52 protein-coding genes and 1 pseudogene are annotated in these 40,767 nt (G+C 42.1%); 4 read left to right on the top strand and 49 right to left on the bottom strand.

The annotated features are described in order from the left end of the window. Positions 1–110: 110 nt before the first annotated feature. The 32 genes and pseudogenes from RZO55_RS20370 to RZO55_RS20215 form a co-directional block, all read right to left on the bottom strand. Entirely contained in the window at positions 111–1,631 is a 1,521-nt protein-coding gene (locus RZO55_RS20370) for an Ig-like domain-containing protein (protein ID WP_318066096.1), read from the bottom strand. A gap of 236 nt (positions 1,632–1,867) precedes the next feature. Beyond that, positions 1,868–2,713 (bottom strand): peptidoglycan recognition protein family protein, encoded by an 846-nt coding sequence (locus RZO55_RS20365; protein ID WP_318066095.1) that lies wholly within the window; start codon positions 2,711–2,713, stop codon positions 1,868–1,870. Positions 2,714–2,800: 87 nt separating this feature from the next. After that, on the bottom strand, positions 2,801–3,229 hold the full coding sequence (locus RZO55_RS20360; RefSeq protein WP_318066093.1) for a phage holin family protein: 429 nt from the start codon (positions 3,227–3,229) through the stop codon (positions 2,801–2,803). An 11-nt stretch (positions 3,230–3,240) separates the two neighbouring features. Further along, the gene (locus RZO55_RS20355) at positions 3,241–3,381 is read right to left on the bottom strand and encodes an XkdX family protein (protein ID WP_318066092.1); all 141 of its coding nucleotides are present in this window, start codon (positions 3,379–3,381) and stop codon (positions 3,241–3,243) included. Beyond that, positions 3,374–3,778 carry a hypothetical protein gene (locus RZO55_RS20350; protein WP_318066091.1) on the bottom strand — a complete coding sequence of 135 codons (405 nt, stop codon included), beginning with the start codon at positions 3,776–3,778 and terminating at the stop codon, positions 3,374–3,376. Before RZO55_RS20350 ends, RZO55_RS20355 begins: the two co-directional genes overlap by 8 nt. Positions 3,779–3,850: 72 nt before the next feature. Further along, entirely contained in the window at positions 3,851–4,633 is a 783-nt protein-coding gene (locus RZO55_RS20345) for a hypothetical protein (protein ID WP_318066090.1), read from the bottom strand. Positions 4,634–4,636: 3 nt separating this feature from the next. Further along, the gene (locus RZO55_RS20340) at positions 4,637–5,086 is read right to left on the bottom strand and encodes a hypothetical protein (RefSeq protein ID WP_318066089.1); all 450 of its coding nucleotides are present in this window, start codon (positions 5,084–5,086) and stop codon (positions 4,637–4,639) included. Further along, complete coding sequence (locus RZO55_RS20335) at positions 5,087–5,485, bottom strand: hypothetical protein (protein WP_318066088.1); 399 nt, start codon at positions 5,483–5,485, stop codon at positions 5,087–5,089. Continuing rightward, positions 5,463–7,676, bottom strand: coding sequence for a hypothetical protein (locus RZO55_RS20330; RefSeq protein WP_336624341.1), 2,214 nt, complete (start codon positions 7,674–7,676; stop codon positions 5,463–5,465). The genes RZO55_RS20335 and RZO55_RS20330 overlap by 23 nt, the downstream gene beginning before the upstream one ends. A 32-nt stretch (positions 7,677–7,708) precedes the next feature. Beyond that, entirely contained in the window at positions 7,709–8,086 is a 378-nt protein-coding gene (locus RZO55_RS20325) for a hypothetical protein (RefSeq protein WP_318066086.1), read from the bottom strand. A gap of 15 nt (positions 8,087–8,101) precedes the next feature. Further along, positions 8,102–11,281, bottom strand: coding sequence for a phage tail protein (locus RZO55_RS20320; protein ID WP_318066085.1), 3,180 nt, complete (start codon positions 11,279–11,281; stop codon positions 8,102–8,104). A gap of 207 nt (positions 11,282–11,488) precedes the next feature. Then, positions 11,489–11,806 (bottom strand): annotated as a pseudogene (locus tag RZO55_RS20315) (Gp15 family bacteriophage protein); the annotation flags it as partial. 13 nt (positions 11,807–11,819) lie between these two features. Continuing rightward, a complete protein-coding gene (locus RZO55_RS20310) occupies positions 11,820–12,119 on the bottom strand; it encodes a hypothetical protein (protein WP_318066084.1) in 300 nt (99 codons plus the stop codon). 102 nt (positions 12,120–12,221) lie between these two features. Then, a complete protein-coding gene (locus RZO55_RS20305; RefSeq protein WP_318066083.1) occupies positions 12,222–12,662 on the bottom strand; it encodes a phage tail tube protein in 441 nt (146 codons plus the stop codon). A gap of 5 nt (positions 12,663–12,667) precedes the next feature. Beyond that, on the bottom strand, positions 12,668–13,075 hold the full coding sequence (locus RZO55_RS20300; RefSeq protein WP_318066082.1) for a phage tail terminator protein: 408 nt from the start codon (positions 13,073–13,075) through the stop codon (positions 12,668–12,670). Continuing rightward, entirely contained in the window at positions 13,075–13,455 is a 381-nt protein-coding gene (locus RZO55_RS20295) for a hypothetical protein (protein ID WP_318066081.1), read from the bottom strand. The genes RZO55_RS20300 and RZO55_RS20295 overlap by 1 nt, the downstream gene beginning before the upstream one ends. Further along, positions 13,455–13,793 (bottom strand): hypothetical protein, encoded by a 339-nt coding sequence (locus RZO55_RS20290; RefSeq protein WP_318066080.1) that lies wholly within the window; start codon positions 13,791–13,793, stop codon positions 13,455–13,457. Before RZO55_RS20290 ends, RZO55_RS20295 begins: the two co-directional genes overlap by 1 nt. 4 nt (positions 13,794–13,797) lie before the next feature. Beyond that, positions 13,798–14,184 carry a head-tail connector protein gene (locus RZO55_RS20285; RefSeq protein WP_318066098.1) on the bottom strand — a complete coding sequence of 129 codons (387 nt, stop codon included), beginning with the start codon at positions 14,182–14,184 and terminating at the stop codon, positions 13,798–13,800. 1 nt (position 14,185) lies between these two features. After that, complete coding sequence (locus tag RZO55_RS20280; RefSeq protein ID WP_318066079.1) at positions 14,186–14,458, bottom strand: hypothetical protein; 273 nt, start codon at positions 14,456–14,458, stop codon at positions 14,186–14,188. Between the two features lie 12 nt (positions 14,459–14,470). After that, on the bottom strand, positions 14,471–15,430 hold the full coding sequence (locus RZO55_RS20275) for a major capsid protein (protein ID WP_318066078.1): 960 nt from the start codon (positions 15,428–15,430) through the stop codon (positions 14,471–14,473). 22 nt (positions 15,431–15,452) lie between these two features. After that, a complete protein-coding gene (locus tag RZO55_RS20270) occupies positions 15,453–16,058 on the bottom strand; it encodes a phage scaffolding protein (protein ID WP_318066077.1) in 606 nt (201 codons plus the stop codon). Positions 16,059–16,235: 177 nt separating this feature from the next. Beyond that, the gene (locus tag RZO55_RS20265) at positions 16,236–16,442 is read right to left on the bottom strand and encodes a hypothetical protein (RefSeq protein WP_318066076.1); all 207 of its coding nucleotides are present in this window, start codon (positions 16,440–16,442) and stop codon (positions 16,236–16,238) included. Next, positions 16,442–18,343, bottom strand: coding sequence for a phage minor capsid protein (locus tag RZO55_RS20260; RefSeq protein WP_318066075.1), 1,902 nt, complete (start codon positions 18,341–18,343; stop codon positions 16,442–16,444). The genes RZO55_RS20265 and RZO55_RS20260 overlap by 1 nt, the downstream gene beginning before the upstream one ends. A gap of 4 nt (positions 18,344–18,347) precedes the next feature. Continuing rightward, the gene (locus RZO55_RS20255; RefSeq protein WP_318066074.1) at positions 18,348–18,539 is read right to left on the bottom strand and encodes a hypothetical protein; all 192 of its coding nucleotides are present in this window, start codon (positions 18,537–18,539) and stop codon (positions 18,348–18,350) included. Next, positions 18,508–20,052, bottom strand: coding sequence for a phage portal protein (locus tag RZO55_RS20250; RefSeq protein WP_318066073.1), 1,545 nt, complete (start codon positions 20,050–20,052; stop codon positions 18,508–18,510). Before RZO55_RS20250 ends, RZO55_RS20255 begins: the two co-directional genes overlap by 32 nt. Beyond that, a complete protein-coding gene (locus RZO55_RS20245) occupies positions 20,053–21,447 on the bottom strand; it encodes a terminase (protein ID WP_318066072.1) in 1,395 nt (464 codons plus the stop codon). Then, entirely contained in the window at positions 21,447–21,962 is a 516-nt protein-coding gene (locus RZO55_RS20240; RefSeq protein ID WP_318066071.1) for a terminase small subunit, read from the bottom strand. The genes RZO55_RS20245 and RZO55_RS20240 overlap by 1 nt, the downstream gene beginning before the upstream one ends. Before the next feature lie 73 nt (positions 21,963–22,035). Further along, entirely contained in the window at positions 22,036–22,248 is a 213-nt protein-coding gene (locus RZO55_RS20235; RefSeq protein WP_318066070.1) for an Imm17 family immunity protein, read from the bottom strand. Positions 22,249–22,396: 148 nt separating this feature from the next. Further along, entirely contained in the window at positions 22,397–22,792 is a 396-nt protein-coding gene (locus RZO55_RS20230; RefSeq protein ID WP_318066069.1) for a YjcQ family protein, read from the bottom strand. 561 nt (positions 22,793–23,353) lie between these two features. After that, positions 23,354–23,806: a hypothetical protein gene (locus RZO55_RS20225; RefSeq protein ID WP_318066068.1), complete on the bottom strand. Its 453-nt coding sequence runs from the start codon at positions 23,804–23,806 to the stop codon at positions 23,354–23,356. Positions 23,807–23,812: 6 nt separating this feature from the next. Then, complete coding sequence (locus tag RZO55_RS20220) at positions 23,813–24,274, bottom strand: hypothetical protein (RefSeq protein WP_318066067.1); 462 nt, start codon at positions 24,272–24,274, stop codon at positions 23,813–23,815. Further along, on the bottom strand, positions 24,264–24,620 hold the full coding sequence (locus tag RZO55_RS20215) for a hypothetical protein (RefSeq protein ID WP_318066066.1): 357 nt from the start codon (positions 24,618–24,620) through the stop codon (positions 24,264–24,266). Before RZO55_RS20215 ends, RZO55_RS20220 begins: the two co-directional genes overlap by 11 nt. A 145-nt stretch (positions 24,621–24,765) precedes the next feature. On the opposite strand from RZO55_RS20215, the gene RZO55_RS20210 reads away from it, so the two are divergent. Next, a complete protein-coding gene (locus RZO55_RS20210) occupies positions 24,766–25,098 on the top strand; it encodes a hypothetical protein (RefSeq protein WP_318066065.1) in 333 nt (110 codons plus the stop codon). Here the strand turns inward: RZO55_RS20210 and RZO55_RS20205 are convergent. The 17 genes from RZO55_RS20205 to RZO55_RS20125 all read right to left on the bottom strand — a co-directional run bounded on the left by RZO55_RS20205 (position 25,093) and on the right by RZO55_RS20125 (position 36,921). Next, entirely contained in the window at positions 25,093–25,881 is a 789-nt protein-coding gene (locus tag RZO55_RS20205) for a DNA adenine methylase (protein ID WP_318066064.1), read from the bottom strand. The genes RZO55_RS20210 and RZO55_RS20205 overlap by 6 nt on opposite strands. Continuing rightward, positions 25,882–26,112 carry a hypothetical protein gene (locus RZO55_RS20200; protein ID WP_318066063.1) on the bottom strand — a complete coding sequence of 77 codons (231 nt, stop codon included), beginning with the start codon at positions 26,110–26,112 and terminating at the stop codon, positions 25,882–25,884. It abuts the gene before it with no gap. After that, positions 26,085–26,240, bottom strand: coding sequence for a hypothetical protein (locus tag RZO55_RS20195; protein WP_318066062.1), 156 nt, complete (start codon positions 26,238–26,240; stop codon positions 26,085–26,087). Before RZO55_RS20195 ends, RZO55_RS20200 begins: the two co-directional genes overlap by 28 nt. Before the next feature lie 112 nt (positions 26,241–26,352). Next, on the bottom strand, positions 26,353–26,682 hold the full coding sequence (locus tag RZO55_RS20190) for an LPS biosynthesis protein (RefSeq protein WP_318066061.1): 330 nt from the start codon (positions 26,680–26,682) through the stop codon (positions 26,353–26,355). Between the two features lie 242 nt (positions 26,683–26,924). Next, complete coding sequence (locus RZO55_RS20185) at positions 26,925–28,313, bottom strand: DNA cytosine methyltransferase (protein WP_318066060.1); 1,389 nt, start codon at positions 28,311–28,313, stop codon at positions 26,925–26,927. 211 nt (positions 28,314–28,524) lie between these two features. After that, positions 28,525–28,893 carry a hypothetical protein gene (locus tag RZO55_RS20180; protein ID WP_318066059.1) on the bottom strand — a complete coding sequence of 123 codons (369 nt, stop codon included), beginning with the start codon at positions 28,891–28,893 and terminating at the stop codon, positions 28,525–28,527. Between the two features lie 320 nt (positions 28,894–29,213). Further along, the gene (locus tag RZO55_RS20175) at positions 29,214–31,055 is read right to left on the bottom strand and encodes a DUF927 domain-containing protein (protein ID WP_318066058.1); all 1,842 of its coding nucleotides are present in this window, start codon (positions 31,053–31,055) and stop codon (positions 29,214–29,216) included. Then, a complete protein-coding gene (locus RZO55_RS20170; protein WP_318066057.1) occupies positions 31,052–31,579 on the bottom strand; it encodes a CHC2 zinc finger domain-containing protein in 528 nt (175 codons plus the stop codon). Before RZO55_RS20170 ends, RZO55_RS20175 begins: the two co-directional genes overlap by 4 nt. Next, complete coding sequence (locus tag RZO55_RS20165; RefSeq protein WP_318066055.1) at positions 31,569–32,039, bottom strand: ERCC4 domain-containing protein; 471 nt, start codon at positions 32,037–32,039, stop codon at positions 31,569–31,571. Before RZO55_RS20165 ends, RZO55_RS20170 begins: the two co-directional genes overlap by 11 nt. Positions 32,040–32,050: 11 nt before the next feature. After that, a complete protein-coding gene (locus RZO55_RS20160; RefSeq protein WP_318066097.1) occupies positions 32,051–32,473 on the bottom strand; it encodes a single-stranded DNA-binding protein in 423 nt (140 codons plus the stop codon). 14 nt (positions 32,474–32,487) lie between these two features. Beyond that, positions 32,488–33,156 (bottom strand): MBL fold metallo-hydrolase, encoded by a 669-nt coding sequence (locus RZO55_RS20155; RefSeq protein WP_318066054.1) that lies wholly within the window; start codon positions 33,154–33,156, stop codon positions 32,488–32,490. Next, the gene (locus tag RZO55_RS20150) at positions 33,153–34,106 is read right to left on the bottom strand and encodes a recombinase RecT (RefSeq protein ID WP_318066053.1); all 954 of its coding nucleotides are present in this window, start codon (positions 34,104–34,106) and stop codon (positions 33,153–33,155) included. The genes RZO55_RS20155 and RZO55_RS20150 overlap by 4 nt, the downstream gene beginning before the upstream one ends. A gap of 2 nt (positions 34,107–34,108) precedes the next feature. Continuing rightward, positions 34,109–36,031 carry a DUF2813 domain-containing protein gene (locus tag RZO55_RS20145; protein WP_318066052.1) on the bottom strand — a complete coding sequence of 641 codons (1,923 nt, stop codon included), beginning with the start codon at positions 36,029–36,031 and terminating at the stop codon, positions 34,109–34,111. Between the two features lie 55 nt (positions 36,032–36,086). Next, positions 36,087–36,257, bottom strand: a complete 171-nt coding sequence (locus RZO55_RS20140) for a hypothetical protein (RefSeq protein ID WP_318066051.1) — start codon at positions 36,255–36,257, stop codon at positions 36,087–36,089. Positions 36,258–36,273: 16 nt separating this feature from the next. Continuing rightward, positions 36,274–36,420, bottom strand: a complete 147-nt coding sequence (locus RZO55_RS20135; protein ID WP_318066050.1) for a hypothetical protein — start codon at positions 36,418–36,420, stop codon at positions 36,274–36,276. Positions 36,421–36,460: 40 nt separating this feature from the next. Further along, the gene (locus tag RZO55_RS20130; RefSeq protein WP_166432511.1) at positions 36,461–36,619 is read right to left on the bottom strand and encodes a hypothetical protein; all 159 of its coding nucleotides are present in this window, start codon (positions 36,617–36,619) and stop codon (positions 36,461–36,463) included. Between the two features lie 101 nt (positions 36,620–36,720). Beyond that, positions 36,721–36,921, bottom strand: a complete 201-nt coding sequence (locus RZO55_RS20125) for a DUF739 domain-containing protein (RefSeq protein ID WP_318066049.1) — start codon at positions 36,919–36,921, stop codon at positions 36,721–36,723. Positions 36,922–37,056: 135 nt separating this feature from the next. On the opposite strand from RZO55_RS20125, the gene RZO55_RS20120 reads away from it, so the two are divergent. The 3 genes from RZO55_RS20120 (at position 37,057) to RZO55_RS26055 (ending at position 40,744) form a co-directional block, all read left to right on the top strand. Next, positions 37,057–37,521 carry a helix-turn-helix domain-containing protein gene (locus tag RZO55_RS20120; protein WP_318066048.1) on the top strand — a complete coding sequence of 155 codons (465 nt, stop codon included), beginning with the start codon at positions 37,057–37,059 and terminating at the stop codon, positions 37,519–37,521. A gap of 70 nt (positions 37,522–37,591) precedes the next feature. Continuing rightward, positions 37,592–38,977 (top strand): SNIPE associated domain-containing protein, encoded by a 1,386-nt coding sequence (locus RZO55_RS20115; protein WP_318066047.1) that lies wholly within the window; start codon positions 37,592–37,594, stop codon positions 38,975–38,977. Positions 38,978–39,151: 174 nt separating this feature from the next. Beyond that, on the top strand, positions 39,152–40,744 hold the full coding sequence (locus tag RZO55_RS26055; RefSeq protein WP_318066046.1) for a recombinase family protein: 1,593 nt from the start codon (positions 39,152–39,154) through the stop codon (positions 40,742–40,744). The last annotated feature ends 23 nt before the right edge of the window (positions 40,745–40,767 follow it).

Genomic DNA, 40,767 nt, shown 5'->3' with positions numbered 1-40,767 from the left:
GCGCCAGTTCGTCTGGACTTAGTAGGTATCTGTAATATTAGTGGGAGAGCGGAATACCCGCTCCCTGCATAAAAGAATAATATTGTTTTGCTAAATAGGACTAATTCAGATTATTCTCTTACTCTTACATATACTCTGCCAATGATGTTTCCTTCTGCATCCTTTGCAGAGATTAAAACCAATCCTTTGCTCAGTGCTGTGACTTTTCCTTTGCTGGTTACATTGGCTATTGATGAATCCATAGGAGCCCATGTGATATTTGCTGTGTTAGTAAAATCATCTGCTGTCAATCTGGCTGTTTCTCCAATTTTTAAATCAATTGCAAGTCTGTAATCGTCTGCGTTCTCTACAACTAATACATTTATGTAATCTGTATAGGATCCGTCTACGCTCTTAACTGTTATGACTGTATTACCTGGTGCCAAAGCTGACACTATACCCTTTTCATTTACTGTGGCAACCGTTGGATCTGAAGAAGACCAGGACATTTGTGCATTAACATTTAAGTCATCATCAACACTTAATCGGAGTGATTCGGCAACCTCTAAAACTACTTTTAATTTAGTTTCGGTTGTGGGAGGTGTCTGATCCGTGATAGGTTTTGCGGAAGCTTCATTGGAATCGCTTATTTCTGTACCGTTATTAATCGCGGTTATAATATAGTAATAAGTCGTTCCGTTTGTGACAGCCGTATCGGTATAAGAAGTATCCGTTATATCGGTAGCAATAGCTGTGTATGGTCCTCCTGCAGTTATCGCACGCTTAACGGTATAACTTGTAGCTTTATTTACTGCGTCCCAGGTTAAGTCTACTTTGGAATTACTGCCTAATGCTTTAAGGTTTGAGGTTGTGGCAGACGTTAAAGATATAGCTGTATTATATAATTGAATGTTATCTATATATCCATTATACATACCATTCTCATTCGTTTCTGGTCTTATAGCTGAAAATTTTCCTATTGTAACACCAAATCCAGGGTCAGGTTCATTATCATATTTTGCTGTTGTTTGAGCAATTGGACTGGACATATCATCCAGATAAAGCTTGACAGAATTTTCATTCTTGGTTCCATCCCAAACGAAGAAAACATCATGCCACTTTCCGTCGCATACGCTCTCTGGTGTTTGGATTTCGAAATTAATATTAGGACCACTCCTTAATGAACATATATAAAGAGTACCATTCTTAGCTGCTGGACAATATGAGTGTGATTCAGCGCCTATACCAACAAAAAAGCCATGGCCCAAATTAGTATTAGTAATTATTGCTTCTACTTTTCCTGAAAATGTAGAAGCTTCCTTTTTCATTTTAAATCTAAGTGATTTTTCACCTGGATGCATAATATATTTATTTCTAAAACTAATATAATCATTAATACCGTTAAAATATCTAGCCTTTCCAATACCATCATATCCAGTATAAAATTTTTCTGCATTATCTCCATAGGAAGTGCCATCTACTTTATTGCTACTGGTTCCTGTGTCTACAACTAAAGATCTTGCTTCACTATCAAAATTATACTCATAATCAGGTTTAACTTCATCTGCAAATACAGTAACCTGACCAAAAATCATTACACAAAGCATAAAGCAAATACTCGTTACTAATCTTAGCAATGCTCTCTTACTCATACAATGTACCTCCAAAATTTATCTTTTGTAATTATTGATGTTATAAATATTCTAAATCAATAAATAAAGCGCAGAAAAGAAAGCCATCTGAATGTAACAAATGACTTGTAAATTTTTAATATAATCGATTATAGTATTCTGGGATTTCAGCTTTTTCATTTATGATTTAGAATGCCCTCATCTTATCATCTTGTTTCAATCTGGACAATGGGTAACCTTACCAAACAAATTTAGCACTATTTCACTAATCCCGGATATTGCAAAGCCCCATCCAGATCTGGTGTGAGCGTCAACGGCTCGGTGATCATCTTACCTTCAGCGTCCACGGCATAGATCTTTCCGGAATTCTCAACCAGCTGTGACTGACACATAACCCCGTTCGGTCCCAAATAGTACCAGTCACCGTTATATTTATACCAGGTATTAGTAACCATCATTCCGGCACCGTCAAACCAGTACCAGAGGTCCTTTTCTTCGTCATAGTGCCAATCATTCCGCACACACTCCCCGGTATCCCCATTATAGAATCGCCAACCGCCGTTCTCTTCTTTCCAGCCCGACTTCTTAACCTCTGATGCTGTCAGTGCTGTCTTAAAATCCTCCCATGTATGCTGCGTATGGTTATAGACATAAGGGTTCGGACAAATCTTCCCAGTCACATCATAGTGTCGTATCACATGATCTGCGGGTACGTTGTACTTTGCCATAAGATCCTTGGTCAATTCAATGGCTGTCTGCACCGTAGCGTCCTCAAAATACCAGTCCCGGCTTGTATCTGCTTTGCTGCCTTTATTCCGGACACACATTTCAATACCTATGCTGTTCGCATTCCTGCACTCAGGATGTACATATTTCTTCGCCCCGCAGTGCCATGCTATGTTCTGATCTTCTACGGACTGCCACACGGATCCATCAAAGTCAACATAATAATGTGCACTGGCGCTCCGATCGGCACCGGCATACCATTTACAGTTTGCCTCAGCTCCTCCGGTTGCACCGACATAATGGATCACGATATACTTGATACGGTCCACGGTGCCGGTATTATGGTTATAGGGTGTAAGTAATTTATTTATCTGCATATTATTTTCCTCCAATCGAAAAGGACCCAGGATAATCCCAGGCCCATAAAGTTGTGACATTACAACCGTTGCGACGGTCGCAACAGATTAAGTGTTATCCGGCAGTTCTTCCGTGTACTGTGTGAGGAATTTCTTCACTGTCTCCCACAACCGCTTCACCGGTAGACCGCACAGTGTCATGTTTTTAAGAATGCTCACCAGCTCATACGCTATGTACAGCAGTCCGAAGAACTCCGCCACTCCAATGGCACTAACCGGCAGATAAGACCGGATCACTTCCGGAATGAAGCCGATCAGGTTTAAATGTACAATCCGATCAAGTATTAATAGGAACGCCAGGGACGCTACCATGGAGATCTTCCGGATCGCGCCATCAATGCCAAAACAGCTGTTAAACTCATGCTCTTTAATCGCTCTAATGCAGCCAAAGCAGGTATCCATTACTACTGCTAAAATAACCAGTTTAATAATCGGGCTTCCCCATGCCAAGGCAAGCAGTTCTGTAATTCTATCCATTTCCATTATCCTCACTCTTTCTCATATTCTTTTCCGGTGATCTCCTGGTACTCAGCCGCCGTGATCCAGCGATTGACCGCATCCTGCACCCAGTTCAGTGGCCAGGCTTCAGTATTATAAAGCCTTTTTACCTTTTCATAATTCTTACTCATTGTTTGCCTCCATTTCTATGCCGGACATCATGGACATGTATTCTATTTGAGCATTGAGGACCTTAATCTGCTTTTGAGAATCTTCATACTGTTTTTGAATAAGTGTAAGTGTTTTATAATCTACAAAGGGATAGCAGGCGTAGCCGATTTGGATCTTATCCCCGTCTTCATCCGTTTTATATAATAATTCCCCGGATTCTACATCTCTTTCGTGGTTTCCATCTTCTTTAAAGAGAAATTCATATTGCGGTTCATACTTGTATCCTTGAATACAAGCATCGCAAAGAGTACCAAACATTTTTTCGCGAGTCTGTTCTGTTTCAACACAATGTTCCCAACAAGTGGGAGCATCATCTAATGCCAATATCGTATAATTAATATCTGTATAAATTTTCATAAATAAAATCCTTTCTGTTATCATAGATAGAAACCACTGCCTTTGGGCAATGGATAGTAGGTAAACCTCCCTCTATGATAACCAAATACGATAAATATAATAGGTTCTGTAATTTACTATACCTATACTAAATATTCTTACTGCCGATAACGCTGATATGTTAAGAGATACTGTTGTCGTTGTATTTGCACTAAGAGTAGGTGATGTTGCTACTATACTACTAGAATATAAATCTGACTGTTGTATACTAAGATAAATACGATCTGACAAAGTACACATCAATTCAACATTTAAATAATTATATCCAGTTAAATTTATACTTGCTCCAATGGCTGGTGAACCACCACTACCATAAGCATATATCATTCCTGATTCAAAATGGAACTTATCTTGCTGTATATACAACCATGATGTATAACTATTCCCTCTCAAATATAAATCGCTTGCAGTAGGTACATAACCCTGGAACGAACCTACCACACCTCCAACATTTACCCCTTTTCTAATGTTAGCGGCTGTCAAATTAGATACTCCATTTACCACCACATTCCCGGTCATATACTTCCCGGAACTGGAAACCGTCTGCTGGGAGGCGGTAGGGTTGATGGTCTGCCCTGCCATTGAGGCAACATTTTGTATTACCTTCCCAAGTCCATTATGATATCCTTTAGGTATTGTATATGTACTGTTAATTCCCAATGACTGGTTTACAGCTCCGTTGTCTGGCATTGTTCCAGCTAACGGATTACCATCTTTATCAACAATTACTTTTCCAGTCAGTACGTCAGGTCTTTCAGCCGTCACCATCTCAAGGTCAGCACCTCCTCCGCCACCGGGCATCCATATCTTTCCCATGAATTACACTCCTTTCAATCCAATGCTTATATCCGTCTCTGGCTTTTTATAGACCTTAAAAGTAGCCGTCCCTTCACCCAAAGAAGCTGTTCCACTTGTCACAATCCCAAAGGCTTTACTGTAGGACTTCTGAACGGTCTCCGTGGCTCCGTCTGCCAATGCACTCACCACCATAGCCTCCATATCTTCTGTTGCTCCCGGAACCGGAATCGTCTGCGTGTAAGGAGCTGCGCTCCCGTTCCAGTCTGCAACAGTCAAGGTAACCTCTGCCACATGATTGATTTGATTAATTGCCCTATTAGTAGCGTTTATATCGTTGGCTCCAAACTTATCACCCTTCTGGGTATAAGCTGTTTCGTCCGGGAGACTATAAGTCCCATCTTCATTTGGGATCAGGCGGTACCGGCGCTGGCCATCAAACATGGCATCTTTATAATCTGTTTTTAATCCCATTTAAAAAGCACCTCCATTCAGTGTAAAAGATAATGTTTTTCTGCCGTAGTATCGGCTTTGTATATTGCTGTAGATCAACCTGCAGGCCTCCTCAATTCGGTTTAGTTCCTTCCAGTCAATAAAGGGCTGATTATCATAGAAGATCTGGCGGTTACCCACTTTAAAGGGGTAAGTTCCTGCGCCTATATGATCCACATTAGCCTCGAATCGGTTGATCTCATCCGCATAGAATCCATAGTCCTGATAGGTCTTGTCGGATCCCATTTCCTCAAACTCAAAATCCGGCCAGAGCAAAAGTGCCTGTGACCGGATCTCGTTTATGTTTCCTTTTATGCGGTTGTAGTCCACTATGTTAAAGTAGTCATTTTCCTTCCAGTTAGTCTTTGGCGGCTGCCACATTACTCATGTCCCTCCTTGCCTTTATGGTGCCGCTTAAGGCTCCATTAAACTTTAAAGTATGCTCATATACCCGCAGGAGAAGATCCGGTACATACTTATTCTCCAGGAATACAATGTCGTTCGCATCGATCCTAGGTTCTCCACGATATTGAAGATCATACTGCCGATCCGATTTTAGATAATCACCAATCCAGTCCGCAATATTAGCGGCATGGACCACATCTGATATCAGAGGGTTTTCCCATGTTTCCATACTGCCGGTTGGGTTTAACTGCCGGCTTACTTTAGTTTTAGCAGTTGTGTATTCTCTACCTGATACGGATACCTCAACAGTCCCCGTAACCCCTATAACTTCCACCGTGGCAAAATAATTGCTGCTATCTATAATAGTCGCCGTCTGCCCCCCTTCTGGTGTCGTAAGCGCGCAGGACAGGTCATACGCTGGATTGGTAAAGTAAAAGGTATACCGATTATCTGTGGCCGTTACCACAATTATTTCTTTCGCCAGTTCCTTATTCTCTCCTGCCTGATTGTAAAGCGTTCTAATTATCTGCAGATCTCTGACCTTGGTAAGCTGTGTCCCTTTTGGAGTTTTGGTCAATTCATGACCGTATTCAAAAACGTAATCGGTTCTGTCTCCAAAAGTGATATTATTTAAGACTATCCGGTTATTCGGGTATCCCTTAGTAAACTCCAAAATCAGCCTGTCAAACTCCTCAAATTCATGGCTAATGACCTTCGTTGCAGTCAGATCTGTTACAGTGTAGTCCTCCGCCAGTTCCCCATCCTGGTAGGCATGAAAGACCATTTCCAAAGGATTATTGCTACCAAACTCCAAATTCAATCCGAAGCATTTGAAGGAGGCTTCCAGGTTAATTTCTATAGTTGGATTGAATGCAAAGGATCCATCGCTTCCCGCCACAGCCTCTGAAACATATCCGGTATTTAGATAGATAACACCTTCTTCCTGCCTTGGCAGAAAATACCGTGTAGGGGTTACGCTTGTATAGTTTTGTGTTGTCATTGCATACGGCATCTTAGGCGATTTATCCAAAACGGATCCTGCATGACTGAAATAAGTCTCGTTATTTGAACTGGCTTCCATGGCCGGAATGAAGCTGGATTTCAGAAATATATTCCCTTCTCTGTCCTGATAGAGAATACACCGGCCAGCATTGGCAATCAGCTGCAGAGCTTCCTTGTGTGCGACAACCGGCATTGGATTTACCACTTTCACAGACTTTAAATAACTGTCAATCCAGTACGTCCGGCTATCAATTCTCGCATCGGAAAGCACATCAAGTGCCAGGTCATACAGGCTGATGCCGTCCGGACGATACAAACCTTTATGATAAGTCCCGTCCATGTAGTCGAACCGGTCACTTGCTGAAAAGCTCATTTCCTCATCATCTGCAGACCATTCCTTTAATTGTACCTTTGCTCCCGGAAGCCACTCCACTGATCCATCATCAAGCTCCTGTCCATATAGGACCGTTATGCCCTGGCCAATCTCCAGGAAGTTTACGGAGCTTTCTTCATTCTCAATATCAAATGCTCTGTCTTTATTATTCACGGACAGATTAAAGTCAATGGTCGGCAGCTCCTCCATGATTGGGCTGATATGTTCCTTTTTGGTAGCAGACAGAATCTGCTGATTATCAAAATAGATGCCAATCCCCATAGTGATCTTATGGATCCGGAACCGGCTCTGACCGTTTGCCATTCGGGATGGCGTAAAGCGCAGGAATGTTGCTCCTGTAAAAATCTCCTCTGTTACAAAATGCCCTACAGTATTCCCAGTAATTTCCACTGTGTTGTTATCAGATTCTACAATAAAATCCACCGGGAAGGCTTTCCCAAATTCCAAGGTCAGGCCCTTAATATCATGCTGGATTGGAAACCGGATTTCCACCGGCCCCATAAGTTCTTTTGACACAATCCCTTGATTTAACACCACATCCGCCCTAGTTCTTGGAAGAAAGTACATGCTGCCATCTACCGGTGTATAGTCTTGATCACAAGTGGCATAAAGCTCTTGAACCTCATAATTCTCTAAAGGCCGCTTAAAGCTGGAATAATATGCATAGTTCTCATGACTTGGTATGTACGCACTGGCCTGTGCCTCCTGGTTGATCAGACCGATGGTAACCCGGATATAGGTCTGGTTGCGCAGGCGATCTTTTGACTTCATGTGATCCTTGTATTGGGTACTCGCTGCCTGCATTACTCCATCACCCCACAGTCAATAATATTCACCTTACAATCCTGATATAGGGTGGGTAGTCCATCGCTGTCAAAAGCTATAGGCATTGCCGTCCGGTTTCCTGGATACACACGAATAGTCATCATTTGATTATGTACCATGTCCGGAATCCTGGCCGTGACTACAAACTTATCAAACTCCTGCAGCATGGACGACCAGGTGGCAGCATCTAAAAACTTCCACTGTAACCCCTCAAATTTATGCTGATCCCTTCCTACTCTCTGACCAATAAACTCGCCTTTTGCATTTTTGCCATCACTTACATTCGTAGCAATAATTAAATTTCCACCAATGTCAGGAGACGGAAACTCCCGGCCATTGATTGTGAGCACTGCCATACAGTACCGCCTCCTTTACGTTGTTCTCATTGAAAAACCGCTTCTCTTATCCAGATCAGCAAGTTTGCTTTTAATCTCTCGAATATCAATATTTACAGTCAGATCCATTGCTTCGATCAGCTCTATGATCTTGCGCAGTAATTCCACCATAAGGGACAGATAATGATCGGACATGGATTCTGTTGGCATACCCATAACCTGATTTGCCATGTTCTGAACCTGATCGGTTGTGCCAGCACTGCGTCCTGTGGTCCCGATCAGGGACAGCTGCGGGGTAGCATTGCTAACCATGGCGCTTATGCTGGAGGTTAACGGAGCAATAGCAGATCTCATGCCATACTGTACCGCTCTTGTAATGCCTTCTGTGATTTGCATATTATTGGCAACGGCAGCCTTACCTCCCCAGTTTCCAACCATTTCAGGATTGCCGTTTTCATTCGCCACAAACAGACTGCCGGAAGTGGGGAAGCCTCCGGTTGCATGGCCTTCTACTCCAGGACCGCTGTTCACATGACCTTTCGTACTACCTGGGCCAGAGGAGTCTTTTTCCTCATTATCTTCTGCGTCATCTTTCGCCTTGCTGAATACGTTCTTTGCTCCATCAATAACTTTGTCAAAAGCATCGCCAACCGCTCGCGCGATTCCACCCAGCCAGTCGGTAATATCGTTCCATACTCCCTTCATTCCGTCCCATAATTTATCCATCATGTTTTTGCCGATCTGTGTCATTTCATCAAGCTTAAACACATCTTTAATTTTTTGCCAGATCTGATCAAACCACTCTTTGATGGCATTCCATTTTTCCTCAATAGTCCGCTTTACACTGTCCCAGATCTCTGACAATTTATCTCTTATGGCTTCGGAAACTCTTGTGACAATGTCCTGCATTAAGGTCCAGGTATTTGAGAGAGACGTTTTAATTAAATTCCATCTGAGTTCCCATTCAGATTTTACTGTATCAAGAACAGTTTTAATGATAGATGCAATGGCATTAATTACTACCCATAACGCATCCTTCATCGAATCCCAGGTGCCTTTAAAGAATGTATTGATTCCTTCCCATGCTAGATTCCAGTCACCGGTGAAAACTCCAACAATGAAATCCATAAGACCGCCTAAAGCTGTAAGTATGTCGCCTATAACTTTACTCACACCTTCAAAGAACTGAAAGAATCCGTCTATCACATTCTGGACAAATTCTGCAATAATCGGAGCTGCTGTCTCCATGAACCAAATAATAAAGGGCTTAAACACGTTTTCCCAAAGCACAGTTATTGCATCTGCCACTTTGCCCGTAAACTCCATGAACTTATCAATCAGAGGGGATAAATATTCTTCTCGGAAAGCCTGGAACTGTACGGATAGATTTGTGAGTATCGGAAGAAAATATGTATTGTAAAGTTCTAGGAACTTTGTTGCTATTTCTGTAAACCCCTGCATAAATGAATCATGCATAGGCTTGATATGAGTGTCATAGGTTTCGTTGATTTTTGTAAATGCTTCATCAATAATAGATTTTATTTCAGAGAGAACAGGCTCTACTGCGGAGAAAGTATCTTCTAAAGTTGTTTTAATAAGATCCCTGTTTTGGATAAATGGGGCAGTTAAAGCATCTAAAACATCTCTTCCCATTTTTGTGGTCAGCTCTGTTACTCCCATAAAAGCACTTGAAAAAATGCCTATAACATCCGCTGTGATCTGCTTTACACTGTCACTTCGAAAAGCCGAGAAAATTGTCGCGAACGCTACATTGAAATTACCCACAATGTCGGCGATCTCTGCGCCAATATCAAACATGGATACCAGATAATCTTTAATCCTCTGACTGTTCTGCTCTAAGAACTTATTAATTCCACCAAGCAAATTATCTGCAAGTGTCGCCCCTATAGAAGCCATGCAGCCTGCAGATTTTCCCAGATTTACCGCTATCCGGTTTCCAAATTCCTCAGCAGAATCTAAAACCGCTGGATCTGTAAATATCCCTTTGAGGTTCTGTCCAATACCTTGTATGGACTTCTGAATGCCATCAATGACTGATGTGTCTCCAAAACCGATACTAAAACCAGTCTTTAATAGATCTTTCAGTTCTCGCGCTCTATCAATTAAAGCCTGGTATTTATTAATTGCATTTTCTGTACCAGCGTCATCCTGCAAATTCTCGCCCGATTCCTCCGTAGAATATCCACCAAATTCACCTGATCCGCCACTTTCGCCTCCGGTATCCGCACTTATAATATTTAATTCGTCAATTCCGGAAGTCATTCCCTTGATATCTTTGCCCGCTTTCTTGGCGGCTGCCCCAGTTCCGCTAACTGCTCCTGAAGCATTATCGGCTGCATCCGCAACGGCTTCCACGCCCGCAGCTGTGTCACTTTTCTTTCCAGATATTAACTCCTTAAACGATTTAAAAGCCTCGGCAAGACTGTTTATCTTCCAAATTATGGTATTTATTACCTTGATAACCGGAGTAAGCACATTAATAAGCCCTTGACCAATAGTTGCTTTTAAGGAATCAAATTGCAGTTTTAAAATTTTAACCTGATTGGCCCAGCTGTCACTGGTCCGTATAAAATCCCCGGAAGCCAGGGTAAGTCGATCCTGTACAAATTGATATCTCAAAGTCACCTTTTCCGCTTCGGACATTTTAGCTGTTACTTTTCCGTACCCGTTTGCCATGGCGTAGGCATCAAGGGCATTCTGAGTCATTACGATACCCAGGTCCTTAAGTGTTTCTGTCTCACCGGTGAATACGGATTTCAGCTTTGTATAAGCCTCGTCCTGTGACAGATTGTAAAAGGATGCCACATCTCCGGCCAGACCGGTCAGAGTGGTAGACATATCATAGGCAGCACTTTCTGAGAAGCCAAAAGCTTTCGCCATGGCTCCAAAGGTACCCGTGAATTTCTTGGCCATTGTCTCGGAAAGACCGAACGAAAGCGCTGCATTCTTGGCAAAGGCATCGATCTGTTTTGACATCTTAGGAAATGTCACATCAACAACGTTCTGTACCTCTGTAAGATCTGACCCCAGTTCGATTGCACTCTTACCAAAATCAATAATCTTCTTTATAGCAAAAGCGGCAGCCAGAGCCGCTCCTGCCTTTTTGGCCAGCCCCTGGATACCGGCCATCTGCCTATTGAAATTATTTTGATTAACGACAAGATCGAGCCCGATCTGCCCTACACTATCAGCCAACTATACCACCTACCTTTATCTGCATCAAACAGACATCGGCACAGTGGCACTACTTGTCTTTGTTAATTATCAGTTCAAAATCTTTTTTACAGTGCCTTGCTTTGCACCGTATAAAAACACCCTTGCAGGATGCGTTCTTTTTATCATATAAGATATTTTGCTCGTATCCACAATGGGGGCATTTTACTTTTGTCTTTTCAATTTTAATCACCTCCCGCATAGCTGTGCAAACATCTGCTCCAGAGCTATCATTTCCTGATCATAGGTTTCCGTCGGCATTGTTTCTGCTTTCCGGTTTCTCCAGGCATCATATATGCGTTTCTGGTCCTTGTTAAAGTTCTTGATAACATTCTTGTCTGTCTCTGATCGGATTGCTACCATACGCCCCAGTGGAGTTTCCGGATCGATTCCGGAAATCAGGGACTTAAACTCATCCCAACTTACGGACTCAAACTCTTTTGTGCGAATACGCAACCCGTACTGCGATAGAAAACTGGAAATGATTAAATCCCAGTCTTCAAATAAATCGTAGTACGGGTCACTGCTCTCCCTGGTTGTTTACTTCTCCTACAATTAAACCAACAGCTTCCTGGACGACCACAATCAAATCGGTAAAACCAAGCCCCAGCTTTTCAATTTCTTTTTTGGATTTCTCTGGAAACATCATGTCATAGGTTTTTAAAATCTCATTTACCCCCGGATCATTAGAACCCATAAGTCCCATAACCTTTAACATGGTGGGAGCATCTGCGTTTACTTCCAGTTTCTTTCCTTTAATCATCAAAGAGGGATTTCCCTCGAATGTAAGTTTCTCTGTGATATCAATCATTTTTGCCATATCTATATCTCCTTTCAAAAAAAGCCAGGTCTTAATCTCCTGGCTCTACATCTGGTTCATTATTTTCTTCTGGTTCTTCCATTTTCGCGGATTGCACAGGATCTACGCCCCCGCTGGGGTAAAATTTGGCTTACCCTTACATTTCACTTCAAACTCCAAAGCGTCTACCGCTGTACTGTCTCCACCTGCAGGGGTGGTCACATTGATAATCGCATCAAAAGACACCTTGGCCCCCGACGGCATTTCCCACTCAAAAGGTGCGACCGTATCATTTCCGGATTTCCAAGCAAGGCTTGCCACGTAATCATTTCCCGGATCTCCGTAAGTACGCTTTCCTTGAAAAGAGAATGACAGCTTCTTGCTGGTCATCATGGCATCTCCCCAACCTCCATGCTCCATGGAATTCCACTCCTCTACTCCGCCCTCGATACTTGGGGCAAAGTTCGTTAAGTTAGCAATCGTTGCCATAGTATCCTTAAGCCCGTTTAAGCCGACATTGAACTTGTTATCATAAACTGGATATACCTTTGCTGCTTCCGACATAAATCTCACCTGTTCCTTTCATAAATAAAATCCAGCCAAATCACATATTCATACACTCCTGTATCATCTGTCCCTATGTCCTGTGGTTCAGGAACCATCAAGCTCAGATAATTGATAGACGTATCTCCTATTGTGAGGCTGGTTATACTTCTTAGTTTCTCAAATAAGTTATAAGCCGCTCTCTCCGTCTCGTCCTTGCTTTTATTCCAGTGGATCAGGAGGGAAATCGGCTTTGTATCGTAGGTGGTGCATTCTAGTCCACCAATGGCAATATTGGGGCTGCCACTTACTGGTCGGCTATAAACACCAATGGATTTCTGCTTTTTATTATCCAGCTTTCCAATATAGACATTATCGTCTGCAGCAATGTTCAGACTGGATATATACTGGCGTACATCTTTTAAAGACAGCATCACACACCACCTACTTTCTTGTAAAATTTCTTATATGCATTGGGAGCGAAATCCGCCTTGCTTCCTCCTGGCTCCCAATCCTCATACCAGTGCGCCTTTGCGTTGGGATTCTCGTCAGTCTGAAAATTATATTCCGGATGAAAATATAATCGCCTTGCATAAGGGGTACTGGTCACAAGTTGTACCTTTCCTTTGGAAGAATCGGAATAATCAGCAAAGAAACTTTCCCCTTGAAGATTACCTGTATCAAACGGCATAACCTGGGCTTGAATGATCTCTGTGTGTAATGCTTCTACAGTCATTTCCAAAGCGGTTACGGCGGCCTGAGTCAGCTGTCGGATCCGTGGCATATTCATTTTCACTGTAGATTTAACCTGCATCAGATTACCTCCAAGGTGCAAAAGTTTACGGTACCGTCAGGATTCCGGTTCTTTGTTCCCTGCTCAATCCGCCTCTCGTGACCAAATACAGTAACGGTACCCCCGCTTAAGGTTGGGAAGTCTGGCGCGATGTCACCAGGGAACATGGCTGTGCCGGTTATTTGGACCAGCTTCTTTTCCGCTGTGAGGATTGTCTTCGACCGATCCTGAAAATTGCATTTCAAATCCAGATCAGCCTTGTATTTCGGTTCTCCCAGATTGTTAGTTTCCTCACTTTCTAGTTGAACATGAATATCTGTCCTGCACAGGCATTTTGGTACTAAACATGGGTATTTCATAACTTCACCTCGCTATCCTATAGCATAGGCCTGTCTGAGACAGCTGGGCATATACGTCTCGCTTCATGGCAATTCCTTTATCCGTGAATACATTCCACCCCTGGCCAAACTGCATTGATGTTCCATTGATACTATAACTGGATAAAACCGTATCAATTACTTCCGAATTTTCATGTTCAAATTCCGCCTGAAGACATACCACTTCCTGAATGACTTCCTTTTGAAACTCAGTCAAATTGGAAAATCCCCGACCCACAATTCGATTGTAAGTCAGGGAATCAATATGGCGGCTGGCTTGACGAAGCGCTCTTTCCAGCTCATCTTCTGGTACCGTGCTGCCTTGATAGGTTTCTTTGTAAAAATCCGGCGTTACATAGGGGACATAAGGCATATTACTCACCCGCTTTCTGGCCCGCAGATTTTCCTTTCTTTACTTCCTTATCAGGTTCTTTTTCTGCATTTTCTTCCGGGACTTCGGGAATCTCCTCTTGAGGTTCCCTTTGATCTTCCGCAGGATCTTCTGATTCTGGCAGACCCTCTACTTCATAGCCATGACTTTTGAACCAATGTAACAGGCGGGGATCCTCTGTCTCCCCCACACCGTTGCAAAAAGGTACGCTGGCAGACGTACCTGTATACTGTTTGTTGGGTGCAAATACTTTCATGGAAACTCCTCCTTATTTTACTTTGATATTACGGAATGCTCCGGCCGCCTTGGAAGCCTTTAAGGCGATTGCTGCATTCATCTCCACTTCACCAGTCTTTACTGCCCCCGCTGTGGTAAAGTCAGGAAGCCAGGTCTGAACTGGCGCTACTCCTGCGAAGGACACACCATGGAGTCCGTCAAGCGCCAGTCTTGCTGCAAAGAGGGAAGTGGTTCCTTTGGTTGCGTCAATGTCCACAACTTCATTATTGGTTCCCGGCTTTGCTCCCAGATCTACAAAAGGAATATTTCCATAGACTTCCACATTGGTTCCCCAGTCGCTCTTTGTCACCTGATACATGGAGGCACGCCTTGCGCACGCTCTCAGTTTAGAGATCAGTTTGGTATTACCGGCAATGAATGAGGGTTCCCCATCAAGTCCGCGAAGGAATTCATCAAGCATATCCAGGAAGTACTGGAAATTATCTGTCACCAGCTGGGATGTGGATAAGTCAATGACAGATGCTCCAGTATTGTACTCTGTGGAGCTACCAGCCAGGGCTTTTTCCAGACCATCAAAAGCATTGCTATCCACCGCACTGTCACCGTTAATAAATGTATCATTAAACAACGCCTGAGCTGCCTTGATCTTCTGGGACTGCTGAAGCTCTAACTCAGATACGATACCGCCCATATTGGCAATAACACGGTCGATCTGATAGGATCCACCAAATACCTTAATATCCACGGAATGGCGTTCCTTAGTGACTTCATGGGGCGTATATTCCTTATTGATCTCACGGAACTGCGCCGTAGGCTGTGTTTTCAGTCTGGTGTAGGAATAGGTTGGGGTTGCTCCGCCTCCTGTTGGGGAAACGGCATCATCGAAAGTTATATGATCCAGGATCCAGTTGGATTTTCTGAATTCATCAATCACCCCGATCTGCAGGTCGTCCTGCACATTTTTTCTTGCTTCTTCTAACGTAATAGCCATAGTCTTTTCATCTCCTTAATTTTTATTTGGAAGGCATCTGCGCCTGAAGCTTTGCTTCAATGGCCGATTTCATATCCACCTTGCCGTCATCAGTTTTAGTTCCTCCCTGTGTCTGCTGACCGGGTGCACCCAGAGGACGGAAACCAGTATTTTTTTGCTGCTGAGTTGTTGCCTCTTTAAACAAGAAAGGTTTTGATTCCTTGATGGACTTTAACTGCTCCTCCAAACCAGTAACCTTTCCATCGTCAGAAAGAATCAGTTTAGACTTGTCAAACAAGCCAGTTACCAGATCTGCGTCCTGAGCAGACTCAGCAATGGTCAGCTTAATGGCAGTGGAAAGCTTCAGCTCTTTCATATCTGCTTCATTTTTCTCCACGGCTGCTTTATTTTCAGCCTGCAGGGTTTCGATCTGCTTTTTCAGTTCCGCATTGTCCCCGCTGTTTTTCTTCAAATCTTCCAGCTGCTTATCCCTGTCCTTGATATCCTTTTCAAGCTGTCCCTTTGCCTGATTGGTTGTGTCATAATCAGTTTTAGGTACATAGGACTCAAGTTCCTTTTTTGAAGCCTCTGCCGCTTTGGCTGCCTGTTCCTCACTAATTCCCAGTGCGATAAATTCTTCTTTTTTCATGATCTCATCCTTTCTATGCAATAAAATAACGCCCAGGAAATCCCGCGCGCTTTATCAGTAATGATATTTAATTATATCGGATCCTCTCTTATCCGGTGCATACTGCCTCCGATCTGTTGCGACGGTCGCAACTTTTAAATATAAAAATACCACCAATCCGTTAATGGGTCAGTGGTATCAGCCATTCATTACAATATCCCCTTCTTCATAATGCTTAAGGATCTCCAACTCTCCCAGTTCTTTCAATCTGGTAGGAAATTCTTTCTGCTTTTCCAAATCTTCCGTAGACAAAACACAAGTGTTTGGAAAATACTCTTCAAATAGTTGATGTACTTTACCTTCATTTTCTGGATCATGAAGCCACTGTTTCGGAATGTAAACCATTATTTTATTCCCTCCTTCCACATAGCATTTACTATAACGTTTGAAAATATCACACGCTCATTCGTGCTTAAATTATCCAGCGATATTCCATGGTCAATCTTTAATAATGCGTTTTTCAGGTCATCTTCCATCATGTCCTCATACTGCCGCAGTTTGGGATTATTCTCAAAAAACTTATCAAGCAACTCCTTTTTATGCAGTTCAATGCTTTTATAGTATTGTTTATAATAGCTTCGTTCATCAAAATTCACAGAGAAAACATCATCATATAGTTGTTCCCAAACACCACTATTCCCAAGAAGACGATCTCTCCATGCTATCTTTCCAAAGTCCATCGCGTTATTGCAATTTTTAAACTTAGGCAGCCTTTTAAGCCTGGGAAGAGTCTTTGCAAGAATATCTCCATAAGCCGGTGCAAGCTTCTCCCCAATACCGTACAACCCTGCAGCATGATGGGCTGCCACCTCTGCGAAAGTCTCCTCCATAATGCGCCATTTTTCACTTGGGCGACCATTCTTTACTGCATCCCATTTTCGTCCATGTAAGGACAAGTGATAGGATTCATGAAAAGCTGTTTTTATTTGATAAGGCCGGGAGCGTTCATCATTAGATTGGAGCGCGTATTCTACATACTCACAAATACCTTTATCAGCCTGAAGATAATAGCTACACCCTCCTCTGGCATCCATTTTCCGAAGTTTCACCGGTATGTTATTACGTTCATTTCCTAACCGATCTATCAGCTGCTCTGCAAATACTTTTCTGTCCTGAGTTGAATTGATACTGTCCATGGTAGGGAGTTGATCGATAACAAGGTTTTTAAAAGCTCCTTCCTGTATTATATCAGTTTGCGATGCTTTTGACCATTCATCTGCTTTATTTTTGTATTTTTCTTTGTTTTCTTTATCAAGAGAATACTGTGTCAACTGCCCATACTTATCCGCCTGCCTTTTGGTGTATTGATGGTCCTGTTCCTGTTTATACTTTTGATCAATAGCTCTCAACTCTTTTTTTGTCCAAGTGTCTTCTGCCGTAGATATCCCAGGGAAATATGTGCTGTGACTATCCTTGCACCTTGGGTGATAGAGTCCTCTTGCAATGGCGGCACTCATAAGGGGATAAGGCCCATCAGAAGCCTTGCCTCCACTCCAGACATCATCGATGAGAACTTTTCCTACAAACGGGAGGCACTTGGGACAGGGGTTTCCACGCTTGTTCACAATCACGGTGCTGATTCCCCATTCCTGACGCTTCTCCCCTTCTCCCTGCAAATAGGCTCGCTTACTGGCTGTCCGGATTGCCATGTCTGCATAGTCTGACAGAGCATGGCGTGCGCCATTCTTATACTCCACGCAGTTAAGCCCACGGGAAAGCATATCCTTGGTAGCCATATCCACCGCTTTTTTATAAGTACCGGCTCCGGAGTTGGCATACACCTGGGCATTAAAAATAGCCTTACGATACTGGTCATTTGCCATTCGCAAGACTGCTGTTTCTGCTTTCTTCATATCGTCACTGGTTGCCTTGATCAAAGCTTCCAGTTTCCGGGTATTTAGTTTAAAAAACTCTGCCTGCATAGCTACCGAAGCGGGCTTATAGCTTTTGAATCCATTCTTGATAGCTCGGAGGATCTGCTCCTCCTGCTTCAATCCTCCCTGCTGTCTGGCCTGCCAGATAAGTTCCCCGATCTGAGCATTGACGCTTTTAAACTGTTTGCTGTACTTTTTTTGATTTTCCAGTTTATATTTTTCCAGAGCCTTAAGCTGCTCCGTCTGCCACATGGACCAGTCATATCCTTCTTTAAGTTCCTCAGCTTTGTGCCGGTTCATATTCCGGATCATAGAGGCGATAAGTTCCTGTTCAATCGCTTCAAAAGCGGCGGAAATATCATACTCATTCATGGGATCACCTGCCGTTTGCTAAGACTTTAAATCCCTGCTTTTTATATTCCTGTGTCTTTTTCTTTAGTTGGGTGATACTATGGCATTTATCTATGACCATTAGCGCATGACCGTCCTTTTCAACGGCATATATTCCAAATGGTACCTCTGGCTTTGCCACTTCATCAAGAAACCTCTGGTACTCCGCCTGACCCATTTTGTATGGTTTGTTCCCGATTTGAACTATCATCCACCTTCACCCCTTCCGTATTTAGTCCTGGCTCTTCTGTCTCAAAGATCCCCTGCTCAATCTTGATCCGCTTGACTTCCTCTGCCTTTTCATCTTCTGTCAGGGTATCGCCATACATTTCATCTATGGATTTCTCTATACTCATGACTCCACTGGTTCGGGCCTTTCCCACCGTCTCCACAACAGCATCAAAGCCTGGAGCTGCGTACTCTCCAAATTTGACGGAAACTTTATACTCACCAGGAGCCTTTTCCTGCATCTGGTCATAAGTCATTATGACTTTACTAACAAGCTCCGGAAGGACCTTACACAGCACCTTAACAAGGGTTCCTCTGGTGTGTGTGGTGATTTTCTCCTTTTCCCTCTGACTGTCTGCATTGTCGGTCTTCTTAAGATCAATACCAAGAGTGGCCGGAGAAATGATACCCTGCAGCACCAGATCCAGAAAGGAGGTATAGCTGTTTAGATACGCTTCGTATGATATCTGGGGCTGAACTACTTCAATTTTATCACTGTAGCTTTCTTTCTTTACTGCTCCAATGGCTATGTAATCGTTGTCAAACTCATTTGGTTCTATCAGCTGTCCAGTATTGGGATCTCTGGGAACCATATCCTCCGGGATATACCGGTTTACTCTACCCTTTCTAACAGCATCAAGCCACTGGCTAATCACTTCGTCCAAAGCGTCCAGATCATCCGTCTTACCCTCAAACAGCGCCTTGCCTCTTCCCTTCCACTTGCTTGATGTGAAGAAGATTAGGGGTACTCCCATGATGTAATCCCCATCATAGCCGGTGTCTTCATAAATTGCCGTCTCCGGAAGAGTCTTAAGCGGAACTTCTCCACCGGCATCATCAAATAGTTTATAAAGCACATACCCTTTCCCGTAAGTCTCCTCTAAGCGGTATTCCTTTTCCTTGTTATCTGGATATGAGTAGCTTGTCGAGAAGATAATTTCACTAAACCTGCCCCGCAGGTATTTATACTCCACCCGGTCCGCTTCGTAAAATTCTATGACCGGATATTTACTGACCTGATCCAGACTTATTTTAAATGCTCCATCACCGGTTGACAGCGCACCGGCCACCGCTTCACCTAAGAGTCCTTCAAAGTTGTTATCCTCTGCAATCTCATCCCATAGTTCCTTTAAAGGCTGGCTGTCTCCTTTTTCTCCGAAGCTGATATCATTTAGATCTGCGGTTATGATATCTTTAAACCGATCCACCACGATTCCCACAATGCCAGAATGAATCTTTCTTACCTTCCTGTATGGAACGGAAGCCCAGAACCTTGCCTTAAATACATCACAGTAGGCAGTCTGTTTAAAAAACTGCTCCAGCTCTGAGGGATCTCCACGGTACCAGATCTTATTCTTTAAGACATTACCCTGAAAGGATAGCGGTTCCTTTATAACCACCTGCCTCTCTTTTGCTCCTACAATCTTAAGCAATTTAAAATACATATCCTTAAACCAACCCACTTATGAAGCCCTCCTTCCTGTTCCGATTTTTACTTCGTATGGCAGCCATGCGTACTGCACGCTGTTTACCATGTGATCGTTTCTGTCTTCTGGTGTATTGTCCTTGTCTTCCAGCCAGCTATATACTTCAAGCTCCCGGATATAATTTGAGCAGGTATCCACAATATAGAAACATGGCTTTGCTCCTGCATCGGCGAACCAGTTTAACTGATTGATGATACGGTCAATGATCTGCTCTTTCTTCCATGCATCATTAAAATTGTAAACACAGCCATTCAAGCGCTTATATTTTAGAAACTCCGTTATGGTTGCCTGATCTGCAGAGTCGATAAAGGTATCTCTTGCAAATCCCCATTCGTTCCGGTTGCGATCAAGGAAATCAATATAGTTATGGACCGTATCCGTAGGGGCCAGAGGCGTTCCCAAGTCTGCATTGTTGTACACCTTCTCGTCAAGTACATAGCAGTTCCCCCGGTTCGTGATCCCGATAAAGCTCATGGAAATCGTATCCGGTGACTTCTGGGAATAGGACGTATCAAGCCCTGCAGAAAAGTGTACAAACCATTCTGTATGATGGCGGTCATTTTGGTTTCGTATAAACTGCTTTGCATGAGCTTTACTAACCACATGCTTTTTCCGATCAAAGTTCGGGAAGATCAGGCCCGTTGCCTTGCCTCGTAAGCCCTGGATCTTGTTCTTCCAGATCTTCGTGCCTTTTGGAGTATTCCGGATAATGTTTTCCAGCTTCTCCTTTGACAGACCCAAATTATGGGTAAAGGAAAAGAACCAATGCACCCAGCCGGGCTTTGGTTCCTCTCGTAGTTCTTCCAGTATTTCTTTGGGTGTCTCTTCCCTCCATTCAGGAAGCGGACGGGAGCAGTTAATATATTCTTTGTAGACCGAAAGGTTTGGATCGTCAGGGTTAAGCGTTCCCATCAGGTAATCACACCGCATGGCTGACTCTCTTACAAACTCAATATCGGCTGTGTTGATCTCATCAATATACAGGCAGCCATACTGGCCGCCCAGGGCTTTCTGCCACTTCTTTTTGTCTCCATAGCCCATGACATAGATCACCTTGTCACCAGACGATGTATGAAAGAGAATGTGGGGAATCTTATCGTCCTTGGTTCCGTTACCGTTGTATTCAGTCAGGATCCCGAAGTCATCTATAATCCCCAGATCCTTGTTGATGATGTTCTTCTCAGCAGTACCGGTATCCTTTGCTGCTATGATGTGCAGCTTCTTGGGACTCTCCGCAACCTTAAGCATGAATTTAAAAAGACCAACCGTTGTTTTACCCGCAGCTGTTGTCCCTTCGAGAAATTCCACCGGAGCATCGTGTTTAAGAAAGGCCTTGTACTTCTCTGACAGAAGCAGACGTTCATTGCTCATTATCCATCACCACCACGCATTTGATTGATCAGATCGTCAAGCTTTGTCTTCTCTGTTTCCAGGGTGCCGGATACCTCCAGTTTATCCTTAAACATTCCCAAGTGCCTGCCGATCAGCTCCAGGGCTTTCCCTTTATCGTTCAGCTTAATCTCAATACCGTTTGCACCTTCTTTAATTCCTGCAATGGCACCGATCTTTTCACTTGGAATATCTTCTGTTTGCTTAACTTTTACATAGGGACCTTCAATCGTTACATAATCTGTAACATTGGCGAATCCAATCTTCGCAAGCTCCTTTAAAACCATGTCTTGGGTGATCTCAGTACGTTTTTCCCGATCTTTCATGCGTTTCTGGATATAATCCTCAACCTTAACATTTCTTAACAATCTGGCTCCTGCAGCTGAGGCTGTTTCATCATTCTTGACCTTTGGATAAGCCACCTTGTAAGCCCTGGTAGCATTAAGATCAATCAGGTATTCATCTGCAAATATTTTCTGCTTGGCTGTTAATGCCATCAGTCTCACTTCCCTTCTAATCGTGTTTGTTTTGTGGAAATTGAAAAAAGACAGCCTAAGCCATCTTTTATCACTAAAAATTTCTCCATATTAGTATTGCTAACACTAGAAAAACTATTGTAAATACTCCAGTTGCAATTCGTGCTCCTTTATCTCCCCATTTTTCCTTAAGCCAACTATTTGCCCCTCTATGTTGATGTTCAGATAGCCAATCCCAATTAAATATAACTAAGAACATCATAACAATTGAATAAATAATTATACAAAACAAAGTAAAATCATACATGCCTTATCCCCTTTTGTTTTCTTATGTTTTCTTATATTTTATACCATAATTAGGTAAAAAGGAATATTGAAATTCAATCGTTTCATTTTGGGTATTAAAAAAGAGACGGGGTTGGCCGCCTCTGTAGAGTTAATTATTCTTGTGTTATTTACTTATTTGCTTGACTTTGTATAATTTCTGAAACAACCTTTGCGGCAAAATCTTTTGCCTCATTCCAGCCCCACGCTGCCGTTTTTTGGCTTATATCCTTCATTTTTTCGAGACCAGACTTTTCCGGCTGGATATTTAGTTTATTTTCCACATAATTTAAACCATATGGAGTCATCATGGTATGGACCATATGAGCCATAAGCGTCTCTCCACCTCCTCGAATAAATTTTATCCCCCTTATCAAAGACTCATTTTCCAGTTTTTCCAACGAAGTTAAAAATACTTTTTTTTCCATTCCTACTGACGCAGCAGTTATTTGTTCCATATCTGGAATATCTTTTTGATACTCCATATATATTGCAACCAATACTTTTTGCTTAGAATCAAAATCCATTTCTAAGACCCCCTTTTTTCTTTCATTTTACAACAGATTTAAGTAAAAGAAAACACCCATCGACATAAAATCAACAGGCGTTCTTAAAAAGGAGAATAAGTATAAATGGAAATCAATCGGAACACCCGGAGTCGGACCGGGATCTCCCTCTGGGGGGAAAGGGGGCTGCCATCATGTGTTCCGCGCCCCAGTATTGATGCGTTCAATACATCGAATTCTAAACGTGCTTTCTATCCGATTTGAAAAGCCATGAAGAAAGGCATAAGAACGTCGGCTTTAATCAGCTGCCAAACTGTTATACCCGGCAACCATAGGGGGATTGCAGTCCATGTCGCGCCGTCAACACCAACTGCATGAGGGTTTCGGTTTCCAAACCATTTTGTTAAGGCAGTAACATTAAATTAAGTCACTTGTGACTACCCCTGAAGTAGACTGCCACTCTCCGGCGCTTCATACATTCATCATCTCAGAGAAATACAGGACGGAAATACTTATGCATATCCATCTGGCTCCTGCATGGTATCATACTACCATTATTTTAACGAACATGACCGAACATTTCTAAATTTCTCCAAAAAATCTATTATTTCTCATTCTGCACCCGTCCTCCGTAAACCTTACCCGCCGCTTCGGAAACATTCGATTCATGGACTGCGCCACTTTCCACCAAGGAAGCCCATCTATGTAATACAACCGGAACATGGTCCTTACCTCACTCTTGGGGATAGATTCAATGTATTCCTCTGCCTGAGTCATAAGCTCCAGTAGCTCAGTCTCTTTGATGTCCAGTACTTTCTGGAGTCTTTCAATAGCTGCCTTTTTCCGGTAATGTTCTGGTGTTGGATATCCTGTGATCTTAATACTTCCGTAAGTTCCATCAGATCTGGTCCCTTTCACAGAATCCGAAACGATACCCAGATTTCTAATCTGCTTTTCCAATTGCTCCTTGCGCCGGCGAATATCCTTGATTTCTTCCCTCATCTCACAATACTGGACCAGTATTTCTTTGTCCAAACCTTGTCACCTCCCTGTTGTCTTTTTCTTCTTTCTACGTTTCTTTTGCTTATACAGTTCTGCATAGCTCATGGTTGCAGTCCTCTTCGGTTCCGTAAGGCTCTCCACCTGAACGAGGTGAGGAAACTTTCTAACCACAATCATCTTCTCTGATTCAACCCGCACACCCCGAACGAAGTCTTTCCGGTAACTCTTGTAAGCGAACTTGTCCCCTACTTTCACAGACTGCTTAAACTCTGCCAGCTCACGCGTTGTGATACCTGTATCCTCCTGATCCGGCTCTGACTTCTCAGATGCAATCGTTCCCATCATTTTGAATTCATACCGTTTCCCGTAGATTCTTCCCTCACGGGCGTAATCTCTTATTGCCTGTCGGGGTATAGAAAGCAGATTCTCCCACTCCTTAGTGGTATGTTCTCCTAATGGTTTCCCTTTATCGTATACAGCATATAAAGTTTTAAGTGCCATCTGCTCTGCCTCCTCTCCTCCTCTGATAATAAACACCCGTACTGAATAAATGTCCCTGACCCTTACAATCACAGGTCGCACGCTTGCAATCAGACGGCCAGTGCTTCCTGCAGATCAGGCATATCTTTTCCGTAACCGCAGGCTGTATCCCTTCTGGGTGTTCCCGTTTCTGTCTCGGTGGCTTCCTTAACTTCGGATCCGGACACAGGCTTGTATATGTATAAGCTGGCATCTGCGCACTGAAACTCATAACCGACGGTGCCTTTATAGCTGCATCCGCCTCGGCCTGTATGCGGCTGTTTACACTGGCTCTGTCTGCTCTGCAGTCTTTTGATGATTTTCTCAATGTATCCCTCCTCTGGAAAATTTCAGCTCATTCTGTTAAAATTGTATTTCTGTTTTTCTCAATAATTATGTAACACCAATATAAACAACTAATATAATGCTAGTAAAATATATACTTAAAATTGATTTTATAAGGAGTTAAAATTATGAATATAAAATCTGTTATTGCTTATCGTATTGATGACATTATTAACGTTTTAGTTCTAGCTGACCTACCACGTCCGTGTGATTATGCCAGAATTTATGGCACATATCCTGGAAATATATATCATGTTGCGGATCCCGGCAAAGCAGAAGTATTTATTGAATTTTATGAGAGTCCAGAACCATGTTCTACGATTATTCAACCATGGTTATCAAGTGTACAAATAAAAGACACTGCTTATAACGAAGTGGATGTCTTCGTTGATGGTGGAGGCGTAGTATCTGTTCCAATATTTAATTATTCTATGCCTCAACCCACAACTTACCATCTATGATAAGTTTACCGGTTCAAAATTCATCCACAACGTCTCCACCCTCGGAAGACTGTTCTGCGCTCTGGCCGGAATCTGTATTTTCCTCCAGCCTTTCAAATAACAGTCATACAGTTCACAGTCATATCCGGAAATCATGACCTTAGCTTTGCTGAAGATCACCGTCATCAGTAGCTTCTCATGATCCGGATCAGACATTTCATACCTATACTGCTCCCGGCTTCTCGTGGACAGTACATAAGGCGGATCCAGGTAGATCAGGACGTTATTGTGATCAAACGCTCTGATCAGCTCCAGCGCCGGCTTATTCTCAATCTGTACGCCTTTCAACCTGATCGCCATTTCTGCCAGTGATTCCGGAAGACGATTCCAGTTCCGGACTGCATAGGCAGCTTCCCTGCCGTGAACATCTTTCTTCCAGCCACATTTCTCAGTTAGGCGAAAGCCGTGGCTCTGCATTGATCTGACTGCAAAGTACCCTGCCTTTTCCACCGGTGACTGTGGCTCCTTTACAAAGGATTCATCATATACCTGCCTGGAATACGGCGTATATGTAAGCCAGTCCTGCAGCTCCTGACAGCTTTCCGGATTCTGAATCACCCGGAAGAAATTGACCACATCACCATCAAGGTCATTCACCGTTTCAATCTTGGAAGGAGGTTTCTCAAAGAACATACCCCCTCCTCCAAAATACGGATCAAGATAGCTGTGATGCTCTGGCATATTTTCAATTATCCAGGAGGCAATCCGTTTCTTGCTGCCGGGATAATGTAATAATGATTTCATTCAAGCCTCCTGCTCTGGCTCAATTCCCACAATCTGGTCCGCCAGCTCCCTTGCCAGCTGATCCCATGAGGTAATATATCCAGCTTTTTGTAGATATCTATAAATAGATTCGACCAACGCATAGTACCAGTCACCTTTCTTCAGGAGTTCAGATCTTACTATCTCCACCGCTACCTGAAGCTGACATGCTGCGTTATATGTATTCAGTATATTGCAGATATGATCTCCCATCTGACAACCTCCGCAGATCTTGTTAATTCCTCCTGATCACTGATTTCTCCGGGAAACCGGCACAGGTGATCACATACATGCTCCATCATCGGAGTGACGATCTCTAACATTTCATTCTCTTCTACCAACTTAAGCTCCTTTCTCTTTCTGGCAATAAAAAAACTACCAGCTTAATACTGATAGTTAGTAGTTTTTCTTAGAATAATTCAATTTAATTGGTACACAATACTTTCAATTTTCTTATTTTTCTCGTCTTAATTTTTCCTTTGGCGGCTCTATTTCATTTGCAAGTGTATGCTCAGTAAGTTCTGAAAGAATTATAAGCTTTTTATTTACAATCGGTCGCATGCAATTGGGCAAGTGCTCTTGGTGTGCTCTGTGAATAGCTACACATTCTTTACAATTCCCATGATATCTGCAAACCTTTTTGCATGAGCAATGATCCTTTTCTTTATACTCTTCCCGAAATTGTGCCGCAAATTCTTCCTGAAGCTTTAAGCCTTCTTCCCTGTTTCCTTGATGAAAAGCTTTCATAGCTTCTTTCTCTTTATCATTTTCATCTATAATCATAATAATTCCACCTTTATAAATCTCTTTTAATTATAATTTTAACTCAAATACTACTAACTATCAATATTAAGTTTTCAACGTACAATATTCCTTTCACAATCTCTTCACAGATCCATCAAATTCCCGTCACAATTACCCGGTATATTAATACTTGTAAAGAGGCAAACAACCTTTCATATAAATACTTTTTTTTCATACTTCAGCCGGTAGGATTCCCCCGATCTTGCCGGCTCCTCCCTTTTTCAGGCAAATCTAAGCTGCGCCTGACTGTCATCTATCCTCATATTCGGAGTACGCTCTCCTACCTTCAGATATGGACATGCTGTATAACAAAGCTTTTCTGCCATCAGAGGAACAACACTATTACCGATTTTTTCAACTTGCAGAGTCTTGGGATAAAGCTTTCCGTTTGGCATCTTAAACTCAATAATATAATCTTTCGGAAAACCCTGACCCAGTTTCAATTCTTCAGGCTTCAGCATTCGAAACCAGATATCAGCGATCTGATATGTCACTCCATCTATTGCTACAAGGACAAGCCCGAACCGGTCTTTTGTGACAATGGTGCCTATTGGCTCGTTCAGGCTTTGACCGATTCCATGACCGTAATACTTAATCAGGAAAGCTGATACCAGTGCAAAATGTCCGGGGGAAGTAGTGATTGTATGTATTGGTTCATTAACACTCTGACCGGTTCCTGTTTTATAAAACTTTGACAGAAAGCAGGTTACAAGCGCATAACGGTTCGATGTATCAATCGTCTGTATGGGGTCTTTCAGGCTCTGTCCACGTACTTCACCTTTTGTTGTTTCGGAATGATACTGTATCAGGAATGGAGCTGCCAATTTACCAGGAAGAATAAAACGGTTTGGATCATCAACTACAAACTTTTTAATGCCCGCTGCTATACGGCTAAGCGTTTTATCTTTAAGTGGTCGCTTTCTGGTTAAAATGGAGCTGCCTAAATCAGTAAAATCAATATCCTGACTGATCGGCTCCCAGGGCTTCATTCCCTTTGTGCCATCCTTTGAATGAGTTTGTTCCGGCCAGACAATAGGCCTTCCATCAGATCGAAACTGTCCATACCATCGCTCTCTGGTTGTATGAGCTCCATAATCTGCCGCAACTAAGACCCGACATTCAAACTCATAACCAAACTCTTTCATAAGGCGAATAAATTTATTGTAATACTCTCCTTCTTTGGCTTTGATCGGCTTATTGTTTTTGTCTAAGGGTCCCCATTTCTGGATCTCCTTAACGTTCTCCATCATAATCACTTCCGGAACTTTTCCCGTTGCTTTTAAAATCAATTTACACTGTTTCCACACTCCCATTGGAAGAATCCGTAATCCCCGCTCAATCGGTTTGGATCCCTTCGCATTCGAATGAGAAGTACAATCAGGACTCGCCCATACGAAGCTGACTTTCTGTCCCCAGGTAAGGAACTTGTCAATTTTGACTCTCATAATATCTTCCGTGAAATGGTGCGTATATGGGTGATTGTATTTGTGCATTGCTATTGCAGCGGTATTATGATTAATTGCATAATCAAAACATCTGCCCCATGCCATTGTGCCTCCTACGCTCACCCCTCCACCGCCGCAGAAATAGTCTATAATTACATCTCTCATTTTTGAAAGGAGCCAGGATATCCTGTCACGGTGGCCACCGCTCCAGCCTCCTTTCAGTTTTAATTAACTTGTTGCATTTCCCGGTACACAATCAAAATGTATGTGCCGCTCCCTCTGTCCTCTGGGTTTTATGCTCACATGATCCCCATGGATCTCCTTACCGCAGATATAGCAGATATGTATTTCCTGTTGTGGGACACTGGTTTTTGATTTAGCTGGCATTCTTTTCACACCCTTTCACAATCCCGTGAACAATCTCCCGCAGCTGACCGGCATATTCAAGGACCAGATCTGCATCCTGATGAACGAAAGCTGCCTGACTCGCCTTTTTCATGATTCCGGATTCCCTGATTGCTGTATTGATCTCCAGATATTTCTGATCCGCCTGGGAACGTTCAATTTGCAAACCATCAAGTATCACATCCTGAAGAATCTCCCTTGTCATGCACTGTATCTTTTGCGTGAGCTGATCATATCCCTTCCGGTATTCCGCCTTTAATTGCTCCAGAGGTATGTTTTCCTTATTGCGTTTCAGTGTTCCAAGCAAGGACCGATACTCATTTATTGCTGTTTCTGTCATAATTCCTCCGATTTATTACAACAATTACAATTTGACATAGCGTTTTGTAATCTTTTTACACCTCTCAAACCCTTGGTTTTACTACGTTTTTTAAGAAAGATTACAAAATTACAAGATTACAAATTATTTTTCCTCGTACGTGCGTTGTGTGTGAATTGTTTAAATTCCAAAAAATATATGTGCTTACGTGTAAGGTATAAAAAGTTTGTAATTTTTGTAATTTTGTAATTTATACCCTCTAGCCCGCATAAAACCTACATTCTTAGATTACAAAACCCACTTATTAATTTGTAATCTCTTACTGAAAATTGTAATTTTTTTTACTTAAAAGGTAATTCCCCATCCCTTACAGCCATAAACTCGGTTTCTTTTTGAATGTTATCAGCTACATTAATACAAGCACATCTGGCAGATTTTCCGTATACATTTGTTGATTTATACAGATTCCCCTGGCTGTCTTTAGTAAGCCGACCATTCTGATCAAGCCAGGACAGCAGTGCCTTAGGATTAAATCCTCCGTCTTCACATATTTTTTCAAAGTTATTTCGTATTATTCGAACCTCATCCCCTTTGATGGAACCAAGACAGGGATCGGATCCGCTTTCGAACTTCGCCTGATTACTGACACAATAATCCTGTATATATTCAAATCCACGAACTCCTACATCAACATTTTCTTTGGTATGCAGGTGTTTTTCTATGTCTGCTACAGTTAAAGCTCGTCCGTCACAAAATATCCACTCCGTTGCCAAAGCATCGGCGGTCAGAATTGCTGCAGCGGCCATGGTTTGCTTTTCAGTCGAGGAAGTTCCTAGTTCTTGGTAGAACTGCTTATAATAATTCTTAGCCTTCTCTTTGGCACCTTCTGTTGATAGAAAACCCATGAATAACCGCCCAGCATGACCGTAATTCGTTCTAATGACTTCCAAGAGACCATGGACGTCTTCAAACAACTTTTCTCGGCACTCAATTTCTATGATACGGTTTACAGCTCCTCCACCTGACGCATTATGAGTAATTGGAGATTCCCCGGATGTAATGGTGCAATTCTTCCAGGTGAGGGTATTCTGAAGCCCTCCTGTTTTTGCCCCTCTGGTTTTACCGATGCCCTCACACAGAATATAAACAGCCTGCTCAAAGGATTTCTTATCCTTTACCAACTGGAATTCATCAAGTATTAGAGGGAGATTGTTTACGAATCCAGCCAGCTGCTCCAGACCTACTGGGGTTCCATTAAAGGTCTGAAGGTAACTGGCATCATCGTTCGGATTAGCCCATACGGATACCGCAAGAAGTTGAGCCACTGTCTTCCCCGTCTCGGTCCCTCCCCATAGATGAACAATGAAGTTCAGTTTTCCTATAGTTTTTAGCACAACCGATGCGAAGCTAGCCGCCAGGGCAATCTTAGCTGGAGAGTTGGTTTTTCGAACCTTCCGGACTTCCGAAACCCAGGATTCCAGAGTCCCTTCTAAACACACAGACTGAAATATTTTTCTAAAATTATCCTGACCGTCAAACTCTAAGTTTCCTGTATAGGGGCAGAAATGCCCTGTTTTCGTCCAGCCCAAGTGACTCACTGACTGGACTTTTGGAATGATATCGTGATTAAGATCATCAATATTTTGTAGGTACTCCACCAAATAGGAAGCATTTTTATCCGATACCGATATATCTTTGTCGGCAAGATCTTTTATGCCATTTGCCGTAAATAATGCTTTTTTAGGTGCCACCACACTGCCCCAGGCTCCATAATTCCTACGGAACATAAGACGAAGCCTTACGCTTTCATCTTCAATGTTTACAAGCCTCTGCACGGGTAGGATCGGGTGTGTACAGGCTATGTCAAGCCCCTGTTTGTCGTTACGCCGGACAATGCCCTCATCATTGGCAATCCAGTCTCCTGTGTAAAGCTCTATTGGCTGATCCTTAAAATTGGTGACGTTATTTACAACACTATTCATGCTTTTTTTGTCACCATGTTGCGCAAAATACGCCTTAACCATCGTACCGAAGCGCCGGAACCCTACCTTTTCCGCATTGGCGGCCAGTTCATTAAATAACTGCATGTATCTAAATCCATCGTCCCGGTGAGAGTAAAGGAGCTTATAAGGCTCTTCGGTATTAAATTCTTCCTGGGTGTATACCTTTAAAGGTTCATTCATTCTAAGCTCTTCATCTCCTCTTGCTCTTTGCGGAAACCAGATGTTAAAATCCTGTAATCTTCTTCAAGAACTTGTTTTTTATTAATTACCAACACCCATTCATCTGAGAATGGCTCATAAATCATTTCCAGCTCATCATACATTCGAAGTAACCGGCATACTTCAATTAATTTTCCTAACCTCCATGCCCTAAATACTTCCTCGTATCTACGCGCCCTTTCTCGCTCTCTTTTCCTCATTAATATCTGAGATAGATGTATTTTCTCACCAGAGCGATAATCCCCTCCCAATTCGATGAATGCCTCTTTAAAACTAAGATTGTCCATCATTTGAACAAATGAGAAAATATCCCCGTTTGCGCCGCAGGCGTGACAATGGAAATCCCGGTCATAAATTTTTAATGAAGCCTGCCGATCTCCCGCATGGAAGGGGCATGGAATAAACCCCCTCCTGTTTGGTTGAAAGCCATAGCGCTCCACAATATCCCTCATGCTATATGTATCTTTGATTTCCTCAACGGTCACCAGAGACACCTCCCAGTAATTCAATTATCTTGCTGCCAGTATGTAGTTTGTCACAGAATAAGAACTGGGTATCATATTTACGCTCCATGGTCTTTAAGATCTTTTCCAGCTTCTCGCCGGTGACCGCTTTGGGAGACGTTTTCAATCGTGGATTGTTCCATTCATGGACATCGTCAATGCTCTTGATCTGGTTGCTATGCTCCACCAATATGATCACCTTGACTCCAATTTCTTGCGCTCGTTTCAATTCATCAGTAAACCTTTGATGTCCCTGGCACACGTTGGATGCGACCTCGGTTAAATTTTGCTTCCGGTCTATAATAAGCCTTGGATTGTCAAAATTCATATAATCTCCCACATGGAGCTTGCTAACAAAGTGCTGTACTCCCTGCTGATCAAAGGTGTCCAAGATTTTACGGATTGCCCTGGCTTTTTCTCTGGAATCAATTTGTATCATCATCTAATCCCTCCTTAATTGAAGGGAAGACCTTCGTCTTCGACTCCATCAGGAATGTTCATAAATCCGTCACCGATCGCATTGTCAGGGGAAGGCCTTTCCTCATTAGTGGAATTGTTAGGGTTTTTGGATTCCCCAAATTCTACCTCTCTCGCAATTACGTCCGTTGTATAGATTTTCTGTCCCTCTTTGTTTGTATATGATCCAGTTTGAATGCTACCCTCTATTACTATTTTGCTTCCCTTGTAAAAGTATTTTTCGATAAACTCCGCTGTCTTTCCAAATGCTACTATATTGGGAAAGTCTGCTGCTTGTTCCCCCTCTTTTTTAAACTTCCGATCAACCGCAACTCCAAAACGTGCAACGGTATGACCATTTTCTGAATATCTGACCTCTGGATCTCTGGTCAGTCTGCCTATTAAAATCACTCTATTGATATGTCATTCCTCCTCTATAGTTCATATTCCAGACCTTTACTTGCCATATAAACCGGGCACTCTACCAACTCCTGGACATCCTTCTGAAAAACTGTTTCATTGCTTGTCCGATCTGACAGATGCATAAGACAGACCGTTTTTAACTCATGACTCTGATTTGCTCGAATAAAATCCTTGCAGGTATTAAATTCCATATGTGTAAGCTTAATTCGCTCCTGTAGGCCCTCATGATATGACTGATTTAATAATTCCTGGCTGTAGTTGCACTCTATCATGATGTGATTCAGGCTCTTAAACTTATACCGGATATACTCGGTATCAGTCGCAAAAAGCAATCTGCCTATTTCCGAATGTTCAATTAAAAATCCGGTACACGACACATCATGTACCAATGGAAATGTCCTGACGGCAAAAGGTTTACTAATTGCTGATAGGGCTCCCGTTACATGCCCCATGCTTGGAGCCATAACAGGTATACCAACTTTTATGTACTCCTGCAGGTACTTTGCGTGATCTCCATGCTCATGAGACACCACTATCCCAACAATCTTACTAATGTTGAAATCCAAGGCTTTCTTAACCTCTTTAAATGGTATCCCTGCCTCTATAACCAAGCACTCTGTCTCATTGTGGAGCAGATAGCAGTTTCCCGCCGATCCGCTCCCTAAACAGGTTAATTTCAAAATGGATCACCACCAGTTTCCGCAGTAACTTCATTACTGACTGACTCAGATACTTCTTCAAAATCAACCGTATTTGCTTGGCTTAAATCACTTTCATGTTGATTTACTGTTTCATTGTCAACGTAACTGGGGCTTCCATCTGCATTAATAACAGCCATGTCTCGCTCGTAAGCGTCAGACATTTCAATGCTCATAATGCCCCACTTGCTGATCAGCTGCCGGATCATGGTCTTTTCTGCCATTTCATCGAAATTCTTATACCAGAAACTGGAATACTTCCAGGCGTCCTTCTCTGGATAATTTCCGGTTAAAAAGTCTTCATAGGAAACCCGACTGTACTTCGGAGTTTTATTTTTAACTTCATTTAAGTTAAATGCTTGCGAATATTGATCTGCATGTTTCACCATCTTAGCCTTAGTCCAGAAGATTTCTTTCCTGAAACCGTTAAGAAGTTCAAAGTATGCCAGATACCCAATAACCGGAAGTTCTTCTCTGACAGCATCGTCTTCTATAAACTCAAATTTATGCTTCCCAGTAGACCGATCACGCCCACGGTACTCACCTTCGCGGATATAAATAACATCCAGGTCCTTATACTGACCGGTCCTCATTGCCAGCTGTTTATAGCCTTTGGCACCGAGCTGAAACTGAGCGTCTGTAGAGATAACATTGCCCTCACGATCCTTTTTCTTATAAGGAATCATATAAAACTGTCCCAGCTGCGGACTGGGGGAAAGGTTTAAGGCTTCCCCCAGAAGCGCTGCACTTAAAATACTGTTATGACTACATTCCTGCAAAGCCGGTGTATTCTGAACTGCCGACACCACGCTTGCAATAAATCTGGCTGTATTCTTCTGGCCCACCACCTGCAGGATATTTGCCTTGACTTTATCCTTTGATAAGAAATCAGCCATCCCCTTTGGCTGTGCTGTTGCAACTTCATTGTTCATCTTTATGCCTCCACTTCCAATGTGCTATTTTCTGATACTTTTAAGAGAATAAGCTGCCCTTCCATATCCGGAATGTTAAAATCATTTACAGACTCCGCATTATCAATAAAGATAGGTGCCGTTACTCCATAGATATCCTGCAGCGCTGTGATAATATCCAGCCCAGCAACTACCCTATGCCCTGCATTCAAAGAACTGAATGGAACTCCATTTACCATACATTCGCAGGTTTCTTTGTATCCACCATTGATCTGATTTTCAAACAGTCGGAAGTTGACCAGTTTAAATTTTGCATTGATACGGGAAGATAACAGGTCCATCTTCGCCTTTGTAAACTCCTCCAAAAGAAACAGCTCTTTCTCCTGATCAGCAATCAGCTGAGAAGTCGTTCGTTGCTCCTGTTGAAGTTCCAATACACGGGCCTGTACTCTTTGATTGTTCTCTTTTCCTGTAAGCGTAGATTTAACTCTATCAAGCTGCGTAATCAGTTCTTGTTTCTTCTGCTTTAACTGATTCAAATATCCTGATCCGGTTCCCATTTCCTGAGCCTGTTTTTCCAGTCGCTGTATTTCCGCTGTCATTGACTGGTACTCTGGGCTGTCAAATACTTCCACTTGTTGAGGCAACGCTGCCAACTCTTCCATGGCTGCTGTCTTCCTCTTATTCTGTTCCACCTTATTGAATTTACAGGAATCCAGCTTCTCTTTAAGGGTACTAATCTCTTTTTCAAGAGCTTCAATATTTGCCACAGTCTGCTTTCCATTCTTCACAATGTCAGCAAGGCTCTTCTGTTTATTAGACTGAAACTCCTCCAGCTTAGCCTGTCTCTGCTCTGGCGGAAGCATCTGCTTACACATAGGACAGCATAGAGTATCCTCATTTACCTGCATGGCTTGAACTTCTTTGTGATTTTTTAGCAATGCCTCTCTATAAGACCGGTTACTCTCCAGAAGTTCCTGTTTTTGCTTAATCTCTCTTTCTGTCTTCTCATACTCTCTTATTGCATCCGAGAAGGCATATCCAGCATCATCAATTTTCCGCTGAATTTCCCGCCGCTGATTCATCAGCTTTTCATTCGCTTTGCGCTTCAAATCTCCCAAATCAAATTGTTTTTGCATAATTGCATTATTAATCTGAGTAAGCACCTCACTGGCTTTTGATGCGCTGTTTTCCTGCTCTGTCAGATCATTAATCTGCTTTTCCAGATCGACTTTCTGGTTCTCACATTCTGTAAAATCAGCCTGTACTAATCCTTTGCTGGCTTCGTCAATTCTGGCCGGTAACTCAGCTTGTCTCTTATTCAGTTCTTTTAACGCCTTTTTTGCCTTAGCGGTCAGATCGTCTACGGAGAACTCTTTCAAAATGTTAGACAGTGGAGTGAACTTCTGATCAGTGGATATCACATCCTGATCCGTAACCTCCGAAACCAATTTTAATAGAATCGTTCTCTGATCCTTCCATTTCAACGAAGTGAACGCCTGGGGACTGGTAATTAATTTAAACAGCTCCTCATTCATCAAATCATCTATGTAAGCCTTGTAATCTTTTTCTGACTTAGGAATTTCATTGATTTCATATTTATTGATATTCCCCTGCAGCTGAGAAACCTCGCTTCCCTTCTTCTTAACCCAGTTCTGCTCCTGTATCTTACTAAGCAAGATCTCTTTTCCATCAGCCACTAATACTGCAGATACTTTAATAACCAGATTATCTATAGGCTCACCCTGGCGATCATTGGGACGAATGTTAAAATCAGACTTTCCTTCGCTATCCTTATTGAAAAGCAGCCATGTAAATCCGTCCATAATAGTTGTTTTTCCGGTTGCATTCTGACCAGAAATGGTTGTCCTTCTCTTAAAATCAATTGCTAATTGGGTGATTCCCTTGAAATTCTCGATAGAAATCTTCTTTAATCTCAGATTCATTCTCTTGCAATCCTCCTGTGAATCCCCTATAATAGGGGTGTGAATGATTTACGAGTTACCTTGATTCCTCAGCTGTTCCCGCAGCTGGGGTTTCTGCATTTTCACAGCCGATAATGTGACCATCGTTTATCAGCAGCGGGTCCAAATTACCGGATTGGATCGCTCTTTCCAGAGTGTTTATGGACAGTCTCTCGATCTCTTCCTGTGTCCAATTTAAAGAGTACATTATTCCCCACCTCCTCTCACGTCACTTCCAGCGCACCGACCGCAAAGAACATCAAAGCCATTGCACCGATGAAGATTACTGTCGGCATGATCCGCTTTGCAATCTTTTTCAGCATCGACGGGCGGGCGTCGGTGTAATCGTCTAATTTGTCATAATACCTCATACAACCTCCTTTCCTTACGGCTTGTCCATGCCGACCGGCATCAGCCGGTTTCATCTTTCTTCTCTTTGTCTCTGTAGATACTGGATGCGATTCGGCCGACATTATCAAGGATCTCCTGTTTCTCTTCCTCTGTTTTCACAAAACAATCATCGTGTGCACGAATAAGTGTATTACCGATTTTCATTTCCATGATTTGCATATGTAACACCTCTCTTTCTCTTAAGCCTATGCGTTATTGGTTGTACTTGTTGCGTACTTAAATCTCATCATTTAACGCTCTCTCTTTTGTAACTTTAAAAGTTACCTACTAGCAAAAAAAATTGCCATCGGATCCTCGATGTGAAGCTCATCGATCATGATCTGAATCTCATTACTTCCAAAGACACCATTTTTCATTTTTTCATAAAATGTTTTGGGTGTGATGCCTATAACACTGGCAATATCTGATTGAGAAAGACCATTTTTAGCAATAATTCCTCTTAATTCATCAGTCCTGATCAAGTGGTTACCTCCTTTCGTAACTTTTTAAGTTACTTAAACTATATCACATTTTTGTAACTTGTCAAGATATTTTTTATTGCATTTATAACATTTTTGTGCTACTATTAAGTTACCAATTATGAGGAGGCCTTACTTATGGCTGTGGGTGATAGAATTAAAGAAATAAGAAATAAGCTTGGAATGAGCCAGGTCGACTTTGCTGATAAAATTAGTGTTTCAAAGCAAACGCTATATAAATACGAGAATAACATTATCACAAATATACCTTCTGATAAGATAGAAGCTGTTTCAAAAATTGGAAATGTATCGCCCGCTTATCTAATGGGGTGGGATGAACCGCTGGAATACAGACCGATATCAAAACAGGAGCAAGATCACCTAAATAAATATCGCTTGATAGATGACAAAGGCAAACATACTGTAGATACAGTTTTGGAAATGGAATACAATCGCTGTAACGCTACCTCTGACTCTAATATAACTAAGATAGAACCAGGTAAGGATAAAACACACCTAATCCCTGTGGCCGCCCACGAACGTACAGATATAGAAGTTACCGAAGAAATGAAAAAACACGATGATGCTTTTTTTGATGAATAAATTACATACACATAAAGATTAAATTAGCCAATGGCTTTTTAATAAAAATACAAAAGAAGAGGGAATGAGTATGAAACAGAAATGGTATTTACAAACTTGGTTAATCTGCTTATTATTTGCTTTTTGGTTCTTTATTTTTCCAGGTATTATAGGTTTAGTTTTATTAATCCTACAAATAATTGAAAATAATAAATTAAAGAAGCACTATGGGATAGTTGATCAATTAGAAAACAAAATAAAGGATTTAGATTCAGATCTTCATAAAAAAGAAGAATCACATGACATTGCATGTCGCAACATCGAAAAAGAATTTAACGATAAGAAAGAGACCATACAAAAAGATTTTAATGATTACTCTAAAAAAATAGACAAGCAAAAGGCTGAAATTGTTAAAGAACTTAATATACTTAAAGAAGAACAATCTTCTCTACACCAATCATTAATCAAAGAACATTATAACTTATCAGATTATGATGGAATTACCTCTGAAGAATGTAAGAATAAATTGGCTCTTTTAAGAGCTGACGAACAGGATTTGTTGAAATCAGAGGAATATGTTATTGTTACTGCTTACGGCTCAAAGCAAGAAATTAATAATAACATTAAACAAATCATACGATGTCTGAATGCAGAATGCGACAATATTTTCATGAATATCTCTACTAAAAATATAGATTCCATGAGAAGTAAAATATCTAAATGCTTTGAATCATTAAATAAGATTTTCGCTGTGGATGGCATCCAACTCTCAAAACGTATTCTAGAATATAAATTAGAGGAATTAAGCTTAATCTATACCTATGAATTAAAAAAAGAGCAAGAGCGCGAACAGCAAAAAGCAATAAAAGAACAAATGATCGAAGAAGAAAAAGTTCGTAGAGAACTAGAGAATAAAAAAGCTAAAATAGAAAAAGACCAATCGCAATTCACCAATGAAATTACAAAGTTAATGGCCTACATGCAAAAAACTCAAAATGACATAGAAAAGCAGCTATATATAGATAAAATTAAAGACTTAGAATCAAAACTTAATGAACTGGAAAAAGAGAAAGAAAATGTGCTTGAGAGAGAAGCAAATGCTCGTGCTGGTTTTGTATATATCATCTCAAATATTGGTTCCTTTGGTGAAGATATTTACAAAATTGGTATGACACGCCGTCTAGAACCAATGGATCGCGTTAAAGAACTGAGTAGTGCATCAGTACCGTTTGAGTTTGATGTACATGCTATGATCTTTTCAGAGAATGCTCCAGAACTAGAAAATACGCTTCACAAATATTTTGAGCAGAAAAGTGTAAATAGAATTAATCTTCGTAAAGAATTTTTCCATGTCTCACTTGATGAAATAGAAAAGGTAGTAAAAGAAAACTATAACAATACTGTAGAATTTATAAGAATCCCCACTGCAACAGAGTATCGCCAGACACTATCAATTTTAGAGGCAGAAACAGCATAATATTAAAAGCCCCAGGAGCTGCGAACTCCCAGAGCTTAATCATAGATTCTCTTGCCGGACTCCCGGAAAGATATATCCATCTCAACAATGGAATTATATCATTTTCGGAAACAGCTTGCAATAGCTGTTATTTTTGTACCCAAATTTAAGTAAACTATACAAGGAGATGATATAATGCTTGACCCATCAGGAATCTATTACATGTACTTACGCAAATCCAGAGAGGACCGGGAAGCCGAAGCCCATGGCGAAGGTGAGACTCTGGCCAGACACGAAAAGCGCCTTAACGAACTGGCCGAACAATTAAAAATCACAATCTACCACATCTACCGTGAAGTAGTATCTGGAGAAACCATCGCCGCCCGGCCAGAAATGATGCGTATGCTTTCCGACATTGAAAACGAGCAGCCTGATGGTGTATTAGTAGTGGAACTGGAACGTCTTGCCCGTGGAGATACCAGAGATCAGGGTCTTATCATGGAAACCTTTAAATATGGAAACACCAAGATCATCACCCCCATGAAGACCTATGACCCCAACGATGAATTTGACGAAGAATACGCCGAATTCGGGCTTTTCATGAGCAGACGAGAATACAAAATCATCAACCGCCGTTTACAGAACGGCCGGCGCGCCTCCACCAAGGAAGGAAAATGGATCTCTAATGTTGCCCCTTACGGATATGAACGAGAGAAACTCCCCCACGAAAAAGGATTCACCCTCACTCCACATCCTGAAGAAGCAAAAATCGTTCAATTTGTATTTCAACTCTTTACCGAAGGAACTCCGGAATCTGATGGTCTACCCCTGGGTCCTACTCAGATCGCCCACCTCCTCGACGATATGAAAGTTTCCCCTCGCAAATCTGATCACTGGGAAACCGGAGTCATTAAAGGCATTCTAAAAAATTACGTATATATCGGAAAACTGGAGGTCGGCAAGCGCAAGCAGCTTAAAGTCATAGAAAACGGAACCGTCAAACGCTCCCGCCCCATCAACAATGACTCAGAGATCTTCGATGCCATTCACCCTCCAATCATCGACGAACACGTTTTCTACGCCGCCAGAAAAAAGCTGGAAGCAAACTTCCGCCCCACCAATTTTTCCACAATTAAATCCACTCTGGCCGGACTTTTATACTGCAGCGAATGCCAGAAAGCAATGTACCGCCGCCCTGCAGGTGCAAGGAACCCCAATGATACCGTACTATGCAAAACACACGGCTGCCCTACCGTTGGCTCTTTCTACTATCTGGTAGAAGAGCGCCTGCTACAGTTCCTTGAAAAAACACTAAAAGAATATAAGATCCGGATCCAGGGAGAAAACACCGGTGACTGGACCGAAGTCCTGGAGCGTAAAAAAGCCGTTCTAACAGAATACAAAAACGAAGCCGACGTCTTAAACAAGCAGCTTGAGTCCGTATACGATTACTTTGAACAGCAAGTCTACTCCCTGGACCTCTTCCGCAAACGATCCGGAGACTTAAACAAAAAGCTGGAAGACAACGAAAAACTCATAAAATCCATAGAACGTGAACTAGAAGAAATAAAAGAACGCATCATCAGAAAAGAACAGTTCATTCCCTATTTTGAGAACGTCTTAAAATCCTACTCAAAAACAGAAGACCCATTACGCAAAAACGCCCTGCTAAAACAAATAGTAGATCACATTTACTACACCAAAACAAAAAAAGGCACACGCCTTGGGCAGGGAGTTGACTCCTTCACCCTCGACGTATACCTGAAACTCCCCTTCCGGGACTTTTAATACCCATTACCGATACCTATTAA

It is taken from the genome of Clostridium boliviensis, from assembly GCF_033342255.1.
Classification (GTDB): domain Bacteria; phylum Bacillota; class Clostridia; order Lachnospirales; family Lachnospiraceae; genus Lacrimispora; species Lacrimispora boliviensis.
Note: the sequence above shows the minus strand (reverse complement) of the source record. Positions and strands in the feature narration are given on the sequence as shown.

Excerpts from the sequence above, each read along its gene's own strand:
- RZO55_RS20370 (WP_318066096.1), bottom strand. The coding sequence starts at position 1,631 with ATGAGTAAGAGAGCATTGCTAAGATTAGTAACGAGTATTTGCTTTATG.
- RZO55_RS20365 (WP_318066095.1), bottom strand. The coding sequence starts at position 2,713 with ATGCAGATAAATAAATTACTTACACCCTATAACCATAATACCGGCACC.
- RZO55_RS20360 (WP_318066093.1), bottom strand. The coding sequence starts at position 3,229 with ATGGATAGAATTACAGAACTGCTTGCCTTGGCATGGGGAAGCCCGATT.
- RZO55_RS20355 (WP_318066092.1), bottom strand. The coding sequence starts at position 3,381 with ATGAGTAAGAATTATGAAAAGGTAAAAAGGCTTTATAATACTGAAGCC.
- RZO55_RS20350 (WP_318066091.1), bottom strand. The coding sequence starts at position 3,778 with ATGAAAATTTATACAGATATTAATTATACGATATTGGCATTAGATGAT.
- RZO55_RS20345 (WP_318066090.1), bottom strand. The coding sequence starts at position 4,633 with ATGGGAAAGATATGGATGCCCGGTGGCGGAGGAGGTGCTGACCTTGAG.
- RZO55_RS20340 (WP_318066089.1), bottom strand. The coding sequence starts at position 5,086 with ATGGGATTAAAAACAGATTATAAAGATGCCATGTTTGATGGCCAGCGC.
- RZO55_RS20335 (WP_318066088.1), bottom strand. The coding sequence starts at position 5,485 with ATGTGGCAGCCGCCAAAGACTAACTGGAAGGAAAATGACTACTTTAAC.
- RZO55_RS20330 (WP_336624341.1), bottom strand. The coding sequence starts at position 7,676 with ATGAAGTCAAAAGATCGCCTGCGCAACCAGACCTATATCCGGGTTACC.
- RZO55_RS20325 (WP_318066086.1), bottom strand. The coding sequence starts at position 8,086 with ATGGCAGTGCTCACAATCAATGGCCGGGAGTTTCCGTCTCCTGACATT.
- RZO55_RS20310 (WP_318066084.1), bottom strand. The coding sequence starts at position 12,119 with ATGGCAAAAATGATTGATATCACAGAGAAACTTACATTCGAGGGAAAT.
- RZO55_RS20305 (WP_318066083.1), bottom strand. The coding sequence starts at position 12,662 with ATGTCGGAAGCAGCAAAGGTATATCCAGTTTATGATAACAAGTTCAAT.
- RZO55_RS20300 (WP_318066082.1), bottom strand. The coding sequence starts at position 13,075 with ATGCTGTCTTTAAAAGATGTACGCCAGTATATATCCAGTCTGAACATT.
- RZO55_RS20295 (WP_318066081.1), bottom strand. The coding sequence starts at position 13,455 with ATGCAGGTTAAATCTACAGTGAAAATGAATATGCCACGGATCCGACAG.
- RZO55_RS20290 (WP_318066080.1), bottom strand. The coding sequence starts at position 13,793 with ATGAAATACCCATGTTTAGTACCAAAATGCCTGTGCAGGACAGATATT.
- RZO55_RS20285 (WP_318066098.1), bottom strand. The coding sequence starts at position 14,184 with ATGCCTTATGTCCCCTATGTAACGCCGGATTTTTACAAAGAAACCTAT.
- RZO55_RS20280 (WP_318066079.1), bottom strand. The coding sequence starts at position 14,458 with ATGAAAGTATTTGCACCCAACAAACAGTATACAGGTACGTCTGCCAGC.
- RZO55_RS20275 (WP_318066078.1), bottom strand. The coding sequence starts at position 15,430 with ATGGCTATTACGTTAGAAGAAGCAAGAAAAAATGTGCAGGACGACCTG.
- RZO55_RS20270 (WP_318066077.1), bottom strand. The coding sequence starts at position 16,058 with ATGAAAAAAGAAGAATTTATCGCACTGGGAATTAGTGAGGAACAGGCA.
- RZO55_RS20265 (WP_318066076.1), bottom strand. The coding sequence starts at position 16,442 with ATGGTTTACATTCCGAAACAGTGGCTTCATGATCCAGAAAATGAAGGT.
- RZO55_RS20260 (WP_318066075.1), bottom strand. The coding sequence starts at position 18,343 with ATGAATGAGTATGATATTTCCGCCGCTTTTGAAGCGATTGAACAGGAA.
- RZO55_RS20255 (WP_318066074.1), bottom strand. The coding sequence starts at position 18,539 with ATGGGTCAGGCGGAGTACCAGAGGTTTCTTGATGAAGTGGCAAAGCCA.
- RZO55_RS20245 (WP_318066072.1), bottom strand. The coding sequence starts at position 21,447 with ATGAGCAATGAACGTCTGCTTCTGTCAGAGAAGTACAAGGCCTTTCTT.
- RZO55_RS20240 (WP_318066071.1), bottom strand. The coding sequence starts at position 21,962 with ATGGCATTAACAGCCAAGCAGAAAATATTTGCAGATGAATACCTGATT.
- RZO55_RS20235 (WP_318066070.1), bottom strand. The coding sequence starts at position 22,248 with ATGTATGATTTTACTTTGTTTTGTATAATTATTTATTCAATTGTTATG.
- RZO55_RS20230 (WP_318066069.1), bottom strand. The coding sequence starts at position 22,792 with ATGGATTTTGATTCTAAGCAAAAAGTATTGGTTGCAATATATATGGAG.
- RZO55_RS20220 (WP_318066067.1), bottom strand. The coding sequence starts at position 24,274 with ATGGCACTTAAAACTTTATATGCTGTATACGATAAAGGGAAACCATTA.
- RZO55_RS20210 (WP_318066065.1), top strand. The coding sequence starts at position 24,766 with ATGAATATAAAATCTGTTATTGCTTATCGTATTGATGACATTATTAAC.
- RZO55_RS20205 (WP_318066064.1), bottom strand. The coding sequence starts at position 25,881 with ATGAAATCATTATTACATTATCCCGGCAGCAAGAAACGGATTGCCTCC.
- RZO55_RS20200 (WP_318066063.1), bottom strand. The coding sequence starts at position 26,112 with ATGGGAGATCATATCTGCAATATACTGAATACATATAACGCAGCATGT.
- RZO55_RS20190 (WP_318066061.1), bottom strand. The coding sequence starts at position 26,682 with ATGATTATAGATGAAAATGATAAAGAGAAAGAAGCTATGAAAGCTTTT.
- RZO55_RS20185 (WP_318066060.1), bottom strand. The coding sequence starts at position 28,313 with ATGAGAGATGTAATTATAGACTATTTCTGCGGCGGTGGAGGGGTGAGC.
- RZO55_RS20180 (WP_318066059.1), bottom strand. The coding sequence starts at position 28,893 with ATGACAGAAACAGCAATAAATGAGTATCGGTCCTTGCTTGGAACACTG.
- RZO55_RS20175 (WP_318066058.1), bottom strand. The coding sequence starts at position 31,055 with ATGAATGAACCTTTAAAGGTATACACCCAGGAAGAATTTAATACCGAA.
- RZO55_RS20165 (WP_318066055.1), bottom strand. The coding sequence starts at position 32,039 with ATGATGATACAAATTGATTCCAGAGAAAAAGCCAGGGCAATCCGTAAA.
- RZO55_RS20150 (WP_318066053.1), bottom strand. The coding sequence starts at position 34,106 with ATGAACAATGAAGTTGCAACAGCACAGCCAAAGGGGATGGCTGATTTC.
- RZO55_RS20145 (WP_318066052.1), bottom strand. The coding sequence starts at position 36,031 with ATGAATCTGAGATTAAAGAAGATTTCTATCGAGAATTTCAAGGGAATC.
- RZO55_RS20140 (WP_318066051.1), bottom strand. The coding sequence starts at position 36,257 with ATGTACTCTTTAAATTGGACACAGGAAGAGATCGAGAGACTGTCCATA.
- RZO55_RS20135 (WP_318066050.1), bottom strand. The coding sequence starts at position 36,420 with ATGAGGTATTATGACAAATTAGACGATTACACCGACGCCCGCCCGTCG.
- RZO55_RS20130 (WP_166432511.1), bottom strand. The coding sequence starts at position 36,619 with ATGCAAATCATGGAAATGAAAATCGGTAATACACTTATTCGTGCACAC.
- RZO55_RS20120 (WP_318066048.1), top strand. The coding sequence starts at position 37,057 with ATGGCTGTGGGTGATAGAATTAAAGAAATAAGAAATAAGCTTGGAATG.
- RZO55_RS20115 (WP_318066047.1), top strand. The coding sequence starts at position 37,592 with ATGAAACAGAAATGGTATTTACAAACTTGGTTAATCTGCTTATTATTT.
- RZO55_RS26055 (WP_318066046.1), top strand. The coding sequence starts at position 39,152 with ATGCTTGACCCATCAGGAATCTATTACATGTACTTACGCAAATCCAGA.